The sequence below is a fragment of the Jannaschia halovivens genome (assembly GCF_046452375.1).
Lineage (GTDB): Bacteria > Pseudomonadota > Alphaproteobacteria > Rhodobacterales > Rhodobacteraceae > Jannaschia > Jannaschia halovivens.
Genome location: NZ_JBKFDJ010000001.1, coordinates 1667215 through 1720749 on the forward strand (window position 1 = coordinate 1667215; position 53535 = coordinate 1720749).

Genomic DNA, 53535 nt, shown 5'->3' on the forward strand with positions numbered 1-53535 from the left:
CCCGAGCGCCGTCAACGCGATCCTCGCCATCGGCATCTTCAACATCCCCGTCTTCGCCCGTGTGGCCCGCGGCGGGGCGCTGCCGCTCTGGACGCTGGACTACGTCATGGCGGCGCGGGTGGCGGGCAAGGGCCGGACGCTGATCTCGGTCCAGCATATCCTGCCCAATATCGCGAACCTCCTGATCGTGCAGGCGACGATCCAGTTCTCGCTGGGCATTCTCGCAGAGGCCGCGCTCGCCTATGTCGGCCTCGGCGCGCAGCCCCCGGTGGCCAGCTGGGGCCGGATGCTCGCCGATGCGCAGACCATGATCTATACCGAGCCGCAGCTCGCGCTGATCCCCGGCCTCGCCATCGTCGCAATCGTGCTGGGGCTGAACCTCCTCGGCGACGGGCTGCGCGACCTGCTCGACCCCCGGCTGCGGCGGGCGCGGGCATGACGGGCGCCGCGATCCGGCCCGACGCCGGGGGTCCGGGGGGCGTCCCCCGGCCCGCGCCGCCGGACGCGTCCGCCCCGCTTCTGCGCATCGACGGCCTGTCGCTCGCGATCCACGGCACGCCGATCCTCGACGATATCTCCCTCGGCATCGCACCCGGCACCGTCACCGGCCTCGTGGGCGAGAGCGGGTCGGGCAAGTCGCTGACCGCGCTGGCGCTCATGGGCCTCGCACCCGGCGGCACCACGACGCGCGGCCGGATCGAGATGGGCGGCCGCGACCTCCTGACCTTGCCCGAGCGCGACTGGCTCGACATCCGCGGCGACGAGATCGGCATGATCTTCCAGGAGCCGATGACCGCGCTGAACCCGGTCCACACCATCGGCGCCCAGGTCGCCGAGACACTGCGCCTGCGCGGCACGCCCCGCGCCGAGGCCGCCGCCATCGCCCGCGAGCGGCTGGACCGCGTCGGCCTCGCCGGGATCGCGCTCGACCGCTACCCGCACGAGCTCTCGGGCGGGCAGCGCCAGCGGGTCTGCATCGCCATGGCCATCGCGCGGCACCCCCGCCTCCTGATCGCGGACGAGCCGACCACCGCGCTCGACGTCACCACGCAGGCGCAGATCCTCGACCTCTTGCGCGATCTCGTGGCTGACGAGGACATGGCACTCCTCCTCATCACCCACGATCTGGGCGTCGTGGCCGAAGTGGCCGATCACGTCGCGGTCATGAAGGACGGCGCCATCGTCGAGCGGGGCGCGACCGAAACCCTGTTCCGCACCCATGCCCATCCCTACACGCGTGACCTGCTCGCGGCGTCCCGGCCCGCGCCCCGCCCGCCGCGCGACATCGACGCAGCGCCCGTCCTCGAGATCCGCGACGTGACCCGCCGCTACGGCGCGTTCACCGCGGTCGACGGCGTCTCGCTGGTCCTCAACCGGGGCGAGAGCCTCGGTCTCGTCGGCGAGAGCGGCTGCGGCAAGTCCACACTGACCCGCGCGCTTCTGGGGCTGGAGCCGGTACAGGCGGGGACGATCACGCTGCACGACCGGCCCGGCGGCGCGGCCATGACCCGCGCCGACCGCGCGCGCATCAGCGTCGTCTTCCAGGACCCCTATGGCAGCTTCGACCCCCGCTGGACCGTCGCCCGCCTCGTGACCGAACCGTTCCACCTGACGGGCCGTCCGCCCGATGCCCGCGCCCGCGCCACTGCCGCGCTGGAACGGGTAAGCCTCGATGCCGACGCGCTCGACCGCTATCCGCACGAATTCTCGGGCGGCCAGCGCCAGCGCATCGCCATCGCTCGCGCGCTCATCACCGAGCCCGATGTGCTGGTTCTGGACGAGGCCGTGAGCGCGCTCGACGTCCGTGTCCGCGCTCAGGTGCTGGACCTCCTGGCCGATCTGCAGGCGCGGCTCGGCCTCGCCTATCTCTTCATCTCCCACGATTTGACCGTGGTGCGCGCCATCTGCGACAGGGTCCTCGTGATGCGCGAGGGCCGGATCGAGGAGCGGGGCGACATCGACCGCGTCTTCGCCGCCCCCGCCTCGGATTACACGCGGTCCCTGATCGCGGCGGCACCGACGATTCCCGACGGCTGGCTCGCGGCGTGAGCCTCCTGCATGCCTCTATCGCCGCCCGCGCGCCCGAGGCGATGGCCCGTGCACTCGCCCGGCTGTTGGCCGGGACCGCCCTGCCGTTCCCGCCCTGCCCCGGCGCGTGGATCGCCTTCGCGGCCGCCGATGACGGCACCGCGGTCGAGGTCTATCCGTCCGGCACGCGGCTGGACCACGGCCCCTCCGCCGTCGCCTTCTCGGCCGGCCCGCCCCGGCGAGACGCCGGGGCCACGCATCTGGCGCTGGCCTCGCCCCTCGCGGTGCCGGAGATCGAGGCGCTCGCCGCCGGGTTCGGCTGGACCGCGCGGACCTGCGACCGCGGCCCGTTCGACTGCGTCGAGATCTGGACCGGCGAGGGCCTTCTGATCGAGGTGCTGGACGCGGATATGCTGGCCGATTACCGCAGGGGCATGACGGCCGCGAACTGGCGCGGGATGTTCGGGATGGAGGACTGACATGACCGATCCGGCGAAGGGCCTGTGGTTCGATCCATCCGAGATGCTGATCGGCGGGCGCTGGCTCTCCGCGCCCGACACGCTCGCGCTCGAAAACCCGTCGACCGGCGCGCCGCTTGCCCGGATCGCGCGCGGCCAATCGCGCGAGATCGATGCCGCCGTTGCCGCCGCCCATGCGGCGATGGACGGCGAATGGGGCCGGATGCCCGCCGTCGAGCGGGGCCGCATCCTGACCCGGTTGGGGCGGCTCGTGACCGAGCGGCTGGACGACCTCGCGGTGCTCGAGGCCCAGGATGTCGGCAAGCCCCTGACCCAGGCGCGGGCCGACGCCGTGGCGCTGGCCCGCTACTGCGAATTCTACGGCGGGGCCGCCGACAAGGTGCACGGCCAGACGATCCCCTATCTCGACGGCTACACCGTCTACACTCTGCGCCAACCGCACGGCGTCACGGGCCATATCGTGCCGTGGAACTACCCGATGCAGATCATCGGGCGATCGGTCGGCGCGGCACTGGCCATGGGCAATGCCTGCGTGTTGAAGCCCGCCGAGGAGGCATGCCTCACCGCGCTTGCCTTCGCGCGGCTGGCCGAGGAAGCGGGTCTCCCGCCCGGTGCGCTGAACGTCGTTCCGGGCCTCGGGGCCGAGGCGGGCGCGGCCCTCGCATCCCATCCCGGCATCCACCACATCAGCTTCACGGGCTCGGTCGCCACCGGCGCCAAGGTGCAGATGGCGGCGGCGGCCAATGTCATCCCCGTCACGCTGGAACTCGGGGGCAAGTCACCGCAACTCGTGTTCGACGACGCCGATCTCGACGCGGCGCTGCCCTTCCTCGTGAATGCTGGCATCCAGAACGCGGGCCAGACCTGCTCGGCGGCCTCGCGCATCCTCGTCCACGAGGGCATCCACGACGCCGTGATCGAGCGCATGGCCGAGCGCTACGCGGCGCTGCGCGTCGGCGCGGCGATGGACGATCTCGACCTCGGGCCCCTGATCTCGGGCCGCCAGAAGGAGATCGTGGACGGCTTCCTGGGGCGCGCGGACGGGCTGACAGTGGCGGCCGAGGGGTCGATCCAGGCGGAGGGCGGCCATTACGTCGCGCCGACCCTTCTGACCGGCGCGACCCCGGACCACCCGCTGGCACAGGCCGAGATCTTCGGACCCGTGCAGGTCGTCATTCCCTTCACCGACGAGGCCGAGGGCCTCCGTATCGCCAACGGCACCGATTACGGGCTGGTCGCAGGCGTCTGGACCCGCGACGGCGGCCGCCAGATGCGACTGGCCCGCGACCTGCGCGCAGGGCAGGTCTTTCTCAACAACTACGGCGCGGGCGGCGGGGTCGAGCTGCCCTTCGGCGGCATCGGAAAGTCGGGCCACGGCCGCGAGAAGGGATTCGAGGCGCTCTACGGGTTCAGCCAGCTCAAGACCGTGGCAGCCCGGCACGGCTAGGTCGGCCCGCTCGACGTCCGGCCGTCGAGCCTTCGGGCGGCGCATCGTCGACGCGCACCTCTCCGGTCGACGCCAACAAGACCCGTCCGAGGCGTCGCTCAGCCCGTCGGGTAGTAGAACTCCTCTCGCACGATCTTGCCGTCGGCGACGGTATAGACGCCGATATCCTTCATCTCCTCGATCTCGCCCGTCTCGCGCTTCTTCATCTTCATGTCGAAGATCACCGCGAACCGGTCGTCGCCATGGGGCATCGGGTCCGACACCTGCGTTCCGACCTGTTCATACATGCCCGAGAACCACTCGTGCTTGGCCCGGATCGCGTCGCGCCCCTTCGCCTCGCGGCCCTGCCCCATATCCACGGCTTCGACGCTGACGGCGTCCTCGGCATAGAGCCGGTCGAGGTTCTCGGTGTCGCGCCCCTCCCGGCAGCCTGCGACCAGTTCCTTCGCGACGTCCTGCATCTCCATCGTTCCATCCTCCGAATTGCTGGACCCGCATCATAGCACAGATCGCACGGGTCCGCCGGGGCTGGTCTTGACCGTGCGCACCCGGCATCCTGTGCGGCAAGGGAGGACCGGGCATGAGATTGCAGGACAAGACGGCCATCGTCACGGGCGGGGCGTCGGGCTTCGGGGCGGGCATCGTCGCGGCCTTCGCGCGCGAGGGGGCGAAGGTGATCGTGGCCGACCGGAACGGCGACGGCGCCGCCGACGTGGCCGCGGCGCATGGCGGGATCGCGGCCACGATGGACGTCGCGCGCGACGCCGACTGGGCGGCAGTGACGGCGCAGGCGATGGACGCCTGGGGGCGGATCGACATCCTCGTGAACAACGCGGGCATCACCCACCTGCCGACCCCGATGGAGGACGTCTCGGAGGAGGAGTTCGACCGCGTCCTCTCGGTCAACGCCAAGTCCGTCTATCTCAGCGCGCGTCACGTCGTGCCCGCGATGAAGGCGGCGCGGCGCGGCGCGATCCTGAACGTGGCCTCCACGGCGGGCGTCTCGCCGCGACCGCGCCTCAACTGGTACAACGCCTCGAAGGGCTGGATGATCACCGCGACGAAGGCGATGGCGGTCGAGCTGGCGCCTGCGGGCGTGCGCGTGAACGCGATCAACCCCGTTGCCGGCGACACGCCGCTCCTAGCGAGCTTCCTGGGTGAGGACACGCCCAAGATGCGGGCCAAGTTCCTTTCCACGATCCCGCTCGGCCGGTTCTCGACGCCCGAGGACATGGGCCACGCGGCGCTCTACCTCTGCTCGGACGAGGCCAGCATGGTGACCGGCGTAGCGATGGAGGTGGATGGTGGGCGCTGCATCTGACGGCGGTCGCGGAACGACTCCGCCCGGCGCGCGCGCATTGTCGGATCCCGCCCGCACCGGGGCCGCTGGGGCAGAGATTATTCGTACGAATAATCTCTGCCGGCGCGAGGATGCGATCAACGCGCGAGACGTCCAAGTCAGCGCACTGTCGATCCGCGCCGGGCGCGCCGCATGAGGCTCGCGGCGACGATCCGGGTGCTGGCGGGCGCCTTCGCCTCGCAGCAGTTGGCCTTCGCGCATCTTCTGGATGCCGCCGAACGCGATGGGCTCTCGCCCGATCTCGACCATGTCGAGGTGCTCATGCCCGGTGAGGGCACGCGCCTGCGCCATATCTTCGAGCCCGCGCTGGCCCGTGACCTGGCCGAAGGCGCCGCAGGGGAGGCTCTGATCCTGATCCTGCCCGGCGCGCTCGTGACCGGGCGCTTTCGCGAGGATGCGCGGCTGCGCGACCTCGGCGCCCATCCGGGCCATATCACGCGGGTGATGCAATGAGGCCGGGGCCTCGCAACGCCATCACCGATATCGACGGCCTGCGCGTCGGGTCAGCCCATGACGCGGACCTCCGCTCCGGCGCGACCGTCCTCTTCGCCGACGCGCCCTTCACCGCCGCCGTGCATGTCATGGGCGGCGCGCCCGGCACGCGCGAGACCGACCTTCTGGCCCCCGACAAGACCGTGCAGGAGGTGGACGCGCTGGTCCTCTCGGGTGGCTCGGCCTTCGGGCTCGAAGCCGCCTCGGGCGTGGCGGACGGGCTGCGCGCGATGGGGCGGGGCTTCGCCGTGGGCGAGGTTCGGGTCCCCATCGTGCCGGGCGCGATCCTCTTCGACCTGCTCAATGGCGGAAACAAGGATTGGGATGCGAACCCCTATGGCGCGCTCGGCCGCGCGGCGCTGGACGCCGCCGGTCCGGACATTGCCTGCGGCAGCCACGGGGCGGGCTTCGGCGCGACGGTGATGGACCTGCGCGGCGGGCTCGGGACGGCATCCGCCGTTCTGGCCTCGGGCGTCACGGTGGGCGCTTTGGTCGCGGTGAACGCGCTGGGCCGGGTCTGCGACGACCTGGGCCGGTTCCACGCCGCGGGCCACGAGATGGATGCGGAGTTCGGCGGCCTCGGGCCGGCGGCGACCGACCCCGAATGGGAGCCGTTCTCGGACCGCGCGCCCGGCCAGTCGACCACCATCGCCGTCGTCGCCACCGATGCCGCGCTGACCCAGGCGCAGGCGACGCGCATGGCGGTCGCGGCCCACGACGGCATGGCACGCGCGATCTGGCCGTCGCACACCCCGATGGATGGCGACCTCGTCTTCGCCGCCGCCACCAGCGCGCGCCCGCTGGCCGATCCGGTGTGGGAGCCGTTGCAGCTTGGGCACGCGGCGGCGGGCTGTCTGGCACGTGCCATCGCGCGGGGCGTGCACGCGGCCGATCCCGGCGGCGACCTGCCCGCGTGGCGCACCCGCTTCGGGGGCTGAACGGGCCGGATATCGCTCACGCCCCGGTGAGCGCGTGTCATCAGGAGGCGAGAACGCGGTGAGCGGCGGCCCCGAACCGGGCGGTTTCCGGAGATCACCGAGCCACGAACGGCCATCGTTGCGGCGATCAGGGGCCGTGGGGAACCGGCGGCGCGCGGAGGGTCTCAGGAGCCAAGTCTTTACCGACATTATGGATTTTCGATCCAGGCGACGCGCAATTGCGTGACCGTGCATACCGGCTAGCGATAACGTGCGTATGCGCACCATGATATCGTAATACTCACGCGCCTGTGCATTGCGGGTGATCGACGTGATCGCCAGATTGAACCCATCGAAGGGGCGGCCAGCAACCGGGCGCCTCGGACACCACACATCGCATCTCTGGAGAGACACCATGAAAACCATCATCCTCACCGCCGCCCTGACCGCCTTCGCCGCCCCCGCCTTCGCCACGGACGCGATCAGCCACTTCAACCAGTCGAAGGAACGCGGCGACGTCATCGTCGTGCAGAACGGCGGCGCCTTCGTCGCATCGAGCCGGGGCCAGCACTCGGCCCGCGCCCAAGCCATCTTCGACCGGATCGCCGCCGAAAGCGCCGAGAACGAATGACCCGGACGATGCGGGGCTCCCTCCCGGCCCCGCATCCCCACCCTCTCTTCGAAAGGCCCATGATATGCGCCGCTTCCTTCCCCTCCTGATCGCCGCCGCCCTCGTGGCCCCCCTTGCCGCGACGGCGACCCCGCGCGGCGATGCGCCGACACTCATCACCGTGAAGTCCGACCGGGCGACCCTGCCCGACCGCGCGTCGACGATCCTCGCCGGCATCCTCGCCGAAGGCGACTGACCTCCCCTCCTGCCGGTATCCGTCCCCCCCGGATACCTCCTGGCGCGATCGCTCTCCCCGGCGGTCGCGCCTTTTTCATGCAACCTTTTCCAACCCCTGAGGCGTTGTCCCGGCGAACCCGACCAGACCCGGAGACCTGCCATGGCCCTGCGCCCCGTCCATATCCTCGCCGCGATCCTGACCCTGACCGCCCATGCCGCGCTGTCGCAGGAATCCCCGACCACCGAAGCGCTGCAGCAGTTCAACGAGAGCGCCGATTCGGTGAACGACGGCACCGTCATTGCCCCCGAGATCGACAGCGACGGCACCGGGCCGGGTGCCGCCTGCGTCGACGATGACGACGCGGCGAACTGCGTCCCCGTGACGGGCGCGGCCGACTGATCCGGCGCGCGCGTCAGCGCCGCGCGGCGAAGAAGTCGCGCAGAAGGGCGGCGCAGGCCTCGACGTTGATCCCGTCATGAAGGTCGGGAACGTGATGCGTCTGGGGATGGGTGAAGACCTTCGCGCCATGCAGGACTCCGCCGGATTTCGGATCAGCCGCCCCGAAATGGAGCCGGTCGAACCGCGCGTGGGCGATGGCCTGGGCGCACATCGCGCAGGGCTCGAGCGTCACCCAGAGCGCGCAACCCGACAGCCGTTCCACACCCAGCGCCGCGCAGGCCGCGCGGATCGCCAGCATCTCGGCATGGGCGGTGGGATCGTTGAGTTCACGCGTCCGGTTGCCCGCCGCCGCGATCACCGCGTCGCCGCGCGTGACGACGGCACCCACGGGCACCTCGCCGCGCGTCCCGGCGGCGCGCGCCTCGATCAGGGCCTCGGGCATGAACGAACGGAACATCGGCAACCGGCTTGCACGGCGGAGCGCCCGTCCGCAAGGCGCTTCCCTCGGGCGCGTGGGGGGCGTAAGCCGCGCGCATGAGCCAGGACAGCACACGGGACGGCGACCGGATCGCCAAGGTGATCGCACGCGCGGGGCTGGCCTCGCGCCGGGACGCGGAGGTGATGGTCACCGACCTTCGGGTCAAGGTGAATGGCAAGACCATCTCGAACGTGGCGATGAACGTGGGGCCGGGCGACAAGGTGTCGGTCGACGGAAAGCCCCTGCCACGCGCCGAGGGGGCGCGGTTGTGGCTCTATCACAAGCCCGAGGGTCTGGTGACGACCGCCCGCGACGAGAAGGGCCGCGAGACGGTATTCGACACGCTGCCGCCCGAGATGGGGCGCGTGCTGTCGGTGGGTCGGCTGGACCTCAATTCCGAGGGCCTGCTCCTGCTGACGAACGATGGCGAGCTGAAGCGCCAGCTGGAGCTGCCCTCGACCGGCTGGCTGCGACGCTATCGCGTCCGGGTGAACGGCCGCGCCGCCGAGGCCGCGCTGGACCGGCTTCGTGCCGGGATGGAGGTCGAGGGCGAGCATTTCGCGTCGATGCAGGTCACGCTCGACCGTCAACAGGGTGCGAACGCGTGGCTGACCGTGGGCCTGCGCGAGGGCCGCAACCGCGAAATCCGGCGTGCGATGGCGGCGGTGGAGCTTTACGTCAATCGCTTGATCCGCATCAGCTACGGCCCGTTCCAGCTGGGCAACCTCGCGCCCGGCGGCATCGAGGAGGTGCGGCCCAAGGTGCTGCGCGACCAGCTGGGCGACACGTTCGACGGGGATCTGGCCGAAGGCCGCAAGGAGATCGGCATGACCGAGGATGACACGACGCCCCCGCGCGGGGCGAAGACCGATCGCGGCGCGGGCCGGGATGGCGACGGCGCGCCGCGGGGCCGCAAGCCGCGCCCCTCGGGCGACCGGCTGGTCGAGGGCGGACGCGGGCGGCCCGACGGCGGCAAGCCCCGCGGCGCCGGCGGGCCGAAGGGCGGCAAGGGGCGGCCCGGTGGCAAGCCCGGTGCCCCCGGTGCGGGCCGCGCGGATCGGGCGGCGCGACCCGACCGGCCCCGGACGGGCAAACCGCCGGTGACGCGGAACGACGGCGACGAGGCGCGGGGCGGCGCCCGGCCCCGGCGCGACGGCGACAAGCGGTTTGGCCCCAAGGGCGACGGGCCGCGCGGCAAGGGCCCCGGCGGCGACGGCAAGCGGCCGCCGCGCGGCGGCGACGGACCGAAGCGCGACCGGCGGCCCGGCGCGAGCGATGCCCCGAAGGAAACCAAGTCCGAGCGGACCGCGCGTCTGCGGCAGGACAGCTCGATCAGCCTCAGGAAGGGCGGGCAGCGCGGGCGCGGCATCACCAAGCCGAAGAAGGCGCCCAGCACCAAGCGGATGCGCAAGCCCGGCGAGGGCGACGCGGACTAGGCGTCCTCGCCCTCCTCCGGCTCGGACAGGCTGGAGATCTGCCAGAAGATGAAGACGGCCAGCGCGATCGGCAGCACGAAGGTCTCGAACGTGACCCAGAACGCGGTGGTCTGGGTGCGCCAGACCAGTTCGTTCGCGCCCGCCATCGCCATGAGGAACAGCGCCATGCGCCGCGTCAGCACGCGCCACGCGTCATCCGTCAGCGGCAGCGCGTCCGACAGGACCAGCGCCAGAAGACTGCGCCCGCGCCAGAGGCCCAAGAGCAGGATCGTCGCCATCGTGCCGTAGACCAGCGTCGGGCGGATCTTCACGAAGCGCTCGTCGTTGAACCAGATCGTCAGCCCGCCGAAGATCACGACCATGCCCGCCGTCACCAACTGCATCGGACTGATCCGGCCCGTCAGCGCCCAGAGCGTCGCGATGGCGGCGAGGAAGATCGGGATGAAGGCGGCCGTGACCACGACGAGGCCGCCATATTCAGTGCCGCCGATCGTGAAGGCGTCATCCTTCACCCACATGTAGCAAAGAAAGAACGCCAGCGCGGGACCGATCTCGAGCGCGGAATTAAGCCATTTCGGGGTGTCGCGGGGCTCAGGCATCGTCGGGCGTCTCCGGGGTGTGGGCCTTGATGAACTTGGCCTGTGCGATGAAGAAGCCGAACATCACGATGGGCAGGCCGAAGGTCTTGAAGTTGACCCAGGCGTCGGTCGACATCGCGCGCCAGATGACCTCGTTGGCCACCGCGAGCCCGAGAAAGAGCCACGCCATCCGGCGGGTCAGGATCATCCAGCCGGCCTCGTCCAATGGCATCGCCTCCGAGAGGACCATCGATAGCAGGCTGCGTCCCCGCCAGAGCCCCGCGAACAGGATCGCCGCGAAGAGGAGGTAGATCAGCGTCGGCTTCATCTTGAAGAAGCGCTCGTCGTTGAGCCAGACCGACAGCCCGCCGAACACCGTCACCAGCACCGCCGTCACCACCTGCATCGCCGAGAGCTTGCCCGTCAGCGCCCAGAGCAGCGCCGTCGAGGCGAGGATAACCGGGATGAACAGCGCCGTGACCACGATGAACCCGCCATACTCGGTGCCGCCGATGGTGAAGACGTCGTCCTTCAGCCAGATATAGGCGCCGAAGAAGAGCGCGATCGGCCCCATCTCGATCAGGCTCTTCAGCCCCGGTGATATGCTGCGATCTGCCATGCGGTCCCCTTCGGTCCCGGAGATAGGGATTGGCGACCGGTTGGGCCAGCCCCGGCGCGCGCAGGCGCGGCGATCAGCCGCCGAATTCGACCACCACGGCGCCCAGCGCGATCAGCGACATGAGGGCCAGGCGGCGGGGGCCGACCGGCTCCTTCAGCCAGACCCAGCCAATCAGCGCGGCGAACACGGTCGAGGTCTCGCGCAGGACCGCCGCCTCGCCCACGCTGTCGAGCCGGGTGGCGAGCATGACGCAGCCGAAGCTGCCGAAGGCGATCACCGCGCCGGTCAATGCCAGCCGGACCAGCGCCGGGTCCGGGCGGCGCCACCTGCCCCGGACGGCCGCGATGACGGGGAAGTCGAAGGCCGTCAGGAAGAAGAACCACGCCAGGAACGTGAACGGATCGGGCATCGCGCGGATGCCCCAGGCGTCCCAGGTCGTGTAGACCGCCACCATCAGACCCGTGGCCACGGCAAGGCCCAGCGCGGGCACCAGCGTCGCGCGGTCCACGGTGACCTTGGCCATATTGTAGGCCGAGAGCCCGAAGAGCCCCGCCAGCAGAAGGCCCACACCCGCCCATTGGGCCGCGGTGAAGTGCTCACCGAAGATCAGCCCCGCGCCCAACACGGTGAACAGGGGACCCGTGCCGCGCACGACCGGGTAGACGACGGTGTAGGCACCCCGGTCATAGGTCATCGCCATCAGCACCTTGTAGACGAAATGGATCACGACCATCCCGGCAAGGACCCACCAGAGTTCCAGCGGCGGCCACGGCACGAGGAGCAGCGCGATGGGGGCCGACAGCACCAGCAACGCGGCGTCGATCGCCGTGCGCGAGGTCCAGGGGTCGTATTGCCCCTTCTGGAGCGCCCCGAAGAGCGCGTGCAGCAGAGCCGCCGTCAGCGCGAGGATCATCGCGGCGGTGTGCCCGGCCTCCGTGCCCTCGATGGCGAGGACCCAGTCGGTCAGCACGGCATGCGACCGGGCGCGCTCACCCGAGCACCTCGGCCACGGGCGCCGTCGCCGTCCAGGTCGAGGCCCAGGTCGGCGCGCGCGAGGCACCGACATAGACGAGCGCCTCTTCGCTGCCCCAGACGTCTCGGATCAAGTGGCGGACCATCCGCTCTTCGAGGCCGGTCTCGCGATACTCGGCCCGGACGGCCAGCGCGTCGATCATCGCCACGGGCAGGTCGGGCGCGGCGCCCCGTGGGATCAGCCGAGGCCGCATCAGGTCGTCGGTCAGCACCACCAGCGCCGCCTGGCCCACCAGCAGGTCGCGGTCCCGCGCCCAGATGGCGGAATGACCGACGAAGCCCTCGGGGCAGGTCTCGCGCGGCAGGTGGCCCGAAGCGGTCAGGAAGGCGTCGCGCTCGGCCGCATTTCGAGGAAAGAGGTCGTCGCCGAGACGCAGGCTGGCGGCGGTCATCGGTCCGACATCCACCGGGTGGGTCTGGACGCGCCTTGGCCCGCGCGCCGCACGCGACGGCTCACCCCTGCATCCCCGACGCGCGGTCCGGGTCGGCATAGCGGTCCATGCCCCGACAGGCGGCGAAACCCTCGGTGGCGTGAAGCGGCACGGCGCGCGTCGAGGAGACGAGCGCGATATGGCAGGTCGGGTCGAGCCGGGCCTCGCACCACGCGACGAGCCGACGCGTGATCGCCCGCCCGAGGCCCCGCCCCTGCGCGTCGGGATGAACGGCGATGTCGACGAGCTGCACGAAGCACCCGCCGTCCCCCACGACGCGCCCCATCCCCAGAAGGCGCTCCTCCTCCCGACATGTCACGGCATGAAGGCTGGCCGGGAGGGCCGTGCGGGCGGCCGCGAGGCTCCGCGCGCCCAGCCCGCAGGCCGCGCGCAACACGACATAGTCCTCGGCGTCGGGCAGGATCTCGGACCAGTCAGGCATCCGTCCCCACGAGTGCGGCGGCGAATTCCTCGGGATCGAACGCGTCGAGATCGTCGATCTGTTCGCCCACGCCGATCGCGTGGATCGGCAGGCCGAAGCGGTCGGCCAGCGCCACCAGCACGCCGCCCCGCGCCGTCCCGTCGAGCTTGGTCATCACGAGGCCGGAGACGTCGGCGAGCTTCCGGAAGGTCTCGACCTGGCTCAGCGCGTTCTGCCCCGTGGTCGCGTCCAGCACGAGGAGGGTATTATGCGGCGCGGACGGATCCTTCTTGCGGATGACGCGAACGATCTTAGACAGTTCCTCCATCAGATCCGCGCGGTTTTGCAGGCGCCCCGCCGTGTCGATCATCAGGAGGTCCGCACCCTCGGCCTCGGCGCGCACCATGGCGTCGAAGGCGAGGCTGGCGGGGTCCGATCCCTCGGGCGCGGTCATCACCGGCACGCCCGCGCGGTCGCCCCAGACCTGAAGCTGCTCGACCGCCGCCGCGCGGAACGTGTCGCCCGCGGCGATGACCACGGATTTGCCCGCGGCGCGGAACTGCGAGGCGAGCTTGCCGATGGTCGTGGTCTTGCCCGAGCCATTCACGCCCACCACCAGCACGACCTGCGGGCGCTGGCGCATCAGCGGCATCGGCCGGGCGACCGGTTCCATGATGCGCGCGATCTCGGCGGCCAGAAGCATCTTGATTTCGGGTGTCGAGAGCCGCTTGCCCATCCGCCCCTCGGCGAGGTTGGCGGTCACCCTGAGCGCCGTGTCGACGCCCATATCCGAGGCGATCAGCAGTTCTTCGAGCTGTTCCAGCATCTCGTCGTCGAGCGCGCGGCGCGGCGCTTCGGGCGCGCGTCCCATGATGCGGTCCAGAAGGCTCGGCTTGGCGGGTTCCGCGACCGGCGGGGCGGCGGGCGGCGGCGTTGGCGTTGGCGTTGGCGTTGGCGTTGGCGTTGGCGTTGGCGTGGGGGGCACCGGTGCGGGTGTCTCGTCGAGCGGCGGCACGACGGGCGTCGGACGGGGCGGCGCGGCCGCAGGCGCGGGTTCTGGGGCGGGCTCGGGCGGCAACGGCGCGGCTTCGACCGTGGTTTCGCCCTCGGACACGATCGCATCCAGCCCGTCCTCCAGCTTCGAGGACGAGCGGGTCAGACGATCCTTGAGTTTCTTGAAGAACGACATGCCACCTCCGGTCCCTCCCACCTATTGCGAAGCCTCGCCCGGTTAAAGCCCGGTTGACGCGCACCGGCCTGCGGGCTCCCCTGAGGAACGATGCTGCGCCTTCTGACGATCCTTTTGCTGCTGGCCACGCCGCTTCGGGCCGATCCGCCCGCGCCCATCGCCTGTTCCGAGGGTCGGGACGGGCCGCGCCACTGCATCCGGGCGGACCGCTTCGCCGCCGACCTCTGCGCCCAGATCGAGGCCGAGGCGCGGCTCCAGGGCCTGCCGCCCGCCTATCTCGCGCGGCTCCTCTGGCAGGAAAGCCGGTTCGACCCGAACGCGCTCAGTCCCGCGCGCGCCATGGGCATCGCGCAGTTCATCGCGTCGACCGCCCGCCTGCGCGGCCTGCGCGACGTCTGGAACCCCGCCGAGGCGGTCGAGAAATCGGCCGACTACCTGGGCGAGATGACGCGGCGCTACGGCAATGTGGGCCTCGCGGCGATCGGCTATAACGGCGGCGAACGGCGGGTCGAGGGGTTTATGGCCGGGACCGGCGGCCTCGCCCGCGAGACGGTCGACTACGTGCGCATCATCACCGGGCACTCCGCGGAAGACTGGCGCGACGCCCCGCCCGAGGGGCTGGATTTCGCGCTGGACGGTCCCACGGCCTTCGCGCCCGCCTGCGAGGCGATGGCCGCCGCGCGCCGCGTCACGCCGCTGACCCCCGTTCCGCCGCGGGTCGCGCCTTGGGGCGTGCAGGTCGCCTATGGCCAGACGACGGCGCGGGCCGAAGCGGCGTTCGGACGGCTGTCGCGCGCCTGCCGCGCGGCGGGGGACGAGGTGCAATATGTTCGGGTGCCGGGGCGGGGGCCGGGTCGGAAGGCGATCATCGCAGCCCGGCTCGCCGCCGAGGACCGGCCCTCGGCGATCCGCACCTGCCGTGCCGTCAGCCGCGCGGGCTGCCCCTGCCGCGTGTTCCGGAACTGATCCGCGAGCGGCACCGCCGCACCCTGCATATTTCCAGAGCAAAGAGGGGCCGTTCACCGCGGATTAACCACGATCTGCGTCTTTGCTCGTCAAATATGCAGATCCGACGCCCGACGCGCCGCCTCGGCTGGTCCGTGATCCTTGCGGCCCGGTGTGCCCCGCCGGGGCGTTGCCTGGATCCCGTCCCTCAGCCGATCTCGTCGGGAAAGTGCTTCATCGTCAGGCGGATCGGGTTCGGCGCGGCCTGCCCCAACCCGCAGATCGAGGCATCGACCATAGCCTGGCTCACCTCTTCCAGAAGCCCCGTGTCCCAGTGCTCCGCCTGCATCAGCTTGACCGCTTTCTCACATCCGACGCGACAGGGCGTACACTGCCCGCAGCTTTCCGCCTCGAAGAAGCGCAGCATGTTGAGCGCCGCGTCGCGCGCGCTGTCGCGATCCGACAGGACGACGACCGCCGCAGATCCGATGAAGGAGCCGTGGGGCTGGAGCGTGTCGAAGTCGAGCGGCACGTCCGACAGGGATGCAGGCAAAAGCCCCGAGGACGGCCCGCCCGGCTGATAGGCCTTGAGTTCATGCCCGTCGCGCATGCCGCCGGCCGCCGCGATGATGTCGGTGATGGTTGAGCCCGCGGGCAGCAGATGGACGCCCGGCTGCTTGACCCGCCCCGACACCGAATAGGAGCGCAGGCCGGTCCGGCCGTTCCTTTCGACGCTCGACAGGATTTCGGGGCCTTCGCGGCAGATGCGCGCGATCCAGTGGCAAGTCTCAATGTTGTGGACCAGAGTGGGTCGTCCGAACAGGCCGACTTGGGCCACGTAGGGCGGGCGGTGGCGCGGCAGGCCGCGCTTGCCCTCGATGCTCTCGATCATCGCGCTTTCTTCGCCGCAGATGTATGCGCCCGCGCCGCGGCGGAGGTCGATATATCCGGGCGCGGCAAGGCCCGCTGCCTCCAACGCGGCAATCTCGCGGCGAAGGATTTCCAGCACCGCCGGGTATTCGTCGCGCATGTAGAGATAGACGCGCTCGGCCTCGACAGCCCAGGCGGCGATCAGCATGCCCTCGAGGAACAGATGCGGCACCCGCTCGAGGTAGTAGCGGTCCTTGAAGGTTCCCGGCTCGCCCTCGTCGCCGTTGACGGCCATCAGCCGGGGGCCGGGATTGCCGCGCACGAAGCCCCATTTCTTGCCCGACGGGAAGCCCGCGCCGCCCAAACCCCGCAGGCCCGAGGCCGCGACCGTGGCCTGCACCGCCTCCCAATCGCCGCCCTGCCGCAGATCGGCGAGGACCGCGTAGCCGCCGCCCGCGCGGTAAGCGTCGAGCGTCTCGTAATCGGGGATCGTCGGATGGATGTGGCCCGCCGCGAGGGCGGCCTCGACCTTCGCGGGTGTCGCGTGGTCGATATGGGCGTGTCCCAGCTCGAGCACGGGCGCCGTGTCGCAGCGGCCCATGCAGGGCGCGCGCAGCACGCGGACCCGGGCCGGGTCCATACCGTCCTCCAGCGCCGCGATCAGCGCCTCTGACCCGGCGAGTTCGCATGAAAGCGAATCGCAGACTCGGATCGTCAGGTCGGGTGGCACGGGGTCGTCTTCGCGCATCGGGTCGAAATGGGCATAGAACGTCGCGACCTCCCAGACCTCCGCCATCGACAGGCGCATCTCCTCGGCCAGCGCGCGCAGATGGGCTGCGCTCTGGTGGCCGTATTCGTCCTGGATCAGGTGCAGGAACTCGATCAGCAGGTCCCGGCGGCGGGGCCGGTCGCCCAGCAGGGCAAGGATCTCGGCCAGCGCGGCCTCGTCGTATTGCCGCCCCTTGGGCGTCGCGCGCCCGCGGCCGCGTCCCGACTTCCAGACACCCTTGGTCTTTTCGTCGTCCAGCATGTCCGCCCTCCGCCCGTCCGCCTGGCCGCTTCTAGCGCGCACCCCCGCCCCCCCGTGGCCCTGTTACGACATCGCGGGGCCGGTTCGCGGACAGAAGGCGGCACGCGCGGCATGATTGTCGCGCTCGGGGCCGCGCGACAAGCCACCGCCTTAATGTCGCGCGGAAACGTCGCTAGGCTGGTCCCCGACGATCCACTCCGGACGAGACGCCCATGTTCGCCCTCCTGCCCTATCTCGCCGCCCTCGGCCTGTCGGTCGCCCTCCTCGTGGCGGGGGCGGTCTGGAACGGCGCGTGGGATTTCGCATCGCTGGTCTGGATGGCGCTGGTGGTGGCGGGGCTGGACCATGTCCTGCCCGAGCACGGACCCGCGCCCGACGGCCGCGCGGCCAAGGCGCTGACGATCGGGTTGGCAGCGGTGCACGTGCCGCTGCTGGCGCTGTCGGTCTGGACGCTGGCGGGCAGCGGGCCCTGGCCGAACTGGCTGGCATATTTCGCGGCGTCTGGGCTCTTCTTCGGCCAGATCATGAACTCCAACGCGCACGAGCTGATTCATGCGGGCGGGCGCATCCGGCGCGCGATGGGGCGCTGGATCTACGTCACGCTGCTCTTCGGGCACCAGACGACGGCGCATCCCGGCGTGCACCACGTCCATGTCGCCACGCCCGAGGATCCGAACACAGCGCGCTACGGCGAAAGCTGGTGGCGGTTCTGTTTTCGCGCATGGCACGGGTCGTTCTGGAAGGGCCTCGCGGTCGAGAAGGCGCGCCAGCGGCGACGGGGTCGGGCGGGCTGGCACTGGCGGAACCCCTACTGGATCTATGTCGGCGGCGGCGGGCTTTGCCTCGGGGCGGCCGGTCTCTGGCTCGGCTGGGCCGGTGTCGCAGCCTACGTCGCGCTGTGCCTCCTGGCGCAGAGCCAGCTTCTGATCACCGATTACGTCCTGCATTACGGCATGCGCCGCGCGTGGCTTGGCGAGCGCTACGAGCCGGTGGGCGCGCGGCATTCGTGGAACGCGCCCCACCTGGTGACGAACCTCCTGACGCTGCACGCGCCGCGCCATTCCGACCATCACGCCCACCCGAGCCGAGGCTTCGAGGCGCTGGAGATCGGCGCGGACGCGCCGCAGCTACCCTATTCGCTGCCGGTGATGGTCAGCTTCGCGCTCTGGCCGTGGTGGTGGCGGCGGGTCATGCATCCCAGGGTGGACGCCCTCGCGGCGCGGCCCATGTCAACGCCTGCCGCCGACCCGGAGCCGCTATGCGCCTGATCCTCGCCCTATTCCTCGCCGCCGGACCCGCCTGGGCCGAGCGCGTCGTCACCCCCGACGAGTTCCACCAGATGGTGACCGGACGGACGCTGCATTTCGACCGCTTCGGCGAGGCCTTCGGGGCCGAGCAGTATTTCGAGGACAGCCGCGTGATCTGGGCCTTCGAGGGCGGCCAGTGCCAGCGCGGCATCTGGTTCGCGAACCCCGAGGGGCAGATCTGCTTCGTCTACGACAGCGATCCGGCGCCGCAATGCTGGGACTTCATCGAGATGGAGGACGGCGCGTTCCATGCCCGTCTGGACGGCGACGCGCCGTCCGAAGACCTCGTGACGCGCGATGTCAGCCGCGAATCGCTGGATTGCCCGCTGCCCGATCTGGGCGTCTGACGGCGCGTCTGGGGGAAGCCCCCGGACGAAGCGCGAGGCCGGGGGGCCAGCCCCCCGGACCCCCCGGCATATTTCTGGAACATCGAGCGCGGGAACTCAGAGCAGCGTGCCCTGATCGGGGGGCGGCGGCTTGGCCTTCCGGCGGGCGGGCGCGCCGAGCGCCACGCGACCATCCTTGAATTCGATCTTGAGGCGGGCGGAAGCGCGGGCCTCGCCCGCGGTCGTGAGCACCGTGTCGTCGCCGTCGCGGACGATGGCGAAGCCCCGCGCGAGGGTCGCGTTGTGGCTGAGCGTCTCGTTGAGGCGACCGAGGGCAGCGAGGTGCTGCGCACGCGCGCGCTGGCCTCCGCCCGCCACGTCCGAGAGGCGTCGGAGACGGGCGTCGAGCCGCTCGCGGGCGCGGGCAGTGGCGCGGGTCAGCGCATCGGTCCGCAGTCGCAGCGCGGCGAGCCGGGCGGCTGGTCGTTCGCCCAGCCGATCGCCCGCGCGCAGCAGGCTCGACGCGACGCGATCAAGACGGGCCTGCGCCTCGGTCCTGCGGCGCGGCAGCCCCGCATCGAGCCGCGCGGCCAGTGCCGCGAGCGTCCGGCGGCGCTCGGCGACGCGCGCGACGAGGGCACGGGGCGTGCTGCGCCCTTCCAGCCGCGAGAAGGCGACGCGTGCGCGCGCGGTGCGGGCGCGCAGGGCCACCGGCAAACGTTCGGACAGGGTATCGAGCCGCTGCGCCGGGCCCGCCAGCACCGCGTCGGGGCGCGGCAGCCCGCGCGCGAGGTCGGTCAGGCGCTGCCGTCGGGCGGTGACGTGACCCCGCGCGGCGCGCGCCTGCCGCGTGGCGAGGTCGCGGATCGTCGCCGCAAGGTCGAGACGCACAGGCACCGCCATCTCGGCGGCAGCGGTCGGCGTCGGCGCCCGGCGGTCGGCGGCGTGGTCGATCAGCATGGTGTCCGTCTCGTGACCCACCGCCGAGATCAGCGGGATGGTGCAGTCGGCCACGGCGCGCACGACCACCTCCTCGTTGAAGCCCCAGAGGTCCTCGATCGAGCCGCCGCCGCGCGCGACGATCAGCAGGTCCGGCCGGGGGATCGCCCCGCCGGGGGCCAGCGCGTCGAAACCCCGGATCGCGCGCGCCACCTCGCCCGCGGAAGCCTTGCCCTGCACGGCCACGGGCCAGATCAGGACATGGCGCGGAAAGCGGTCGGCGAGCCGGTGCAGGATGTCGCGGATCACCGCCCCCTGCGGCGAGGTCACGACGCCGATCACGTCGGGCAGATAGGGGATCGGGCGCTTGGACGAGGGCTCGAACAATCCCTCGGCGGCAAGCTGGGCGCGGCGCTTCTCCAGCATCGCCAGAAGCGCGCCCTGCCCCGCAACCTGCACTTCGTCGACATTGAGCTGGTACTTCGACATCGAGGCCGCGAAGGACGTCATCTTGCCTGTCGCGACGATCTCCATCCCCTCCTCGGGGATCACCGACAGCCCCGCCACCTGCCCCTTCCATGATGTGCAGGAGAGGACTGACCGGTCGTCCTTGATGTCGAAATAGAGGTGCCCCGACCGCGCCCGCATCACCTTCGACACCTCGCCCCGCACACGCACGCGGCCGAAGGTGCCCTCGAGCGTCTTCTTCACCGCGCCGGATATCTCCGAGACGGTGAACTCGGCCTCGTTGCGTCCGGGGCGGGAGTCGTCGATCAGGTCGTCCATGGCCTCCGGTCTAGCGCGGCGTCGGCCGGGCCACCAGCGGCGCGCGCCCGCGCGGCTTGCCCCCTCGCGGCGGGCTGCCTACACCCACCCCCGGATCACAGGGGCGCGCGACCATGAACATCCTTATCCTCGGCGGCGGCGGGCGCGAGCACAGCATCGCCTGGGCCGTCCTTCAAAACCCCAAATGCGACCGTCTGATCGTGGCGCCGGGCAATGCGGGCATCGCCGAGATCGCGGAATGCGCCGCGCTCGACATCCTTGACGGCGCCGCGGTTGCGGCCTTCGCCGACGAGGAGAGCGTAGACCTTGTGATCGTCGGCCCCGAGGCACCGCTGGCCGCGGGCGTGGCCGACGCGCTGACCCGTGCGGGCGTCGCGGTGTTCGGGCCGTCGGCGGCGGCCGCGCGGCTCGAGGCGTCGAAGGCGTTCACCAAGGAGATTTGCGCCGCCGTCAACGCACCGACGGCGGACTATGCGCGGTTCGACGCGCTGGAGCCCGCGCTGGCCCATGTCCGCGCAGTGGGCGCGCCGATCGTGGTCAAGGCCGACGGGCTTGCGGCTGGCAAGGGCGTCACCGTCGCCACGACCGTGACCGAGGCCGAGGCCGCGCTGCGGCACATTTTCGACGGCGACGACGGCACGGTGGTCGTCGAGGCGCTCCTGACCGGTGAGGAGGCGTCGTTCTTCTGCCTCGTGGACGGCGAGGACGTGCTGCCGATCGGCTCGGCGCAGGATCACAAGCGGATCGGCGAAGGCGACACGGGGCCGAATACCGGCGGCATGGGGGCCTATTCCCCCGCGCCCGTGATGACGCCCGAGGTCGAGGCGCGTGCCCTGGCCGAAATCGTGCGGCCCACCATGGCCGAGATGGCGCGGCGGGGCACGCCGATGCGCGGCGTGCTGTTCGTCGGGCTGATGATCGAGGGCGGCGCACCGAGCCTCGTGGAATACAACGTCCGCTTCGGCGATCCCGAATGCCAATGCCTGATGATGCGGCTGGGCGGGCAGGCGCTGGATCTCATGATGGCCTGCGCCGAGGGGCGGCTGGACGCGGCGCGCGTCAACTGGGCCGACGATCATGCGATGTGCGTCGTGATGGCCGCGCGGGGCTATCCGGGCGCGGCCGCCACGGGCGGGATAATCGCCGGGCTGGACGCCCTGCCGCGCACGTCGGGCGCGATGATGTTCCACGCGGGCACCGCCGAACGGGACGGTGCCGTGGTCGCCGCTGGGGGCCGTGTGCTGGGGGCCACGGCACGGGCCGGAACGCTGGCCGAGGCGCGGGACGCGGCCTACGCGATGGTCGACGCGGTGGATTGGCCGGATGGGGTCTGGCGGCGCGATATCGGGTGGCGCGCGCTGTGACCTGGGCCGGGCCCGCGCTGGTCGCCGCGCGCTGGCTGATCGCGGGGCTCTTCGCGGCGGGGACGGTGCAGAAGGCGATCGATCCCGGCGCGGCGGGCGCGCTCCTGGTCGGGCGCGGCCTGCCGGAGGTGCTGGTCTGGCCCGCGCTGGTCTACAACGCAGGCGCCGCGCTGGCGCTCGTCGCGGGTTGGCGGGTGGTGCCGGTGGCGCTGTCACTCGCGGCGTATTGCGCGGCGACCAGTCTCTTCCATCTAATCCCCGAAGACCCGTGGCAGATGTCGATCTTCGTCAAGAACTGGGCCATCGCAGGCGGCTGTCTGGCGCTGGCCGTGGAGGCGGCGCGCCCGGCCTCATGACATCGGTTCGCCGTCGCATCCCAGAAGGCTGTCGCGCATGTCGGTGACCCGCTGGACCTCGCCCGTATCCGTCGCGCGGTAGTGGAGCGCGCCCTCCGCCTCGAACGGCACCCAGCACCAGTCGACGTTCGGCCGGTCCTCGTAGCGGCAGCAGATCTCGTCGCCGACCGCGCGGACCTCGCCATGGGCGCAATCTCCATTGGCGCGGGTCCAGACGGTGCGGCGGCGGTCGATGAAACGCTCGGCCCCGACGATCTGTCCGGTCTCTGGGATCACGAAGGTCACCGTGCGGCCCGCGACGGCATCGAGAAACGCCTCGGGCGTCACCGGCGTCTCGGCCAGCGCGGGCGCGGCCACGATGAGAGCGGCGATCAGGGCGCGCATGTCATCGGCGCGCCGTCGCGCCACGGGCCGAGGTCGCGGGTCTCGAAGCTGCCGCCTTGGAAGGCCACGGCCAGCCGCCGCGACCAGTCGGCGGAGGCGAGGATCAGGATCGGGTCTTCGCCGCAGCGGATCAGACCGCCCTCGATGGTCTCTCCGCCGATCCGGTGGTTCGTCACGCCGTCGAGGGCCGCCACCTCGCGCAACGCGCCGTCGGCGTAGCGCCAGATCCGCAGGCGCTTGGCCAGATGCGGACGGTCGACATAGGCCAGCTCGACCGCGCCGTCGCCGTCCAGATCGCCGATTCCCGCCGGAGCCAGCCAGCGGTTGCGGCGTCCGATGAAGGGCGTCGCCGCGAGCAGCTCCAGCCCGTCGCCCCGCGCGGCATAGATGACGAGCTGCGCGCCATCGGTCAGCGACGACCGGACGGCAATCACCTCCGGGCGGCCGTCGCCATCGACGTCGTGCAGGCGGGGGGAGACATCCTCGAAGACGTGGCCCTCGCCCGCCGCGACGCGCCGCACGTGGCAGGTCGCGGTGTCGGGCTGGATCACGGCGGCGAGGGTCGACGCGTCCTCGACACCGCCCATGATGCCGTGGCCGTAGATGTCGGTCGGATCGGCATACCACGCAGCACTGGCGCCCGTGGGCGAGAGCGTCTGGCTGCCCGGCAACGCGTCCGCCATCGCGTCGGGCAGGCAAGCCCGGGCGGGCATCGCGGCAAGGGCGGCCATCAGGATCGCGGCAAGGGGCGGCGCGGCCCGCCGCGCGGCGCGGGCGCAGCGGACGGCCAGGCGGGACAGCGGACGCGCCGCCCCCGCCGCCATCAGATCTGCTTTTCGGGCATCTGCACCCGCAGGCCGTCCAGCTCGTCCGTGACCTTGAGCTGGCAGGTCAGGCGCGAGCGGGCGGGGTCGGGCTCGTAGGCGAAATCGAGCATGTCCTCCTCCATCGCGTCCTTGGCGGGCAGCTTGTCCGTCCAGGCCGGGTCCACGTAGACATGGCAGGTCGAGCAGGCGCAGGCGCCGCCGCAATCGGCCTCGATGCCGGGAATGCCGTTGTCGCGCGCGCCTTCCATGACCGTTAGGCCGGTGGGGACGTCGACGACGTGTTCTTTGCCGCCGTGCTCGACATAGGTGATTTTCGCCATGGGTGCCTCCGGGCGTGTGCGTGTCCCGACCGGGACTAGCCAAGCGGTGGCGTGGGCGCAACATTTCCGGGGCGGATCGCCACCAACGCACCGGCAGGGCGTCCTGCGCCATTGGGAGGCGCGCGCGGGCACGCTAGGGTCGGCCCGACAGGCGCGGCCCCTGCGTCCGCCTCCCCGAACCCGCAGGCCCATGATCCGAATCCTCCCCATCCTCGCCTGTCTCGCCGCCTGCGCGCCGCCGCCGCCCGTGTCGGTGACGCGCGGCGCGGGCCCGCCGGACGCGCGGCCGGGGGCCTGCTACGCGCGCGGCATCGTGCCGGCCGTGATCGAGACGGTGACCGAGCAGGTGCAGGAGGATGGCGCCGTGCGCGGCCCCGACGGCACGATCCTGTCGCCCGGCCGCTTCCGGACCGTGACCTCGACGCGCATCGTGCGCCCGCGCGGCGAGGACTGGTTCGAGACGCCCTGCGCGCTCCGGGCGGGCGAGCCGGGCTTCGTCGCGTCGGTCCAGCGGGCGCTGGCGGCGCGCGACCTCTATGCCGGCCCGATCACGGGGTTCTACGACGGCGACACGCGGCTGGCCGTCCGCGCCTTCCAGACAGAACGCGGGCTGGAAAGCGGGACGCTCTCGACCGAGAACGCGAAGGCGCTGGGCCTCGTCGAGCTGGGGCGCGACGGCGCGTGACGGCCGCCACGGGCGACCGCCTGATCGCGGTGGACTGGCTCCGGACGCTGGCGCTGGTCCACATGGTGGCGTTTCATTTCCTCTTCGACCTGCGGCTCTACGGCCTTCTCGCCCCCGACACCCTCGGGCCATGGTTCGCGCTTTGGGCCAAGGGCATCGCGGGCAGCTTCCTGTTCCTCGCCGGGCTGTCGCTCTGGCTGGCCCATGGCACGGTGTTCCGGGTGCGCGGCTTCCTGACACGTCTGGCAGTGCTTGTGGCGGCGGCGGCGGCGGTGTCGCTGGCGACCTACGTGGCGGTGCCGGGGGCCTGGGTCCGGTTCGGCATCCTGCATTCGATCGCACTCGCCTCGGTGCTCGCGCTGCCCATCCTGCGGGCGCCGTGGTGGCTCACGGCGGTCGGGGCGGTCGTCGTCCTTGCGGTGCTGCCGATGCTGCGGAGCGAGGCGCTGGGCGGTGTCTGGTGGCTCTGGTCCGGCCTCGGCGCCGGGCCGACCCCGCCGATGATCGACTACGAGCCGATGGTGCCGTGGCTGGCCCCGCTGCTGGCCGGGTTGGCCTTCGGACAGGCCGGCGGCGCACGGCTCCTGCGCTGGCGCATCCCGCGGGTGCGGTGGGCCGAACGGCTGGCTTGGCCAGGGCGGCATACGCTGGCGATCTACCTGATCCATCAACCGGTGCTGATCGGCCTGATCCTCGGTTCGGTCTGGCTCACCGGCTGAGTGGTGATCGGGGCGGGCGTCCCCTCGCGGACGGCCCAAACGCGAAACGGGCGCCCCAAGGCGCCCGTTTGCCGCTATTTCGTGAGCGTCACTCGTCGTCGAGCGAAAGTGCCACGAAGCGGGCGTCGCCGGAGCGGCGCGTCAGAAGGAGGAAGGACGTCTGGCCCGCCTCCCGTGCCTCGTCGAGGCGCGCTTCGAGTTCGGCCACCGTCTCGACGCGGACCTGGCCCGCTTCCTCGATCAGGTCGCCCGCGCGCAGGCCCTTGCCGTAGGCCGAGCTGTCGGGGTCGATATCCGAGACCACGAGACCCGAGGCATCGCCGTCCAGCCCGAGCTGCTGGCGCAGCTCTTCGGTCAGGGTCGAGACGGTCATGCCCAGCAATTCCGCCTCCCCGACCTCCTCTGGATCGGCTTCGGCCGAGGCGGGGACAGCGCGTTCGGCCTCCTCGCGGCGACCCAGCGTCACCAAGAGCGTCTCGGTCTGACCGTCGCGGAAGACCGTGACGCGCACGGCCTCGCCCACGGGCGCGTTGCCGACGGTGCGCACGAGTTCGCGGGTGTCCGCGATCTCGCGACCGTCGAAGGTCAGGATCACGTCGCGCACCTCGATCCCGGCCTCGCGGGCAGGGCCTTCGGGCACGTCGGTGATCAGCGCGCCCGAGGCGGCTTCCAGCCCGAGGCTCTCGGCCAGTTCCTCGTCGACATCCTGGATGCGCACGCCGAGCCAGCCGCGCCGGGTCTCGCCGAACTCCTGAAGCTGGTCGACCACGCGGGTGACGACGTTGGACGACATCGCGAACCCGATCCCGATCGAGCCGCCATTGGGCGACAGGATCGCGGTGTTCACGCCGATGACCTCGCCGTCCATGTTGAAGAGCGGGCCGCCCGAATTGCCGCGATTGATGGCAGCGTCGGTCTGGATGTAGTCGTCATAGGCCCCCTGAAGCTCGCGCCCGACCGACGACACGATGCCTGCCGAAACCGAAAAGCCCTGACCCAGCGGGTTGCCCATGGCCATGACCCAGTCGCCCGTGCGCATGGCGGTGGAATCGCCGAAGGGCACGAAGGCGAGCGGAGTGCCGAACTCGACCTTGAGGACGGCGATGTCGGTGTTGGGATCGGTGCCCACGACCTCGGCCGGAAGCTCCTTGCCATCGTAGAACTCGATCAGGATCTCGTCGGCATTCTCGATGACGTGGTTGTTGGTGACGACATAGCCGTCCTCGGAGATGACGAAGCCCGAACCCAGCGCGCTGCCGCGGCGGCGGGGGCGTTCCTCGGGGGCGCCGTCGGGCGCGTTGCGACGACGGAACTCCTCGAAGAAGTCCTCGAGCGGGTTGCCTTCGTTCGGCCCCCCCGAGACGGATGCGACGGATGTGTTGGTCGTGATGTTGACGACCGAATTCGCGACCTGGTCGACGAGGTCGGCGAAGGTGTCCGGGCGGCTCTGGGCCGCGGCGGAGAGCGTCGAGACGAGCAGCATCGCAAGTCCCAGCACGGCGACCGCGAGCGCGTGGAACGCGGTGCGGGGTCGCTGCAGATTCGTGTCTGTGAACAAGGTGTTCCCTCCTGGTGTACCTGTCCGCGCCCGGTTCGGCCGGGCGGCGATGCGTGGCATATCCGCACCAATCGCGGGACATTCAACGCACGGGCGGTCACATGGCCGTGACGCGCCCGGTCCCGCCCAAGGTAGGCCCGCGTACCGCCCCTGCCAAGGGAGGCGCGACATGCAAAGGGCCGCCCCGAAGGACGGCCCTTGCGATCCGGCGGCCCGGTCGGCCCGATCAGTTGCCCGTGGCGGGCACGATCTCGACCTCGGTGGTCGCGGGGGCGTCGTCGTCGGTGACGGCCTCGGCGGTCGTGTCGACCGCGTCGCCTTCGGCCACGTTCCCGAGAGGGGCCGCGGCCGATGCGGCGGCCGGGGCCGGCATGCCACTGTCACCCGGCAGCCGGTCGGTCTTGAGGTAGTCGAAGAACTCGCTGTCGGGCGACAGGACCAGCGTCGAGTTCGAGCCCTGAAGCGCCCGCGTATAGGCCGTCAGCGACCGGTAGAATTCGAAGAATTCAGGGTCGGCGCTGAAGGCTTCGGCGAAGATGCCGTTGCGGCGGGCATCGGCCTCGCCGCGGGCGATCTCGCTTTCGCGGGTGGCCTCGGAGGTCAGCTCGACCACGGTCCGGTCGGCCTGGGCGCGGATCCGCTGGGCGGCTTCCTCGCCGCGCGCGATCTCGTCGGCGGCTTCGCGTTCGCGCTCGGCCCGCATCCGGGCGAAGGTCGCGTCGAGGTTCTGCGGCGGCAGATCGGTGCGCTTGAGGCGCACGTCGATGATCTGGAGCCCCAGATTGGCCGCGCGCGACCGCGAGCCCGATGCGATCCGCGTCATCAGCGCCGCGCGATCCTCGGAAAGGATCTCGTTGGAGGAGACCGAACCCAGCACTTCGCGCATCTGCGAGCGGACGATATCGTCGAGGCGCTGCTCGGCCTGTTCGACGCCACCGGTCGGGTTGGCCTCGCGGAACTGGCGCAGGTTGGCGATCCGGTAGCGCGCGAAGGCGTCGACCACGAGGCGGCGATCATCCGAGGGCGTGACCTCGATCGGGTCGATGTCGCGCGACAGGATGCGGTCGTCGTAATACGCGACGTCCTGGATCAGGGGCAGCTTGAAGGCGAGACCCGGATCCTCCTTGACGTCGACGACGCGGCCGAACTGCAGCACGAGGGCCTTCTGGCGTTCGTCCACCACGTAGACGGACGAGAAGATACCCACGAGCACGACGGCCACGATGGGCAGAAGGAATGCGGAGCGCTTCATCAGTTGGTCCCCCCTTGGGTGGTGCGCCCGCCGCGCAGCTCGTTGAGCGGCAGGTACGGCACGATGCCCTGCCCGCCATTGCCGCCGACATTGCCGTCGATGATGATCTTGTCGACGTCGCCGAAGACCTGCTCCATCGTCTCCAGATAGAGGCGCTTGCGGGTGACGTCGGGCGCCAGTGCGTATTCGCTGAGAACGGCGGAGAAGCGCGATGCCTCGCCTTCGGCCTCGTTGACGACGCGGGCGCGGTACCCCTCGGCCTGCTCGAGAAGCTGCGCCGCCTCGCCGCGCGCGCCGGCGAGGACGCGGTTGGCATAGGCATCGGCCTCGGATTGCAGACGATCGCGCTGCTGTTCGGCGGCCTGCACCTCGCGGAAAGCGTCGATGACCTGCTCGGGCGGGTCGGCGCGGTCGAAGTTCACGCGCAGGACCTGCATGCCCGAATCGTAGCTGTCGAGCGTCGCCTGGATCAGCAGGCGCAGCTCCTCGGCGATGATACCCCGGTCGCGGTTGAGGATAGGCGCCAGCTGCGAACGGGCGACGATCTCGCGCATAGCCGATTCGGCCACGGCGCGGATCGTCTGCTCGGGATCGCGCAGGTTGAAGAGGAACATGGCCGGGTCGTTGATGTTCCAGACGACCTGGAAGTCGATATCGACCACGTTCTCGTCGCCGGTCAGCATCAGGCCCTGTTCGGCGCGGCTCCCGCGGTTGACGCCGATGGCGACCGTCCGCTCCGAGGTGACCGAGAGAACCTCCTTGGTGACGACGGGCCAAGGCGCGAAGTTGAGGCCCGGCTCACCGATATCGGAGAAGTCCCCGAAGAACAGCTCGACCGAGCGCTGGTCGGCCTGCACGCGGTAGAAGGACATGAAGAGCCACGCGACAACGAGGATCAGGAGGCCGATGCCGATGGTCGTGCGGTTGATCTCGAAGCCGCCACCCCCGCCGGAGCCGTTGGGACGACGGGGCCCGCCGCCGCGCCCGCCCATCAGGACGCGGAGCTGGTCTTGGCCCTTCTTCATCAGCTCGTCGATCTCGGGGATGTTGGGGCCGCCCTGGCCACCACGGTTCGGGGGCCTGCGCCCGCCGGTCGGTCGGGAGCCGCGATCGTCGTCGCCGCCGCCGCCAGAATTTCCACCGCCCCCCCAGGGGCCGCCAGGTCCTGCCATCAGGATCGTTCCTCTTCGTATTTTTGCGTCGTGCTGTCCGTATCCGAGATTGGCCCTCGGCGACCAGAGTTCAAGAAAGCGACCGCACCGGCTCCTTCAGGGTGACCATCTCCTCGGCCATCGAGGGATGAATCGCGCAGGTGCGGTCGAAATCCTCCTTCGTGGCACCCATCTTCATGGCCACCGCGACGAATTGCATCATCTCGGCAGCACCCGGACCGATGATCGTGGCCCCGGTGACCTTGCCGCTTTCCTTCGAGACCAGCATCTTGAAGAGCACCCGCTCTTCATCGCCCGCGAAGGCCTGGCGCATGGGCCGGAAGGCGGTCGCGTAGACATCCGTCGGCTCTTTCTCCTCGGCCTCTTCCTCGGTCATGCCGCAGGTCGCCATCTCGGGCTGGGTGAAGGTGGCCGACGGGATCAGGTCGTAGTCCATCGCCGTCTTCTCGCCCTTGAAGACGGTCTTGTGGAAGGCCACGGCCTCGCGGATCGCCACGGGGGTCAGTTCGACCTTCCCGATCACGTCGCCCAGCGCGAAGATCGAGGGCACCGCCGTCTGGCCATACTCGTCGACGCAGATCGCACCCTGCCGGTTCAGCTCGACGCCGATCTCCTCGAGACCGAGCCCCTTGGTGTTCGGCTTGCGTCCCGTCGCCCAGAGCAGCGCGTCGAACACCTCCTCGTGCCCGTTCGAGCCCTTGACCCAGATGCCGCCATCCCGCTCCTCGATGGCGGTCGGCGCGCAACCGGTGTGGATCGTGATCCCGCGCTGCTGCATGCAGTCTGCGACATGGCCCCGCGCTTCGTCGTCGAAGCCGCGCAGGATCTGCGCCTTGCGGATGAACATCGACGTCTCGACCCCCATCCCGTTGAACACGCCCGCGAACTCGCAGCCTATATATCCGCCGCCCACGATCAGGAGCTTCTTGGGCAACGTCTCAAGGTGGAATACGTCGTTCGACACGATGCCCAGGTCGGCATTCTCCATGTCGGGGCGCACCGGGTGGCCGCCGACGGCGATCAGGATGTGCTTGGCGGTCTTGGTGGTCCCATCGGCCAGCTCGACGGTATGCGCATCCGTGAGGCGGGCCCGCTGCTTGAAGATCTCGACGCCCGCCTTCTCGGCATTGGTCTCGTAGGCGTTCTCGAGCCGGTCCAGCTCGGAATGCATCCGGTCGCGGAAGGCGTCCCAGTCGAAGCGCCCAGGCTCGGCGTCCCAGCCGTAATTGCGCGCCAGATCGACGGTCCACGGCATCTCGGAGGCAAAGACCATCAGCTTCTTCGGGACGCAGCCGCGGATGACGCAGGTGCCGCCCATGCGGCTTTCCTCGGCCAGCGCGACCTTATGTCCGTCGAGCGCGGTCAGCCGTGCGGCGCGGACGCCCCCCGAACCACCGCCGAGGACGAAGAGGTCGTAGTCGAATTCCATGGGGCGGTCCTCTCTCCGGCTGGCACCGGCCTATCCCGCGGCCACCCGACCCTCAAGGCCCGGCAGGCGCGCGGGGCTCGCGGCTCCGGCGCGGGTGTCAGTCGGCGACGTCCACGAACAGGTTGTCATCGTCGCGAATGTCGATCTGCTCGTGCGTCAGCGTGCCGCGATTGATGTCACGCACCTCGACCGACCCGTCCGCCGACCCGACCACCACAACGTCGCACATGTCGAGGAAGAGGCCGTTCTCGACCACGCCGGGGATCTGGTTGAGCACCAGCGCCAGTTGCCGCGGATTGCCGATGCGCCTCAGATGCAGATCGAGGATCAGGTTGCCTTCGTCCGTCCGGTAGGGTGCGTCGCGGTTCAGCCGCAGCGTGACCGAGCGGCCGGCGACGTCCATCCCGATCAGGCTCTCCTCGATCAGGGCCTTCGTGGTCTGCCAACCGAAGGGGATGACCTCGACCGGCAGGGGGAAGGCGCCGAGGTGATCGACCAGCTTCGAGGCATCCGTGATGACGACCATCATGTCCGACGCGGTGGCCACGATCTTCTCCTGCAGGAGCGCGCCGCCACCGCCCTTGATGAGGCTGAGATCGGCATCGAACTCGTCCGCACCGTCGATCGTCAGGTCGAGCCACTTGACGTCCTCGAGGGTCGCCACCGGCACGCCGCACTGGCGCGCCAGCTCGGCCGTGCGGCTGGAGGTTGGCACGCCGGTGACGCGCAGGCCGTCCTGGCGCACCATCTCGCCCAGGCATCGGACCATCCACGCGGCGGTCGAGCCGGTGCCAAGACCGACGCGCATCCCGTCCTGCACGTAGTCCAGCGCCCGCTTCGCCGAGACGTATTTTGCCATGTCGATCGGATTGGGCTTGGCGGCCATCTGATGTCCCTTCCCCTGCGGTCCGCGGCGGTTATAGCGACCGGGCTTCCGCACGGACAGGCCCGAATTGGAGCCCCTCCATCAGCGCCCCGAGCGCCGTCGCGGGCAGGAGGACAAGACATGGCCCATCGAGATGCAGGCGCACCGGCCCGGTCGCGCGATTCGACGTCCCCACCCGGCCGTCGGGGGTCATGACCAGCCCGTCGATCGGCCACCGGAGGCCTTCGGACCGTCCCGTGACCCGCCCCATCGGCCAGAGCGAGACGCGCGTGCCCGGCGCGAGGTCCAGCGCCAGATCGGCCGGCGCGCAGGCGATGGCGTCGACATCATCCAGAAGGACGACCGGCGCGCCGCTTCGCGCCAGCTCGGTCAAGCAGGCGAGTGTGTGGTCCGTGCGCCCGCCCAGGAACCCAACGGCCAACGTGAAGGCCGCCGGTGCCGTGCGGAGCGCCTTGGCGAAATCCGTGCTATCCTGCTCGGCGATGGGGACGAGTCGGTCCGCGAAGGCCGCGCGCGCCGCCCCGGAGACCGAATCCATGTCGCCGATCACCGCGTCGGGGACATGTCCGGCTGCCAGAAGCGCGTCCGCGCCGCCATCGGCCGCGATCAGCCGGGGGGCGCGGCTTAAGGCTTCGTCAAGGACAGGCGTGCTAACCGGTCCCCCACCGACGAGCGTCTGGCCCCCGGGCGCGAAAGGGACGGATCGGTGGACGGTTGGTTTCGAATCTGGCAAAAATCCGCCCTCGAATTCGTCAAATTGTCCCGAAGCGGGCACGTTTTGAATGGAATCAGCCCGTTTAGTGCACGGTGAAGTGAAACAGGTTTCCCTCCGGGGATGCAAAGTGAGGGTGAAGACATGGTTCCCGCCAACAAGATACTCACAGTCGCCTACGGCACCTTCTCGTGCACGCTGGAAGGCTTCGACGATCCGTTCTCGACGATGACCGACATCGCGGAATATTTCCGCGATCTCGCCGAAGGCGACCGGTTCTTCGGGGCCGAACCCCCGACCCCCGACATGGCCACGCTGCGCCTGATCGCGGAGGCCCGCGCCAACCGCACGGTCGACGCCCAGCCCGAGGACGGCGGCATCGTGCTGCGCCCCGCCGCGCTGGCCGCCGATGCGCCCACCGAAGACGCCCCCGCGTCCGAAGAAACGATCGACGACACTCGCGATGATGTGGTGGCCGAGGCCCCGATCGCCGTCGTCGCGCCGGTCGCCGTGCCCGAGGTCGCCGAGACGCCCGAACCCGCACAAGGCGACAGCGCCGTGGCCGAGACGGTCGCCGAGGCCGACGAGCGGCCCGAGATCGCCGAGGTCGAAGCCGTCGCGACGGACGAAACCTCCGACGCCGCGCCTGAAGATGTCGCCGCCGCCGAAGACGAGGCAGCCGAAGACGAAGGTGCCGAGGACGGCGTCGCCGCCAAGCTGGCCCGCATCCGGGGCATGGTCGATGCCGACCGCGCCGCCGAGGATGGCTATACCGAGGACGAGCATGCCGAAGAGATTGGCGCGACGATCGTCTCGGACGACATCGCCGCCGCCTTCGCCGATACCGCGCCCGAGGATATCGTGCCCGATTCCCCCGCGGAGGAGACCGCCGAGGATGAGACGCGCGACGACGCGACCGCCGAAGACGAGAGCGGCATCGCCGCCGATGTCGAGGCGATGCTGAGCGATAGCGACGACACCGCCCCCGAGGAGGAGGCCGAAGCGGCGCCCGACGCCGACGCCGAGCCGCCCCGTGCCCGCCGGATCCGCGTCCGCCGTCTGCGTCGCGCCCAGGCCGCCGCCGAGGCTGCCGAAGCCAATGATGCAGCCGAGGCCGCCGCGCCGGAGCTTCCCGAGGCGGAAGAAGCCGACCTGATGTCCGAACTCGCCGCGATCGAGGCCGAGCTGACCCGCGACGCCACCGGCCCCGAAGTCGAGGCCGCGTCCGAAGACCGGGCCGAGACGCCCGAGGATGACGACAACCTGCCCTCGCTCGATGATCTCGACGACAGCGACCTTCTGGCCGAACTCGCCGCCATCCGCGCCGCGACCACGCCCGAAGACGCCAGTGCCGACGCCCCCGAGGCCGAGGATGCCGTCGCCGAAACCGACGCGACCGACGCGACCGACGGTGATGCGCCGATCGATGCCCCCGATGCCATCGCCGCCGCCGACGAGGCCCCCGAGGCCGAGGCGCCCGTCGCCGAGGACGAGGAGACCGAGAGCGACGTGGACGCCATCGCCGCCGAGGCGGACGTGGAGACCGCCGATGCGGAGGACACGGACGAGACCGACGTCGATCACCGCGAGGGCGATATCCGCGACGCCATCGACATCGAAGAGGTCGCGGTCGCCCCGTCGACGGGTTACGAGGCCGAGGCCGACGAGCCGGACGCCGAGCCTCAGGCCGCCGCGCCCGACGACCGCGACATGGAGCGTCTCTTCGCCGCGACCGACAGCCGCCTCTCGGGCGAGGACACCTCGCGCCGCCACGCCAACATCTCGCACCTGAAGGCCGCGGTCGCCGCCCGTCGCGCCGATGGACCGGTCGATGCGGCCAAGGCCGACGACACCGGCGCCTACCGAGAGGATCTGGCCAACACGGTCCGCCCGCGCCGCGCCGCCCGCCCGGCCGAGAGCCGGACGGACCGTCCCCAGCGCCCCGAGCGTCCGGGACCCCTCGTGCTCGTCTCCGAGCAGCGGGTCGAGGACGCGCCGGTCGCCGACGCGACGCCCGCCGCCCCCGTGCAGCCCCGCCGTGCCGCGCGCCAGACCGAGGCCGAAACCCGCGAGGCCGAGATGCTGCGCGACGCGGCCAAGGGCTCGACCGACGCCGCCGCCTCGGATGCGCAGGATTTCGAGGCCTTTGCCGCCGACCGCGGTGCGGTCGACCTGCCCGAGATCCTTCAGGCCGCGGCCGTCTACTCGACCAAGGTCATGGGCCACGAGAGCTTCTCGCGCCCCCGTCTCCTGCATCTTGCTGCCGAGGCGGTCGACGATCTGAGCCGCGAGGACGGTCTGCGCGGGTTCGGCCAGCTCCTGCGCGACGGCACCATCCGCAAGATCAGCCGCGGCGAATTCGCCCTGGGCGAAGATGGCCGCTTCGGCGAAAAGACGACCCGCCGCGCCGGCTGACCCCTAAACAACCGAGCAGTCGAACCGGCCCGCCATGGCAACATGGCGGGCCGGTTTTTGTCCGGGCGAGCGGGCTCGACGACAGCTGTCGAATCCATTGGCGACACTCGGCGCTATCAGAGGCCGCGATGAAGCGCTGATCCGCGCCCTGATCCACGGTACAGGCCCTGCGCCTCGACCGAGCGATGTCGGAGCGCTCTGCCCCTTCGCATCGGCCCCGAACGACGCGATGGGGCCGCGCGGGCGGCGCGCCGACTAGTCGTCGCGCGGCGGGGCGTCCGGGTCGGGCTGGCCGACGCCGCGGAAGATGCTCTTGAACGGAAGGACCCAGAGGATGCCAAGCGCGGCATAGATGACGAATTCGAGCCAGATCGGCGGGCGGTCGAACAGGTTCACCACCGAGACCGCGACCACGACGTAGAGCGGCAGCCCGACGATCAGGATCAAAAAGGCGAGGCGTTTTCGGGTCTTGTAGCGGAGCGCCATGTCAGTCCTCGAACGGGTCGGTGACGAGGATCGTGTCCTCGCGCTCGGGCGAGGTCGAGAGCAGCGCCACCGGGCAGGAAATCAGCTCCTCGACGCGGCGGACATACTTGATCGCGTTGGCCGGCAGGTCGGCCCAGCTCCGCGCGCCCTCGGTCGATTCCGACCAGCCCGGCATCTCCTCGTAAATCGGGGTGCAGCGGGCCTGCGCGTCGGCCGCGAAGGGCAGGTGATCGATCCGCGCGCCGTCGCGCTCGTAGCCGACGCAGATCTTCAGCGTCTCGAACCCGTCGAGCACGTCGAGCTTGGTCAACGCGATCCCGTTCACACCGCTCGTCGCGCAGGTCTGGCGGACCAGCACGGCGTCGAACCAGCCGCAGCGGCGCTTGCGCCCCGTCACCGTGCCGAACTCGTGCCCCCGCTCGCCCAGCCGCTGGCCGTCGGCATCGTCGAGCTCGGCGGGGAACGGGCCTTCGCCCACCCGCGTCGTGTAAGCCTTGACGATGCCGAGGACGAAATCGATGGCGCCCGGCCCGATCCCGGTGCCCGTCGCGGCCTGCCCGGCGATAACGTTGGACGAGGTCACGAAGGGATAGGTGCCGAAGTCGATATCCAGCAGCGCGCCTTGTGCCCCTTCGAAGAGGATGCGGCGCCCGCGACGGCGCTTTTCGTCCAGAACCTTCCAGACGGGGGCGGCGTATTCCAGCACCTCCTCCGCGATCTCGGAGAGCTGCGCGAGGAGCGCGTCGCGATCCACCGGTTCCATCCCGAGACCGCGGCGGAGCGCGTCGTGATGGGCGAGCGCGCGATCGACGCGGGCCTCGAGCGTCGCCGCATCGGCGAGGTCGGCGACCCGGATCGCGCGCCGCCCGACCTTGTCCTCGTAGGCCGGCCCGATGCCACGCCCGGTCGTGCCGATCTTCGTGCCCGCCGAGGACGCGGCCTCGCGGGCGCGGTCGAGCTCGCCGTGGATGGGCAGGATCAGCGGCGTGTTCTCGGCGATCATCAGGGTCTCGGGCGTGATCTCGACGCCCTGACCGCGCAGACCCTCGATCTCGGCCACGAGATGCCAGGGGTCGAGCACGACGCCGTTGCCGATCACCGAAAGCTTGCCGCCGCGGACGATCCCCGAGGGCAGGAGCGACAGCTTGAAGACCGTCCCGTCGATGACCAGCGTGTGACCCGCGTTGTGCCCGCCCTGGAAGCGCGCGATCACGTCTGCGCGTTCCGACAGCCAGTCGACGATCTTGCCCTTGCCCTCGTCGCCCCACTGGGCGCCGACCACCACCACGTTGGCCATGAGCCGTCTCCATCACCGCGATAAGGAATGTCGAAAATCCGGCCCCCCGATAGCGAATGCCGCGCCGGGGCGAAACCCGCCATTCGGGGGCGCCCCGCGCGCGCCGGGGTCTTGCGGGTCTCGGGGACCGTCTCTAGGTAGCGCGGATCGAAGCGAAGCGGGCCGTCCATGGAAAACGTCATCCTCGTCATCCACCTGATCCTGGCCCTCGGGCTGATCGGGATCGTGCTGCTCCAGCGCTCCGAGGGCGGTGGCCTTGGCATGGGTGGCGGCGGCGGTGGCGCCGTGACGGGCCGGCAGGCGGCGACCGCGATGACCAAGCTGACCTGGCTTCTGGCGGTCGCGTTCCTCGCGACGTCGATCACGCTGACGGTGCTGGCCGCGTCGGACAGCGCGGGTGGCTCGGTCGTCGACAGCGTGCCCGAGGGCGAGGCCGTGCTGCCGTCCGTGCCGTCGGGCGAGTCGCTGTTGCCGCCATCGACGGGCGATCAGCCGCTGACGCCGCCCCGGTCGGAATAGACCATATCTAGGACGAACGGGACGTCGGGTCTCAGGATATAGCGCGCGCGGTTGCGCGCCGCGCGAAATGCCTGTACCCGTCAAATCCCGTGATTGGTGATTCCGGCGCGACCGGAATCAGAGGGCTTCGCGGGGTAATTCGGACATGGCACGCTACATCTTCATCACCGGCGGGGTGGTGTCGTCGCTGGGCAAGGGTCTGGCTTCGGCCGCGCTCGGCGCGCTCCTGCAGGCGCGGGGCTACACGGTGCGGCTGCGCAAGCTCGACCCCTACCTGAACGTCGATCCCGGCACGATGAGCCCGTTCGAGCATGGCGAGGTCTTCGTCACCGATGACGGGGCGGAAACCGATCTCGACCTCGGGCATTACGAGCGCTTCACCGGCGTCGCGGCGCGCGGGACGGATTCGATCAGTTCCGGCCGGGTCTATTCTACCGTCCTCGAGAAAGAGCGGCGGGGCGACTATCTCGGCAAGACGATCCAGGTGATTCCGCACGTCACCAACGAGATCAAGGAGTTCCTGCATATCGGCGCCGACGAGGTCGATTTCATGCTCTGCGAAATCGGCGGAACGGTCGGCGATATCGAGGGCCTGCCCTTCTTCGAGGCGATCCGCCAATTCGGGCAGGAGCAGCCGCGCGGCCAATGCGTCCTGATGCACCTGACGCTGCTGCCCTACATCAAGGCCTCAGGCGAGCTAAAGACCAAGCCGACGCAGCACTCGGTCAAGGAGCTGCGCTCGATCGGTCTGGCGCCCGACATCCTCGTCTGCCGCTCCGAGGGGCCGATCCCCGTCAAGGAGCGCGAGAAGCTGGCGCTGTTCTGCAACGTGCGCCCCGATAGCGTCATCGCCGCGCAGGACCTCAAGTCGATCTACGAAGCACCACTCGCCTATCACGCCGAGGGGCTCGATCAGGCGGTGCTGGACGCGTTCGGCATCTCGCCGGCGCCGCGGCCCAATCTCGACCGCTGGGAAGATGTGGTCGACCGGATCCACAACACCGACGGCGAGGTGCGCGTGGCCATCGTCGGCAAGTACACGCAGCTCGAGGACGCGTATAAATCCATCGCCGAGGCGCTGACCCATGGCGGCATGGCGAACCGCGTGAAGGTGCGCGCCGAATGGATCGACAGCGCTCTCTTCGAGGAGGGCAACGTCGCCTCGCAGCTGGCGGGGTTCCACGCGATCCTCGTGCCCGGCGGCTTCGGCGAGCGAGGCACCGAAGGCAAGATCAAGGCCGCGCAATTCGCGCGCGAGCGGGGCGTGCCCTATCTGGGGATCTGCCTCGGCATGCAGATGGCCGTGATCGAGGCGGCGCGGAACCTGGCCGACATGGGCGACGCCATGTCCGAGGAGTTCAGCGAGGGCGTCGATCCGCGCAACTTCACGCCCGTCGTCTATCACCTGAAGGAATGGGTGCAGGGCAACGCCAAGGTCACGCGCAAGAAGGATGACGACAAGGGCGGCACGATGCGGCTGGGCGCCTATGACGCCGTGCTGGCCGAAGGATCGCGCGTGGCCGACGCCTATGGCGAGACCGCCATCGAGGAGCGTCACCGCCACCGCTACGAGGTCGATATCAAGTTCCGCAAGCAGCTGGAGGATCAGGGCTTAATCTTCTCGGGCCTGTCGCCGGACGGCCGCCTGCCCGAGATCGTCGAGGTCAAGGACCACCCCTGGTATATCGGCGTCCAGTTCCACCCCGAGCTGAAGTCGAAGCCCTTCGCGCCGCATCCGCTGTTCGCCGATTTCGTGCGCGCCGCAAAGGACCAGTCGCGGCTGGTGTGACGTGCGCCCCGCGGCGTCGGCGGGAACCCCCGCCGCCCGCCATCCGTTCTGCAAGTACCTGCAAACACCTGCAAACGGAGGATCATCCCATGGCGAACGAAGATCAGACCGAAGGCAAGACCAAGGACATCACCGGCAAGATCAAGGAAGAGGCCGGCGACCTGACGGGCAACGACGAGATGAAGCGCGAAGGCCAGGCCGATCAGGTCGAGGGCAAGGTGCAGAAGGGCGTCGGCGACCTGAAGGAAGATTTCAAGAAGATGTGACGACCGGCCGGGGGTGGACATGTGCCGTCCCCGGCTTTCTCCTCCTCGCACGACGAGGAGAAACCATGCCCGATACCCTGCCCTTCCAGATCTGGGACGTGTTCACCGACACGCCCTTTACAGGCAATCCACTGGCCATCGTCGAAAGCGACGGCAGCCTGAGCACGGCGCAGATGCAGACGCTCGCGCGTCAGTTCAATCTTTCCGAGACGATCGTCCTGATGCCGCCCCGCGACCCGGCGCATACGGCGCGGGCGCGCATCTTCTTTCCGACGGCCGAAATTCCCTTCGCGGGACATCCGACCATCGGCGCGGCGCTCTATCGTGCGGCGCGCGATGGGCTGGAGGCCGTTACACTGGAGGAGGAGGCGGGGCTCGTCCCGGTCACCATCACCGAAGGCACCGCACAATTCACCGCCCCCGTCCTGCCCGCGCCCCATGGCGGCCCGATCGATCCCGACCTCTGCGCGGCGGCGCTGGGCCTCGACCCCGACCGGATCGGCCCGCATGCGCCGGGCGTCTTCGCGGGCGGTCCGGCCTTTCTCTACGTACCCGTCCGCGACCGCACGGCGCTCGCCGCCGCCGGACCGCAGGAACCCGCTTGGTCGTCGCTGATGGAGGCTTGCGGGGTCGACAGCGCCTGGCTCTATGACCCGGACCTGAACGCGCGGATGTTCTCGCCCACCGCCGGCATCCCCGAAGACCCCGCGACCGGATCGGCCAGCGCGATCCTCGCAGCGCAGCTTCTCGCCAACGGCGCGCTGTCCGAAGGGACCACGCGCCACACGATCCGACAGGGCGCCGATATGGGGCGCCCGTCCGAGATCGGGTTCGAGGCGGATGTCGTGGAGGGCGCGATCACGGCGGTTCGGATCGCCGGACGCGCGGTGCCCGTGGCCGAAGGCAGGATCAGAATCCCAGCGTGAACCGCCGGGTCAGGCCGATCCGCGCCGAGACCTGGCTGTCGTCGAGCGAGATCGGGCTGTCGGCGGCATCGTTGCGCAACCGGTCGTAGGAGACGGCGGCGTCGACGCCCCAGCGGTCGTTGATGCGGTAGCCGGCGCCCAGCTCGACCCCGGTCGACATCAGGCCCCCGGACGCATTGAACTGCGTGTAGGCGGGAGCGGAGGCCGCGGCTTCCGCGGCGGTGACGCCGAAATAGGTCGACGCGTAGTCGCTGTCAGCGAAGAACGCCCGCGGCCCGGCCCGGAGCGTCAGGCGGTCGGTCGGGCGGACGAACACGTCGGCCCCCAACTCGCCCACCCAGGCCTCGTGCCCGATCACGCCGTAGCGCACCGCGCCGAACACCTGGTAGTCCGAGGTCGCGTAGCGCAGGCCGACGCCCAGCTCGAGCGCGGCATCGACATCGTTGAAGCCCGCCAGCTCGGGATTGTCGGCCACGTCGCGGTCGCCGATATAGCGGAACGACCCGGTCACGCCGAAGCCCTCGGGCTGGTAGAGCGGATCAGGATTGCCGAAGGTGAAGCCGCCGAGCCGCAGGTAGTTCAGCTCGAACCCGAGATCGGGGGCCGCTTCGGACCCGTCCGCGCCGAAGTAGTCGGGCGCGGTGGCCACCCCGGTGCGCAGCGTGAACCCGAGCGCCGGGCCGGTGCCTTGCGTCGAGAGCGTCACGGGACCGGTGCCCGCGACCTGCTCCTGCGCGACGGCGGGTGCGGCGAGGGCCAGAAGGGCGGCGAATGCGGTCAGGCGGAGCATCGGGGGATTCGTCCAAAGTGTTGGCGTTGACTTGCTATCTAGCACGTCCTTCGCCTTGGCCATGATGCATTTTTACACTTCACGTCACGAAATCGCGCGCGGCTTGTCCGCAAGGCCACAGGGCGCTAGCCGGAGGCCATGCTTTCCTACCAGCACGCCTACCACGCCGGGAACGCGGCCGACGTCCACAAGCATGCGCTGCTGTCGGTCGCGCTGGACTACATGGCCCGCAAGGACAAGGCGCTCAGCTATCTCGAGACCCATGCCGGGCGGGGTCTCTACGACCTGTCCGACGCGCAGGCGCGCCGCACCGGCGAGGCGGCGGCGGGGGTCGGGCGGTGGCTTGCGCGGATGCCCGCCGATCACCCCTGGCGGCGCATGGTCGAGGCGGTGCGCGCCGACCACGGACCCGATGCCTATTTGGGCTCGCCGCTTCTGGCCGCGCGGCTGACACGGCCCTTCGACCGGCTCGATCTGGCCGAATTGCACCCTGCCGAACATGCCGCGCTGCTGGCCGCGATGCCCGCGCATCCCAACATCCGCATCCACAAGCGCGACGGGGTTGAGATGGCCCGCGCGCTGACCCCGCCCGAACCGCGCCGCGGCCTGATGCTGATCGACCCGTCCTGGGAGGTGCGGAGCGATTACGAGCGGATGGCCAAGCTCCTGCCCGCGCTGCATCGCAAATGGGGCGTCGGGGTGCTGATGCTCTGGTACCCGATCCTGCGCGACCGCCGGCACGGCCCGATGCTCCGCGCCCTCCGCGAGACGCTGCCCGACGCGCTGGTCAGCGAGGTCCGCTTCACGCCCGCCCGCGATGGACACGGGATGGAGGGGTCGGGCATGGTCGTGGTCAATCCGCCCTGGGGCCTGCCCGAGGCGGCGATGGCCCTCGCGGCCCGCTTCGAGGAGGACTGAGATGCCGAAGGGCTACTGGATCGCGCATGGCCGGGTCGACGACCCCGACGCCTACGACCTCTACCGTGCGGCCAACGCGGCACCCTTGGCCGAGTATGGCGGCCGGTTCCTCGTGCGCGGCGGCCAGCGCAGCGTCGTCGAGGGCGACGCCAAGCCCCGGACCGTGGTGATCGAGTTCCCCGACTTCCAAGCCGCGATGGATTGCTACAACTCCGCCGGCTACCAGGCTGCGATGCGGCTTCGCGAGGGGATCAGCGAAAGCGACCTCGTGATCGCCGAGGGGTGGGAGGGCTGAGTTCGCACCCTATATCGGGCTCATGTTTGCAGACCTGATCCGCCGCCTGACGGCCCCCGAACCCGACCGCCTCCCCGAACCGGACGCCCGGCTGGCGCTGGCCGCCCTTCTCGTGCGCGTCGCGCGCAGCGACGGCCATTACGCCCCCGAGGAGATCGCGCGCATCGACCGCATCCTGATGCGGCGGCATACGCTCACCCCCGACGGCGCGGCCCAGCTCCGCCACAGCGCCGAGGCGCTCGAGGCCGAGGCCCCCGACACGGTCCGCTTTACCCGCGCCATCAAGGACAGCGTCGAACTGGAGGAGCGGATCTCGGTGATCGAGGCGCTCTGGTCGGTGGTGCTCGCCGATGGACACCGCGACGAGGACGAGGACGGGCTCCTGCGCCTTCTCGCCAATCTTCTGGGGGTCAACGACCGCGACTCCAACCTCGCCCGGCAGCGGGTCGAAGGCGCGGGCTGACCCTTGTCCGCCCCGCGTGGCAAGGCTACTGCGCGCTGACGCCACCCGGAGACCGCCCATGCGCCGCGCCTTCAAGAGATGGATCGCCCGCACCTTCAACACCTGGCGCGCGCCCGCGGCCAATGCCCTTCTGGACTGGTCCGAGGATGGCGGCGAGGCGCTGCGGATGCGCTTCGACGGGCTCGGGCCGACGGATACGGTGCTGGATTTCGGCGGGTTCGAGGGCGACTGGGCCGCCAAGCTGCACGACACCCATGGCTGCCGCGTCCACGTCTTCGAGCCCCATCCCGTCTTCGTCGACCGGCTCCGCGCGCGGTTCTCGGGCAACGATGCCATCGTCATCCACCCGTTCGCGGTGGGCAGCGCGGACGGCACGTTGCCGCTGTCGGATGACGGCGACGCTTCGTCGGCCCTTTCGGGGCGCGGTACGGTCGAGGGCATGGTGCGGGCCGCCGCCAAGGTGATGGCGGACCTGCCCGAGCCGCGCTTCGCGGTGGCCAAGATTAACATCGAGGGCGGCGAATACGACCTTCTCCCGGCGCTGATCAAGGCGGGTGCCCTGCCCCGGATCGACCGGCTCCAGGTGCAGTTCCACCTTTATGAACGAGACCATCTCGAGGCCCGCGCCGACCTCGTGCGCCGGATCGAGGCGACCCATGCACCCGACTGGTCCTATCCTTTCGTCTGGGAGCAATGGACCCGCCGTGATGCGTGAGGCCACGACGGCCAGCCTGTGCTGGTATCCCGCGACCCGCCCGGCCTGGGACCGGCTCTGGGCCGACATCCGCGCGCGGCTGGGTGCGGGGCCCACGCGTCTGACATGGCCCGATACGGCGGGGGCGCATTGGCGCGATCCGGGTCTCCTGCTGTCGATGACCTGCGCCCTGCCGATGCGGCGGGGCCTCGCGCGGTCGGTGACGCTGGTGGGCAGCCCCGTCTGGGACGTGCCGGGCCTGCCGCCGGGGCATTACGCATCGCATCTGGTGACGCGTGCGGGTGACGACCGGAGCGTGGCCGAGGCCGCGGCGGCGGGCATCGCCGCCAACGATGCCGACAGCCAGTCGGGCCGCGGCGTGCTGGACGACATGGGCGTCGCGGGGCCCGTGACTTATGTCGGCAGCCATGCCGCCGCGATGCGGGCCGTGGCCGAAGGGCGTGCCCATCTGGCAGCGATCGACATGGTGGCCTGGTCGATGGCGCCGCATGCCGACCTCGCGATCCGGGCGACCTCGCCCCCCTCGCCCTCGACCCCGTTCATTACCGCGCGCCCCGAATGGCGCGCCCCGGTCCGCGCTGCCCTCGACGCCGCGATCGCCGCGATGCCCGAGGCCGACCGCGCCGCCACGAGGCTGGTCGGAGTGACGGACCTGCCCGCCGCCGCCTACGCCCCGGACATGGCGTATCCGGACGCCTGACGCGGCATTCCCATTGCAATCGGCGTGTATTTGCGGCGTAAACGCCCGAAGTCGCCAGCAACGAGGCCGCGCGTGCCCCTCGACAGCCCCTCCGACGAGACACCGGTTCTTTCGATCCGGTCGCTCCACAAGGCCTATGGCCAGCTGGAGGTCCTTCGGGGCGTCGACGTGACCGCGCCGCGCGGACAGGTCATCTCGCTGATCGGGTCGTCGGGGTCGGGGAAATCGACGCTCCTGCGTTGCGCGAACCTTCTCGAGGACAGCCAGCAGGGCGAGATCCTGTTCGAGGGCGAGGCGGTCACCTGGCGCGGCACGGGTCACGGACGGCATCCCGCCAACGCGGCACAGGTCACGCGCATCCGCACGAACCTGTCGATGGTGTTCCAGTCCTTCAACCTCTGGTCCCACCTGACCGTCCTTCAGAACGTCATGGAGGCCCCGGTCCAGGTCCTCAAGCGCGACCCGGCCGAGGTCGAGACGGCGGCGCGGGACTACCTCGCGAAGGTCGGCATCGGCGACAAGTGCGACGCATGGCCCGCGCAGCTGTCCGGCGGCCAGCAGCAGCGCGCCGCCATCGCCCGCGCACTCTGCATGGAGCCGAAGGCGCTGCTCTTCGACGAGCCCACCAGCGCGCTCGACCCCGAGCTCGAGCAGGAGGTGATCCGGGTCATCAAGTCGCTGGCCGCCGAAGGGCGCACGATGATGATCGTGACCCACGACATGGCGCTGGCCCGCGACGTGAGCGATCACGTGATCTTCCTGCACCAGGGCCTGATCGAGGAGGAGGGTCCGCCCGCCGCCCTCTTCGACACCCCCAAATCCGAACGACTGCAACAGTTCCTCGGTACGATTTTCTAGACCCGTCAGCCCCGCAAACAGGGGCGGCGACAACATGGAGAGACCAAGAATGAAACTGATCCTGACGACGGCGCTTGCCGCCCTCACCGCGACCGCGGCCCTGGCCGACGGCCACGCGACGACGATCCGCATGGGCACCGAGGGCGCCTATGCCCCCTACAACTTCCTCAACGACGCGGGCGAGGTCGACGGCTTCGAGATCGAGCTGGGCAACATGCTCTGCGAGAAGGCCGAGCTGACCTGCGAGTGGGTGACGAACGAGTGGGATTCGATCATCCCGAACCTCACCTCGGGCAACTACGACACGATCATGGCCGGCATGTCGATCACCGACGAGCGCGACGAGGTCATCGACTTCACCCAGAACTACTTCCCGCCGACCGAGTCGAACTACGTCGCCCTGTCGGACGATGCCGATCTCGAAGGCGGCGTGATCGCGGCGCAGACCAACACGATCCAGGCCGGCTACATCGCGGAATCGGGCGCCACGCTCCTGGAATTCGCCACCTATGACGAGACCGTCGCCGCCGTCCGCAACGGCGAGGCGGACGCCGTCTTCGCCGACCGCGACGCGCTTCTGCCGACGGTCGAGGAATCGGGCGGCGAGCTGGTCATCACCGGCGAGGGCGTGCCGCTGGGCGGTGGCGTCGGCATGGGCCTGCGCGAGAGCGACGGCGAGCTGCGCGACACCTTCGACGCGATCATCACCGACATGAAGGCCGATGGTTCGCTCAACGAACTGATCACCAAGTGGTTCGGCGAGGACGCGCCGCAGTACTGACCCACCCACCGGAGCGGCCCTAGCGGGCCGCTCCACCCCGCCCGACCGTCCGAGGTTTCCGGCCATCTTCTCCTTTTGCACCGATCCCGCCACGCTCGACGGCCTCGCCTGGCTGGGCTGCTACCTGACGACGGGCAAGCATTTCGCGTTCTACGGCGCGTTCGGCACGGTGCTGATCCTGCTGGCGGTGACGGCGCCCTCGGCGCTGGCCTTCGGCCTCGGGGGGGCGATGGCGGCCCGGTCGCGGATCGCGCCGCTGCGCTGGTTGGGCAAGGGCTATATCGCGGTCGTGCGCGGCGTGCCCGACATCGCGTTCTTTCTGTTCTTCGTGATCGCGCTGGACCAGGCGTTCGAGTGGATCCGGCACCAGGTCAAATGCCCCGAATGGGACGAGCCGATCCGCCAGGGCACCGACTTTATCGTTTGCCAATCCGCCAAGCTGCCGCTCGGCAACGCGCCGCAATGGGTACACGAAGGCTACGGCTTCGCGCTCGCGGTGCTGACCTTCGCCATCGTCTTCGGCGCCTTCGCCGCCAACGTCCTCTACGGCGCGATGCGGGCCGTCCCCCGCGCGCAGGTCGAGACCGCCGAGGCCTACGGCATGTCGCGGTCGCAGGCGTTTCGCCGGGTGATCCTGCCGCAGATGTGGGTCTACGCGCTGCCGGGGCTGGGCAATCTCTGGATGGTGCTGATCAAGGCGACGCCGCTTCTGTTCCTGCTGGGCGTCGAGGACATCGTCTATTGGGCGCGCGAACTGGGCGCGGCCAAGACGCCGCGCTTTTCCGACTATCCCCATGGCGACTGGCGCATCTGGTATTTCTCGGCGCTGCTGGTCTTCTACCTCGCCTTCACCCGCGTCTCCGAGATCATGATCACACGGCTGACGCGGCGCCTGTCCCGTGGTCAGGCGACGGCGGCCGGCGAAGCGATGCGGAAGGCGGGCGCATGACCGACCCTGCCGCCACCGGGCGCGTCTGATGGAAGAGTGTCTCCAGACCATCGCCGACTATGGCCTCCGCTCGCTCGGGATCGGTGAGCGGCTGTTGCCGCGCTCGGAGTTCACGCTCTGCCAGCAGATCGTGCTGATCGGCTCGGGCCTGATCTGGAACGTCTATTTCGGGCTGATCGCGCTTCTGTCGGGCTTCGCGCTGGCGACGGTGCTGGCGGTCGGCAAGGCCTCGCCCAAGCTCTGGGCGCGCAAGCCGTCGGAGTGGTTCATCTTCCTCTTCCGAGGCTCGCCGCTCTTCATCCAGTTCTTCTTCGCCTATTTCGCCTTCCTCGCCCTCAAGCAGGTCGCCCCCTGGGCCGAACCGCTCTCCTCGGCCTGGGCCGGCGCGGTCGTCGTGCTCTTCCTCAACACCGCCGCCTATTCGGCCGAGATTTTCTACGGCGCGCTGGGCTCGGTCCCGAAGGGCGACCAGGAGGCGGCCGAGGCCTACGGGATCACCGGCTGGCGCAAGTTCAAGCGGATCACCTGGCCCACAACGCTGCGCCTTGCATGGCCCGCCTACACGAACGAGGCGATCTTCCTCTTCCACGCGACGACGCTGGTGTTCTTCACCGGCTTCCCGGCGCGCCAGCAGAAGGGCGACGCGCTCTATTACGCCAATTACTTCGCCGACAAGACGTTCAACCCCTTCGTGCCCTACCCGATCCTCGCGGGGTATTTCATCCTCCTGACTCTCGTCATCATCGGCATCATGGGCGCCATCAACCGTCGCCTGAACCGCCACCTGCCCGAAGCGCCGGGACGGCCGAGCCTTCTGGGACAGGTGATGCGATGAGCGATGAGGCACCCGCAGGCTGGCTCCACGACCATCCCGAGATCCACTCGGTCCGCGCCGCGGCCTGCGACCTCAACGGGCAGGCGCGCGGCAAGCGCATTCCGCGCCGCTTCGCCCACAAGCTCGAGACGGACGGCACGCGGTTCCCGTTCTCGATCCTCAACCTCGACATCTGGGGCGAGGATATCGAGGACAGCCCGCTGGTCTTCGACACCGGCGACGCGGACGGCATCCTGAAGCCGACCGAGCGGGGCTTCGTGCCGATGCCGTGGCTGGCCACGCCGACCGCGCTCCTGCCGGTCTGGATGTACCACGAGGACGGGCGGCCCTTCGCGGGCGATCCGCGTCACGCGCTGGCCGCCGTGCTGGCGCGCTATGCCAAGCACGGGCTGACGCCGGTGGTCGCGACCGAGATGGAGTTCTACCTGATCGACGACAGCACGCGGCAACTCCGCGCGCCGATCTCGCCCGTCTCGGGCAAGCGGCGGCCGGGGGCAGAAACGCTCTCGATGCGGCAGCTCGACGCCTTCGACATGTTCTTCACCCAGCTCTACGACGCCTGCGAGGCGATGGATATTCCCGCAAACACCGCCATTTCCGAGGCCGGGATCGGCCAGTTCGAGATCGACCTCAGCCACCAGCCCGACGCGCTGAAGGCCGCCGACGACGCGTGGCTCTTCAAGCTCGCCCTGCGCGGGCTGGCGCGGCAGCACGGCTTCGCGGCCAGCTTTATGGCCAAGCCCTATCCGGATTACGCGGGCAACGGGATGCATGTGCATTTCTCGGTGCTGGACGCGGACGGCGCGAACGTGTTCGACGATGGCGGGTCCGAAGGCTCGGACATGCTGCGCCATGCGGTCGCGGGCCTCCTGGCGGCGGCCCCGGCCTCGACCCTCGTCTTCGCGCCGCATCTCAACAGCTATGACCGGCTCGTGCCGGGCGCGCACGCGCCCACCGGCCTCGCCTGGGCCTACGAGAACCGCACCAGCGCCATCCGCATTCCCTCCGGCCCCACGGCCGCGCGCCGGATCGAGCATCGCATCTCGGGCGGGGACGCGAACCCCTACCTGCTGCTGGCCAGCATCCTCGCCGCCGCATTGCAGGGGATCGAGGACGCGCAGGACCCGCCGCCGCCGATCACCGGAAACGCCTACGCGATGAACCTGCCGCAGATCCCGTCGCGCTGGGCCGAGGCGATCGACCGCTTCGAGAGCGATCCGTGGTCCGCCCGCCTGTTGCCCAGCGCGCTCATACGGAACCTCGTCCTGACCAAGCGGCAGGAATTACGCGATATCGACGCACTGACCGAGGACGAGCGGATGGACCTCTACCTGGACACCGTGTGACCGCGGGCGTCTTCGCCGCAGTCCTCGGCGCGGCGCTCCTCCATGCCGGGTGGAACGCGCTGGTGAAGTCGGGCGCCTCGAAGGTCGGCGGGATCACGATCATGACCCTCGTGCAGGGGGGTGCGGGCGGTCTGATCGCGCTGAGCCTGCCGCTGCCCACGGGGCCGGTCTGGGGCTGGCTGGCGCTGTCCGGGGCTTTCCACGCAGGCTATAAGCTCTTCCTCGCCTTCGCCTACGAGCAGGGTGACCTCAGCCGCGTCTATCCCATCGCGCGCGGGGCGGCGCCGATGATCGTCCTCCTCGTCTCGCCGCTGCTTCTGACCGATATCCTGACCCCGACCGAGATCGTCGGCATCGCGATCCTCGGGGCGGGGATCGCGACCATGGCCGCCGGCAGCCTGCGCGCCCGCGAGGCACGGCGCCTGATCCCCTACGCCCTCGGCTCGGCCCTGATGACGGCGGGCTATACGATCGTCGACGGCTCAGGCGCTCGGGTCGCGGCCTCGGCCACGCAATACGTCGCGTGGCTCTTCCTCCTCGACGTCCTGATCTTCACGCCGATCATCCTGGCGCTGCGCGGGCGCGAGGTGCTGCGCGCGGATGCGCGGGCCTGGGGCCTCGGCGCGCTGGCCGCACTCCTGTCCTACGCCGCCTATGCGGTCGCCGTCTGGGCCATGACCGTGGCCCCCATCGCGCTGGTCGGCGCATTGCGCGAGACGTCGATCCTCTTCGCGGTCCTGATCGGCTGGCTGATCCTCGGCGAACGGATCGACCGCTGGAAGGCCGTCGCCGCGATCCTGATCGTCGGCGGCGTCGCCCTCACTCGGCTCTAGCGCCCGCACGCACTAGCACCGCCCGGCCAGCACCATCGCCCAATAGACCGTGCCTCCGCCCCGCGCGGCGGCCACCGCGCCATGGGTCGCCCGCCGGTCGAGGATGTTGCGGCGATGCCCCGACGAGCCGAGCCAGTCCCGCATCACCGCGCCCAGATCGCCCTGCCCCGTCGCCACGTTCTCTGCCGCGAAGCAGCCGCGGAACCCCGTGGCGCGAACCCGGTCGAACACCGACGAGCCGCCCGGTCCGTCATGCCCGATCCGCCCCCGTCGTGCCATGTGATCCGCCTGCGCCTGCGCGGCGCGCATCAACTGCGCATCGTCGGCGATCGGAGCCAGGCCCGCCGCCGCGCGCGCCGGCGTCGCCGCATCCATCGGCCCGGCCTGCACGCCAAGCGCCAGACACAGGCCCACCACAACCGCCATCAAGAACCGCATCGTCATCGCCCCGCATCCTGCCCGCCGGATCTTAACAACCCGTGACCGCCGCGACGACGCTTGCCGCCATCCCGCCCCCGGCATAGCGTCGATCCGCGCAGCAACCTCCAAGGCATCCCATGAAAATCGGCATCCTGCAGGCCGGACACACGACCGAGGACATCCGCACCGTCCACGGCGATTTCGACGCCATGTTCAAACGGCTTCTGGACGGGCACGGCTTCACCTTTCGCGCCTACGATGTCGAGCACATGGTGTTTCCCGACGCCGTCACCGACTGCGACGGCTGGCTCGTGACCGGCTCGCGGCACGGCGCCTACGAAGACCATGCCTTCATCCCGCCGCTCGAAGCCTTCATCCGGGAGGCGCATGACGCGAACGTCCCCCTCGTCGGCATCTGCTTCGGACACCAGATCGTGGCGACTGCGCTCGGCGGCGAGGTGGTGAAATTCGATGGGGGCTGGGCGCTGGGCCGCCACCCCTACCGCCTGTCCGACGGATCCGAGATCACGCTCAACGCCTGGCATCAGGACCAGGTCGTGACCCTCCCGCCCGGAGCCGAGGTGCTGGCCTCGAGCGATTTCTGCGCCAACGCGATCCTCTCCTATGGCGACCGCGCCTTCACCGTGCAGGCCCATCCCGAATTCTCGAACGCCGTCCTGACCGATTACGTCCGCGTCCGGCGCGGCACGGGCACCTATCCCGACGACCGGATGGACGAGGCCGAGGCGACGCTGGCCAAGCCCGTCGACGACGCCCGCCTCGCCCGTGCCATCGCGCGCTTCTTCACCGACCGGGTGGCCCATGTCTGACTGGCTCGGCCGCATCCCCGATCACGCGCGCGCCTATCTCGACGGGCGCCGTCTCGACGAGGTCGAGTGCATCGTCGCCGACCTGTCGGGGATCGCGCGCGGCAAGGCGATGCCCGCCGCCAAGTTCGCCAAGCAGACGAAATTCTACCTTCCGAACTCCATCTTCCAGCAGACCATCACCGGCGACTGGGCCGAGGACGGCGACGCCGCCTTTCTCGAGCCGGACATGATCCTGACGCCCGATTTCGACACCGCCTGCGCCGCGCCCTGGACCGCGGACTGGACGCTGCAGGTCATCCACGACATGTCCGACCAGGCGGGCGAGCCCGTGCCGATGGCGCCGCGCAACGTCCTCAAGCGGGTGGTCTCGCTCTACGAAGCGCGGGGCTGGACCCCGGTCGTGGCGCCTGAGATGGAGTTCTATCTCGTCGCGCGCAACACCGACCCGTCCCAGCCGGTCCTGCCCCCCATGGGACGCTCGGGGCGCCGGGCCGCCGCGCGGCAGGCATACTCGATGTCTGCCGTTGACGAATACGGCCCCGTCATCGACGACATCTACGACTTCGCCGAGGCCATGGGCCTCGAGATCGACGGCATCCTGCAGGAGGGCGGCTCGGGCCAGGTCGAGATGAACCTCGCCCATGGCGACCCCGTCCGGCTGGCCGACGAGATCTTCTATTTCAAGCGCCTCATCCGCGAGGCCGCGCTCCGGCACGACTGCTACGCGACCTTCATGGCCAAGCCGATCCAGGACGAACCCGGCAGCGCCATGCATCTGCACCATTCCGTCGTGGACCGGGCCACGGGGCGCAACCTCTTCGACGGCGGCGACGGGACCGAGACCGAGGCCTTCATGCACTTCATCGGCGGCATGCAGCGGCACCTGCCCTCGGTCATCGCGCTGCTGGCGCCCTACGTGAACTCCTACCGGCGCTTCGTGCGCGACTTCGCGGCGCCCGTGAACCTCGAATGGGGGCGCGACAACCGCACGACCGGGCTGCGCGTCCCCGTCTCGGAGCCGGACGCCAAGCGCATCGAGAACCGCATCGCGGGGATGGACTGCAACCCGTATCTCGCCCTCGCCGCGTCGCTGGCCTGCGGCTATCTCGGGCTGGTCAACGAGATCGAGCCCGCGCCGCAATTCACCGGCGACGCCTATGACAGCGCCGACGGCATCCCGCGCGACCTTTCCACCGCGCTCGATCTCTTCGAGGCGGCGACCGAGATCCACGACGTGCTGCACCCGCGCTTCGCGTCGATCTACAGCGCGGTCAAACGGTTGGAGAACGGCGCCTTCCTGCAGGTCATCTCGCCCTGGGAGCGGGAGCATCTGCTCCTGAACGTGTGACGCGGGGGCCGCGCGGCTCGGGCGCGTCGTGGCTTCACGCCAATGGCGACCGGGGCGTCTGGCCGGACACGTGGTATGGGCGCGGGCTCGACCTGCCCGACCCGCACCCGCCGCTCAGGGGCCGCGTCACCGCCGATCTCTGTGTCGTCGGCGGCGGGATCACCGGGCTCTCGGCGGCGCTGCATGGCGCGCGGGCGGGGATGTCGGTCGTCCTGCTCGAGGCGCAGCGGGTCGGCTGGGGCGCGTCGGGGCGCAACGGGGGTCAGGTCGGCTCGGGGCTGAACTGGGGGCAGGAAAAGCTGGAGGCGAAGCTCGGCCCCACCCGCGCCCGCGCCGTCTGGGACCTCTGCGAGGACGCCAAGGCGCTGACCCGCCGCCTGATCGCGAGCCACGCGCCCGAGGCCGACTGGCGACCCGGCATCCTCTCGGTCGCGCGGGGGGAGACATCGCTCGGGCCGATGGCCGAGGCCGCCGCGCGGATGGACCGGAGCTACGGCACGGCGCTGGAGGTGCTGGACCGCGACGCGCTGGCCGCGCGGATCGGGACGCGCGCCTATGCGGGCGGCGTGCTGGATGCGTCGGCGGGGGTCGTGAACCCGCTGGCCTATGCGCTCGGCCTCGCACGGGCCTGCGTGGCGGCAGGCGTGACGATCCACGAAGGGTCCGAGGTTCACCGCATCGGCGACAGCGTGGCCGCGGCGCAGGGGGCGGTCACGGCGCGCTTCGTCCTGCACGCGACCAACGGCTACGGCGCGCACCTGACCGGAGCGTCGGCGGCGCGCGTCCTGCCGATCAACAACTTCATCGCCGTGACCGAGCCCCTCGCCGCACCCCCCATGGCCGCGCCGCTGGGCGTGGCCGACGACCGCTTCGTGGTGAACTACTTCCACCAGACCCGGGACGGGCGGCTCGTCTATGGCGGGGGCGAGAGCTACGGCCGCCGCTTCCCCACGGACATCGAAGCCCGCGTCCGCGCCAACCTCGCCCGCGTCTATCCGGCGCTCTCGGAGGTCCGGTTCGAGCATGCCTGGGGCGGCACGCTGGCGGTCACGGCGACGCGCCTGCCCTATCTCGACGAGGTGGCGCCAGGCGTCTTCTCCGCAGGGGGATATTCGGGCCACGGGCTGGCGCTCGCGGGGCTGATGGGCAAGCTCTGCGTCGAGGCGATGGGCGGCGCGCGCGACCGGTTCGACCTCCTCCGCGACCTGCCCGCGCCGGCTCTGCCGGGGGGGCGGATGATCGGTCCGTGGATGGCTCAGGCCGGATTGGTGGCCGGCGCCCTGCGGGACCGGATTCTGCCCTGACATCAGCGGGATAGCCGGTGCACCCCGCGTACACCCCGCGTACACCCCCCGTACACCCCCTGTCGTGACAGATGGGCATACGGGAGCGGGGGATGGCTTGCGGGGTGAGGGTGGGGATTGGGTTGGAGGAGGGGGCGGGGGCGGGGGCGGTTTGAGACGCTGGCCGCGCTCCCGGTGCCCCGCGCTGCCAGGTGGGCTGTGGCTCTGGGGGGCTGATGGCGCAGGCGGGGATGGAACGGAAGAAGGATTAGACGTAGGGTGCGTGCGCCGCCCAAACTAAGCGTGCCAAGACAGAGATTTCAGCGCAGAACAGCGTACAAGCCATCTAAGACTTAATGATCTTTTCTATCGTCATACCTCGCAAGGTTTTCAAGGTTCTTCCTAAATTTGCTCACTTCCTCCGGCAGGACAATAACAAAATCAAGAAGTCG

Annotated in this window: 61 protein-coding genes (2 of these 61 cut by a window edge); 37 read left to right on the plus strand and 24 right to left on the minus strand. The window is 70.2% G+C overall.

The features are described 5' to 3' along the window. The 4 genes in view from ACK8OR_RS08370 to ACK8OR_RS08385 are tightly spaced (at most 1 nt apart) and all read left to right on the plus strand, a layout consistent with a single transcriptional unit that may run on beyond the window. Positions 1–439, plus strand: the 3' portion of a protein-coding gene (locus tag ACK8OR_RS08370; RefSeq protein WP_410188954.1) for an ABC transporter permease. The gene continues 377 nt to the left of window position 1, outside the view; 439 of the gene's 816 nt are visible here — the last part of the coding sequence; the start codon falls outside the window, past its left edge; the stop codon is at positions 437–439. Continuing rightward, positions 436–2049, plus strand: a complete 1614-nt coding sequence (locus tag ACK8OR_RS08375) for an ABC transporter ATP-binding protein (RefSeq protein WP_410188955.1) — start codon at positions 436–438, stop codon at positions 2047–2049. The genes ACK8OR_RS08370 and ACK8OR_RS08375 overlap by 4 nt, the downstream gene beginning before the upstream one ends. After that, entirely contained in the window at positions 2046–2507 is a 462-nt protein-coding gene (locus ACK8OR_RS08380) for a hypothetical protein (RefSeq protein WP_410188956.1), read from the plus strand. The genes ACK8OR_RS08375 and ACK8OR_RS08380 overlap by 4 nt, the downstream gene beginning before the upstream one ends. Before the next feature lies 1 nt (position 2508). Further along, the gene (locus ACK8OR_RS08385; RefSeq protein ID WP_410188957.1) at positions 2509–3954 is read left to right on the plus strand and encodes an aldehyde dehydrogenase family protein; all 1446 of its coding nucleotides are present in this window, start codon (positions 2509–2511) and stop codon (positions 3952–3954) included. Positions 3955–4052: 98 nt separating this feature from the next. On the opposite strand, the gene ACK8OR_RS08390 is transcribed toward ACK8OR_RS08385, so the two are convergent. Further along, entirely contained in the window at positions 4053–4421 is a 369-nt protein-coding gene (locus ACK8OR_RS08390) for a SnoaL-like domain-containing protein (RefSeq protein WP_410188958.1), read from the minus strand. Positions 4422–4534: 113 nt separating this feature from the next. Between ACK8OR_RS08390 and ACK8OR_RS08395 the strand changes: the two genes are divergently transcribed. The 6 genes from ACK8OR_RS08395 to ACK8OR_RS08420 all read left to right on the plus strand — a co-directional run bounded on the left by ACK8OR_RS08395 (position 4535) and on the right by ACK8OR_RS08420 (position 7970). Beyond that, on the plus strand, positions 4535–5275 hold the full coding sequence (locus ACK8OR_RS08395; protein WP_410188959.1) for a glucose 1-dehydrogenase: 741 nt from the start codon (positions 4535–4537) through the stop codon (positions 5273–5275). 171 nt (positions 5276–5446) lie between these two features. Then, positions 5447–5767: a hypothetical protein gene (locus ACK8OR_RS08400; protein WP_410188960.1), complete on the plus strand. Its 321-nt coding sequence runs from the start codon at positions 5447–5449 to the stop codon at positions 5765–5767. Next, entirely contained in the window at positions 5764–6744 is a 981-nt protein-coding gene (locus ACK8OR_RS08405; RefSeq protein ID WP_410188961.1) for a P1 family peptidase, read from the plus strand. Before ACK8OR_RS08400 ends, ACK8OR_RS08405 begins: the two co-directional genes overlap by 4 nt. A gap of 394 nt (positions 6745–7138) precedes the next feature. Then, positions 7139–7354 carry a hypothetical protein gene (locus ACK8OR_RS08410; protein WP_298435510.1) on the plus strand — a complete coding sequence of 72 codons (216 nt, stop codon included), beginning with the start codon at positions 7139–7141 and terminating at the stop codon, positions 7352–7354. A 64-nt stretch (positions 7355–7418) separates the two neighbouring features. Continuing rightward, complete coding sequence (locus ACK8OR_RS08415) at positions 7419–7589, plus strand: hypothetical protein (RefSeq protein WP_298435513.1); 171 nt, start codon at positions 7419–7421, stop codon at positions 7587–7589. Positions 7590–7730: 141 nt separating this feature from the next. Next, positions 7731–7970 carry a hypothetical protein gene (locus tag ACK8OR_RS08420; protein WP_298435516.1) on the plus strand — a complete coding sequence of 80 codons (240 nt, stop codon included), beginning with the start codon at positions 7731–7733 and terminating at the stop codon, positions 7968–7970. A gap of 13 nt (positions 7971–7983) precedes the next feature. Here ACK8OR_RS08420 and ACK8OR_RS08425 read toward each other — a convergent pair whose 3' ends face one another. After that, on the minus strand, positions 7984–8427 hold the full coding sequence (locus ACK8OR_RS08425; RefSeq protein WP_410188962.1) for a nucleoside deaminase: 444 nt from the start codon (positions 8425–8427) through the stop codon (positions 7984–7986). Between the two features lie 77 nt (positions 8428–8504). On the opposite strand from ACK8OR_RS08425, the gene ACK8OR_RS08430 reads away from it, so the two are divergent. Further along, complete coding sequence (locus tag ACK8OR_RS08430; RefSeq protein WP_410188963.1) at positions 8505–9884, plus strand: pseudouridine synthase; 1380 nt, start codon at positions 8505–8507, stop codon at positions 9882–9884. Here the strand turns inward: ACK8OR_RS08430 and ACK8OR_RS08435 are convergent. The 6 genes from ACK8OR_RS08435 to ftsY form a co-directional block, all read right to left on the minus strand. Then, positions 9881–10483, minus strand: coding sequence for an inner membrane-spanning protein YciB (locus ACK8OR_RS08435; protein ID WP_410188964.1), 603 nt, complete (start codon positions 10481–10483; stop codon positions 9881–9883). The genes ACK8OR_RS08430 and ACK8OR_RS08435 overlap by 4 nt on opposite strands. Then, on the minus strand, positions 10476–11081 hold the full coding sequence (locus ACK8OR_RS08440) for an inner membrane-spanning protein YciB (RefSeq protein WP_410188965.1): 606 nt from the start codon (positions 11079–11081) through the stop codon (positions 10476–10478). The genes ACK8OR_RS08435 and ACK8OR_RS08440 overlap by 8 nt, the downstream gene beginning before the upstream one ends. A 73-nt stretch (positions 11082–11154) precedes the next feature. Further along, a complete protein-coding gene (locus ACK8OR_RS08445; protein WP_410189882.1) occupies positions 11155–12048 on the minus strand; it encodes an EamA family transporter in 894 nt (297 codons plus the stop codon). Between the two features lie 22 nt (positions 12049–12070). Further along, a complete protein-coding gene (locus ACK8OR_RS08450) occupies positions 12071–12505 on the minus strand; it encodes a hypothetical protein (RefSeq protein ID WP_410188966.1) in 435 nt (144 codons plus the stop codon). 61 nt (positions 12506–12566) lie between these two features. After that, positions 12567–12986 carry a GNAT family N-acetyltransferase gene (locus ACK8OR_RS08455; RefSeq protein WP_410188967.1) on the minus strand — a complete coding sequence of 140 codons (420 nt, stop codon included), beginning with the start codon at positions 12984–12986 and terminating at the stop codon, positions 12567–12569. Continuing rightward, positions 12979–14154, minus strand: coding sequence for a signal recognition particle-docking protein FtsY (gene ftsY, locus ACK8OR_RS08460; RefSeq protein WP_410188968.1), 1176 nt, complete (start codon positions 14152–14154; stop codon positions 12979–12981). Before ftsY ends, ACK8OR_RS08455 begins: the two co-directional genes overlap by 8 nt. Before the next feature lie 90 nt (positions 14155–14244). Here ftsY and ACK8OR_RS08465 point away from each other — a divergent pair, with 90 nt between their 5' ends. Continuing rightward, a complete protein-coding gene (locus tag ACK8OR_RS08465) occupies positions 14245–15120 on the plus strand; it encodes a lytic transglycosylase domain-containing protein (RefSeq protein ID WP_410188969.1) in 876 nt (291 codons plus the stop codon). Between the two features lie 187 nt (positions 15121–15307). On the opposite strand, the gene ACK8OR_RS08470 is transcribed toward ACK8OR_RS08465, so the two are convergent. After that, positions 15308–16999, minus strand: coding sequence for an NAD(P)H-dependent oxidoreductase subunit E (locus ACK8OR_RS08470; protein WP_410188970.1), 1692 nt, complete (start codon positions 16997–16999; stop codon positions 15308–15310). A gap of 212 nt (positions 17000–17211) precedes the next feature. On the opposite strand from ACK8OR_RS08470, the gene ACK8OR_RS08475 reads away from it, so the two are divergent. Next, positions 17212–18267 carry an alkane 1-monooxygenase gene (locus ACK8OR_RS08475; RefSeq protein WP_410188971.1) on the plus strand — a complete coding sequence of 352 codons (1056 nt, stop codon included), beginning with the start codon at positions 17212–17214 and terminating at the stop codon, positions 18265–18267. Further along, entirely contained in the window at positions 18258–18653 is a 396-nt protein-coding gene (locus ACK8OR_RS08480; protein WP_410188972.1) for a hypothetical protein, read from the plus strand. Before ACK8OR_RS08475 ends, ACK8OR_RS08480 begins: the two co-directional genes overlap by 10 nt. A gap of 96 nt (positions 18654–18749) precedes the next feature. Here the strand turns inward: ACK8OR_RS08480 and xseA are convergent, their stop codons facing one another. Then, the gene (gene xseA / locus ACK8OR_RS08485; RefSeq protein ID WP_410188973.1) at positions 18750–20357 is read right to left on the minus strand and encodes an exodeoxyribonuclease VII large subunit; all 1608 of its coding nucleotides are present in this window, start codon (positions 20355–20357) and stop codon (positions 18750–18752) included. A 113-nt stretch (positions 20358–20470) separates the two neighbouring features. On the opposite strand from xseA, the gene purD reads away from it, so the two are divergent. After that, positions 20471–21721, plus strand: a complete 1251-nt coding sequence (gene purD / locus ACK8OR_RS08490) for a phosphoribosylamine--glycine ligase (protein WP_410188974.1) — start codon at positions 20471–20473, stop codon at positions 21719–21721. Further along, complete coding sequence (locus ACK8OR_RS08495) at positions 21706–22077, plus strand: DoxX protein (RefSeq protein ID WP_410188975.1); 372 nt, start codon at positions 21706–21708, stop codon at positions 22075–22077. The genes purD and ACK8OR_RS08495 overlap by 16 nt, the downstream gene beginning before the upstream one ends. Here the strand turns inward: ACK8OR_RS08495 and ACK8OR_RS08500 are convergent. The 3 genes from ACK8OR_RS08500 to ACK8OR_RS08510 are packed head-to-tail and all read right to left on the minus strand — an operon-like array spanning position 22072 to position 23608. Continuing rightward, the gene (locus ACK8OR_RS08500; protein WP_410188976.1) at positions 22072–22461 is read right to left on the minus strand and encodes a hypothetical protein; all 390 of its coding nucleotides are present in this window, start codon (positions 22459–22461) and stop codon (positions 22072–22074) included. The genes ACK8OR_RS08495 and ACK8OR_RS08500 overlap by 6 nt on opposite strands. Further along, on the minus strand, positions 22449–23285 hold the full coding sequence (locus ACK8OR_RS08505) for an FG-GAP repeat domain-containing protein (protein WP_410188977.1): 837 nt from the start codon (positions 23283–23285) through the stop codon (positions 22449–22451). Before ACK8OR_RS08505 ends, ACK8OR_RS08500 begins: the two co-directional genes overlap by 13 nt. Further along, entirely contained in the window at positions 23285–23608 is a 324-nt protein-coding gene (locus ACK8OR_RS08510; RefSeq protein WP_298435567.1) for a 2Fe-2S iron-sulfur cluster-binding protein, read from the minus strand. Before ACK8OR_RS08510 ends, ACK8OR_RS08505 begins: the two co-directional genes overlap by 1 nt. Before the next feature lie 190 nt (positions 23609–23798). Here ACK8OR_RS08510 and ACK8OR_RS08515 point away from each other — a divergent pair, with 190 nt between their 5' ends. Both ACK8OR_RS08515 and ACK8OR_RS08520 read left to right on the plus strand, forming a co-directional pair. Beyond that, on the plus strand, positions 23799–24293 hold the full coding sequence (locus tag ACK8OR_RS08515; RefSeq protein WP_410188978.1) for a peptidoglycan-binding domain-containing protein: 495 nt from the start codon (positions 23799–23801) through the stop codon (positions 24291–24293). Further along, positions 24290–25012 (plus strand): heparan-alpha-glucosaminide N-acetyltransferase, encoded by a 723-nt coding sequence (locus ACK8OR_RS08520; protein ID WP_410188979.1) that lies wholly within the window; start codon positions 24290–24292, stop codon positions 25010–25012. The genes ACK8OR_RS08515 and ACK8OR_RS08520 overlap by 4 nt, the downstream gene beginning before the upstream one ends. A gap of 88 nt (positions 25013–25100) precedes the next feature. Here the strand turns inward: ACK8OR_RS08520 and ACK8OR_RS08525 are convergent, their stop codons facing one another. The 6 genes from ACK8OR_RS08525 to ACK8OR_RS08550 all read right to left on the minus strand — a co-directional run bounded on the left by ACK8OR_RS08525 (position 25101) and on the right by ACK8OR_RS08550 (position 32084). Then, a complete protein-coding gene (locus ACK8OR_RS08525) occupies positions 25101–26570 on the minus strand; it encodes a Do family serine endopeptidase (protein ID WP_410188980.1) in 1470 nt (489 codons plus the stop codon). A 226-nt stretch (positions 26571–26796) separates the two neighbouring features. Next, the gene (gene hflC, locus ACK8OR_RS08530) at positions 26797–27822 is read right to left on the minus strand and encodes a protease modulator HflC (protein WP_410188981.1); all 1026 of its coding nucleotides are present in this window, start codon (positions 27820–27822) and stop codon (positions 26797–26799) included. Then, a complete protein-coding gene (gene hflK / locus ACK8OR_RS08535; protein ID WP_410188982.1) occupies positions 27822–28994 on the minus strand; it encodes an FtsH protease activity modulator HflK in 1173 nt (390 codons plus the stop codon). Before hflK ends, hflC begins: the two co-directional genes overlap by 1 nt. Positions 28995–29064: 70 nt before the next feature. Then, positions 29065–30423: a glutathione-disulfide reductase gene (gorA, locus tag ACK8OR_RS08540; RefSeq protein WP_410188983.1), complete on the minus strand. Its 1359-nt coding sequence runs from the start codon at positions 30421–30423 to the stop codon at positions 29065–29067. Positions 30424–30520: 97 nt separating this feature from the next. Further along, positions 30521–31309, minus strand: a complete 789-nt coding sequence (rpiA, locus tag ACK8OR_RS08545; RefSeq protein ID WP_410188984.1) for a ribose-5-phosphate isomerase RpiA — start codon at positions 31307–31309, stop codon at positions 30521–30523. 31 nt (positions 31310–31340) lie between these two features. Then, on the minus strand, positions 31341–32084 hold the full coding sequence (locus ACK8OR_RS08550; protein WP_410188985.1) for a thiamine diphosphokinase: 744 nt from the start codon (positions 32082–32084) through the stop codon (positions 31341–31343). Positions 32085–32165: 81 nt separating this feature from the next. On the opposite strand from ACK8OR_RS08550, the gene ACK8OR_RS08555 reads away from it, so the two are divergent. Further along, positions 32166–34436 (plus strand): hypothetical protein, encoded by a 2271-nt coding sequence (locus ACK8OR_RS08555; protein ID WP_410188986.1) that lies wholly within the window; start codon positions 32166–32168, stop codon positions 34434–34436. Positions 34437–34691: 255 nt separating this feature from the next. On the opposite strand, the gene ACK8OR_RS08560 is transcribed toward ACK8OR_RS08555, so the two are convergent. Together ACK8OR_RS08560 and ACK8OR_RS08565 are read right to left on the minus strand one after the other, a co-directional pair. After that, the gene (locus ACK8OR_RS08560) at positions 34692–34922 is read right to left on the minus strand and encodes a DUF2842 domain-containing protein (protein WP_298435594.1); all 231 of its coding nucleotides are present in this window, start codon (positions 34920–34922) and stop codon (positions 34692–34694) included. Position 34923: 1 nt separating this feature from the next. After that, entirely contained in the window at positions 34924–36219 is a 1296-nt protein-coding gene (locus tag ACK8OR_RS08565; protein ID WP_410188987.1) for an adenylosuccinate synthase, read from the minus strand. 168 nt (positions 36220–36387) lie between these two features. Here ACK8OR_RS08565 and secG point away from each other — a divergent pair, with 168 nt between their 5' ends. The 4 genes from secG (at position 36388) to ACK8OR_RS08585 (ending at position 39719) form a co-directional block, all read left to right on the plus strand. Next, positions 36388–36738, plus strand: coding sequence for a preprotein translocase subunit SecG (gene secG / locus ACK8OR_RS08570; protein ID WP_410188988.1), 351 nt, complete (start codon positions 36388–36390; stop codon positions 36736–36738). Between the two features lie 145 nt (positions 36739–36883). After that, complete coding sequence (locus tag ACK8OR_RS08575) at positions 36884–38527, plus strand: CTP synthase (RefSeq protein ID WP_410188989.1); 1644 nt, start codon at positions 36884–36886, stop codon at positions 38525–38527. Between the two features lie 89 nt (positions 38528–38616). Next, entirely contained in the window at positions 38617–38793 is a 177-nt protein-coding gene (locus tag ACK8OR_RS08580; RefSeq protein ID WP_410188990.1) for a CsbD family protein, read from the plus strand. A 65-nt stretch (positions 38794–38858) separates the two neighbouring features. Continuing rightward, positions 38859–39719: a PhzF family phenazine biosynthesis protein gene (locus ACK8OR_RS08585; RefSeq protein ID WP_410188991.1), complete on the plus strand. Its 861-nt coding sequence runs from the start codon at positions 38859–38861 to the stop codon at positions 39717–39719. Here the strand turns inward: ACK8OR_RS08585 and ACK8OR_RS08590 are convergent. After that, a complete protein-coding gene (locus ACK8OR_RS08590; protein ID WP_410188992.1) occupies positions 39703–40509 on the minus strand; it encodes a MipA/OmpV family protein in 807 nt (268 codons plus the stop codon). The genes ACK8OR_RS08585 and ACK8OR_RS08590 overlap by 17 nt on opposite strands. Positions 40510–40647: 138 nt before the next feature. Here ACK8OR_RS08590 and ACK8OR_RS08595 point away from each other — a divergent pair, with 138 nt between their 5' ends. The 11 genes from ACK8OR_RS08595 to ACK8OR_RS08645 all read left to right on the plus strand — a co-directional run bounded on the left by ACK8OR_RS08595 (position 40648) and on the right by ACK8OR_RS08645 (position 49202). Further along, positions 40648–41427, plus strand: coding sequence for a 23S rRNA (adenine(2030)-N(6))-methyltransferase RlmJ (locus tag ACK8OR_RS08595; RefSeq protein ID WP_410188993.1), 780 nt, complete (start codon positions 40648–40650; stop codon positions 41425–41427). A gap of 1 nt (position 41428) precedes the next feature. After that, positions 41429–41722, plus strand: a complete 294-nt coding sequence (locus tag ACK8OR_RS08600; RefSeq protein WP_410188994.1) for a DUF1330 domain-containing protein — start codon at positions 41429–41431, stop codon at positions 41720–41722. A gap of 22 nt (positions 41723–41744) precedes the next feature. Beyond that, positions 41745–42185 carry a tellurite resistance TerB family protein gene (locus ACK8OR_RS08605; protein ID WP_410188995.1) on the plus strand — a complete coding sequence of 147 codons (441 nt, stop codon included), beginning with the start codon at positions 41745–41747 and terminating at the stop codon, positions 42183–42185. 58 nt (positions 42186–42243) lie between these two features. Continuing rightward, entirely contained in the window at positions 42244–42900 is a 657-nt protein-coding gene (locus ACK8OR_RS08610) for an FkbM family methyltransferase (protein ID WP_410188996.1), read from the plus strand. Further along, entirely contained in the window at positions 42893–43600 is a 708-nt protein-coding gene (locus ACK8OR_RS08615; RefSeq protein WP_410188997.1) for a PhnD/SsuA/transferrin family substrate-binding protein, read from the plus strand. Before ACK8OR_RS08610 ends, ACK8OR_RS08615 begins: the two co-directional genes overlap by 8 nt. A gap of 72 nt (positions 43601–43672) precedes the next feature. Continuing rightward, complete coding sequence (locus ACK8OR_RS08620) at positions 43673–44458, plus strand: ABC transporter ATP-binding protein (RefSeq protein ID WP_410188998.1); 786 nt, start codon at positions 43673–43675, stop codon at positions 44456–44458. A gap of 49 nt (positions 44459–44507) precedes the next feature. Further along, positions 44508–45239 (plus strand): transporter substrate-binding domain-containing protein, encoded by a 732-nt coding sequence (locus ACK8OR_RS08625; RefSeq protein WP_410188999.1) that lies wholly within the window; start codon positions 44508–44510, stop codon positions 45237–45239. A gap of 64 nt (positions 45240–45303) precedes the next feature. Continuing rightward, positions 45304–46188, plus strand: a complete 885-nt coding sequence (locus ACK8OR_RS08630; RefSeq protein WP_410189883.1) for an ABC transporter permease — start codon at positions 45304–45306, stop codon at positions 46186–46188. 28 nt (positions 46189–46216) lie between these two features. Next, positions 46217–47023, plus strand: a complete 807-nt coding sequence (locus ACK8OR_RS08635) for an ABC transporter permease (RefSeq protein WP_410189000.1) — start codon at positions 46217–46219, stop codon at positions 47021–47023. Next, on the plus strand, positions 47020–48369 hold the full coding sequence (locus tag ACK8OR_RS08640; protein ID WP_410189001.1) for a glutamine synthetase family protein: 1350 nt from the start codon (positions 47020–47022) through the stop codon (positions 48367–48369). The genes ACK8OR_RS08635 and ACK8OR_RS08640 overlap by 4 nt, the downstream gene beginning before the upstream one ends. Then, entirely contained in the window at positions 48366–49202 is an 837-nt protein-coding gene (locus tag ACK8OR_RS08645; protein ID WP_410189002.1) for an EamA family transporter, read from the plus strand. The genes ACK8OR_RS08640 and ACK8OR_RS08645 overlap by 4 nt, the downstream gene beginning before the upstream one ends. Positions 49203–49214: 12 nt before the next feature. Here the strand turns inward: ACK8OR_RS08645 and ACK8OR_RS08650 are convergent, their stop codons facing one another. After that, on the minus strand, positions 49215–49646 hold the full coding sequence (locus tag ACK8OR_RS08650) for a CAP domain-containing protein (protein WP_410189003.1): 432 nt from the start codon (positions 49644–49646) through the stop codon (positions 49215–49217). 113 nt (positions 49647–49759) lie between these two features. Here ACK8OR_RS08650 and ACK8OR_RS08655 point away from each other — a divergent pair, with 113 nt between their 5' ends. From ACK8OR_RS08655 to ACK8OR_RS08665, 3 genes are read left to right on the plus strand one after another with little or no spacing between them, the layout of a single operon-like run. Continuing rightward, a complete protein-coding gene (locus tag ACK8OR_RS08655; RefSeq protein WP_410189004.1) occupies positions 49760–50452 on the plus strand; it encodes a type 1 glutamine amidotransferase in 693 nt (230 codons plus the stop codon). Then, positions 50445–51800, plus strand: coding sequence for a glutamine synthetase family protein (locus ACK8OR_RS08660; protein ID WP_410189005.1), 1356 nt, complete (start codon positions 50445–50447; stop codon positions 51798–51800). The genes ACK8OR_RS08655 and ACK8OR_RS08660 overlap by 8 nt, the downstream gene beginning before the upstream one ends. Further along, on the plus strand, positions 51797–53104 hold the full coding sequence (locus tag ACK8OR_RS08665; RefSeq protein WP_410189006.1) for an NAD(P)/FAD-dependent oxidoreductase: 1308 nt from the start codon (positions 51797–51799) through the stop codon (positions 53102–53104). The genes ACK8OR_RS08660 and ACK8OR_RS08665 overlap by 4 nt, the downstream gene beginning before the upstream one ends. Before the next feature lie 332 nt (positions 53105–53436). On the opposite strand, the gene ACK8OR_RS08670 is transcribed toward ACK8OR_RS08665, so the two are convergent. Next, positions 53437–53535, minus strand: partial view of a DUF4145 domain-containing protein gene (locus ACK8OR_RS08670; RefSeq protein WP_410189007.1) — the 3' portion only. The gene runs 384 nt beyond the window's last position; the window shows 99 of its 483 coding nt (coding positions 385–483); its start codon lies beyond the right edge, outside the window — the gene reads right to left on this strand; its stop codon occupies positions 53437–53439.

Bases quoted from the DNA above. Each gene is read 5' to 3' on its own strand.
- ACK8OR_RS08585 (WP_410188991.1), top strand. From the start codon at position 38,859: ATGCCCGATACCCTGCCCTTCCAGATCTGGGACGTGTTCACCGACACG.
- ACK8OR_RS08435 (WP_410188964.1), bottom strand. From the start codon at position 10,483: ATGCCTGAGCCCCGCGACACCCCGAAATGGCTTAATTCCGCGCTCGAG.
- ACK8OR_RS08410 (WP_298435510.1), top strand. From the start codon at position 7,139: ATGAAAACCATCATCCTCACCGCCGCCCTGACCGCCTTCGCCGCCCCC.
- ACK8OR_RS08395 (WP_410188959.1), top strand. From the start codon at position 4,535: ATGAGATTGCAGGACAAGACGGCCATCGTCACGGGCGGGGCGTCGGGC.
- ACK8OR_RS08600 (WP_410188994.1), top strand. From the start codon at position 41,429: ATGCCGAAGGGCTACTGGATCGCGCATGGCCGGGTCGACGACCCCGAC.
- ACK8OR_RS08660 (WP_410189005.1), top strand. From the start codon at position 50,445: ATGTCTGACTGGCTCGGCCGCATCCCCGATCACGCGCGCGCCTATCTC.
- rpiA (WP_410188984.1), bottom strand. From the start codon at position 31,309: ATGGCCGCCAAGCCCAATCCGATCGACATGGCAAAATACGTCTCGGCG.
- ACK8OR_RS08400 (WP_410188960.1), top strand. From the start codon at position 5,447: ATGAGGCTCGCGGCGACGATCCGGGTGCTGGCGGGCGCCTTCGCCTCG.
- ACK8OR_RS08405 (WP_410188961.1), top strand. From the start codon at position 5,764: ATGAGGCCGGGGCCTCGCAACGCCATCACCGATATCGACGGCCTGCGC.
- ACK8OR_RS08650 (WP_410189003.1), bottom strand. From the start codon at position 49,646: ATGACGATGCGGTTCTTGATGGCGGTTGTGGTGGGCCTGTGTCTGGCG.
- ftsY (WP_410188968.1), bottom strand. From the start codon at position 14,154: ATGTCGTTCTTCAAGAAACTCAAGGATCGTCTGACCCGCTCGTCCTCG.
- ACK8OR_RS08515 (WP_410188978.1), top strand. From the start codon at position 23,799: ATGATCCGAATCCTCCCCATCCTCGCCTGTCTCGCCGCCTGCGCGCCG.
- ACK8OR_RS08510 (WP_298435567.1), bottom strand. From the start codon at position 23,608: ATGGCGAAAATCACCTATGTCGAGCACGGCGGCAAAGAACACGTCGTC.
- gorA (WP_410188983.1), bottom strand. From the start codon at position 30,423: ATGGAATTCGACTACGACCTCTTCGTCCTCGGCGGTGGTTCGGGGGGC.
- hflK (WP_410188982.1), bottom strand. From the start codon at position 28,994: ATGGCAGGACCTGGCGGCCCCTGGGGGGGCGGTGGAAATTCTGGCGGC.
- ACK8OR_RS08555 (WP_410188986.1), top strand. From the start codon at position 32,166: ATGGTTCCCGCCAACAAGATACTCACAGTCGCCTACGGCACCTTCTCG.
- ACK8OR_RS08615 (WP_410188997.1), top strand. From the start codon at position 42,893: ATGCGTGAGGCCACGACGGCCAGCCTGTGCTGGTATCCCGCGACCCGC.
- ACK8OR_RS08575 (WP_410188989.1), top strand. From the start codon at position 36,884: ATGGCACGCTACATCTTCATCACCGGCGGGGTGGTGTCGTCGCTGGGC.
- ACK8OR_RS08625 (WP_410188999.1), top strand. From the start codon at position 44,508: ATGAAACTGATCCTGACGACGGCGCTTGCCGCCCTCACCGCGACCGCG.
- ACK8OR_RS08430 (WP_410188963.1), top strand. From the start codon at position 8,505: ATGAGCCAGGACAGCACACGGGACGGCGACCGGATCGCCAAGGTGATC.
- ACK8OR_RS08655 (WP_410189004.1), top strand. From the start codon at position 49,760: ATGAAAATCGGCATCCTGCAGGCCGGACACACGACCGAGGACATCCGC.
- ACK8OR_RS08475 (WP_410188971.1), top strand. From the start codon at position 17,212: ATGTTCGCCCTCCTGCCCTATCTCGCCGCCCTCGGCCTGTCGGTCGCC.
- ACK8OR_RS08420 (WP_298435516.1), top strand. From the start codon at position 7,731: ATGGCCCTGCGCCCCGTCCATATCCTCGCCGCGATCCTGACCCTGACC.
- ACK8OR_RS08480 (WP_410188972.1), top strand. From the start codon at position 18,258: ATGCGCCTGATCCTCGCCCTATTCCTCGCCGCCGGACCCGCCTGGGCC.
- ACK8OR_RS08610 (WP_410188996.1), top strand. From the start codon at position 42,244: ATGCGCCGCGCCTTCAAGAGATGGATCGCCCGCACCTTCAACACCTGG.
- secG (WP_410188988.1), top strand. From the start codon at position 36,388: ATGGAAAACGTCATCCTCGTCATCCACCTGATCCTGGCCCTCGGGCTG.
- ACK8OR_RS08450 (WP_410188966.1), bottom strand. From the start codon at position 12,505: ATGACCGCCGCCAGCCTGCGTCTCGGCGACGACCTCTTTCCTCGAAAT.
- ACK8OR_RS08375 (WP_410188955.1), top strand. From the start codon at position 436: ATGACGGGCGCCGCGATCCGGCCCGACGCCGGGGGTCCGGGGGGCGTC.
- purD (WP_410188974.1), top strand. From the start codon at position 20,471: ATGAACATCCTTATCCTCGGCGGCGGCGGGCGCGAGCACAGCATCGCC.
- ACK8OR_RS08455 (WP_410188967.1), bottom strand. From the start codon at position 12,986: ATGCCTGACTGGTCCGAGATCCTGCCCGACGCCGAGGACTATGTCGTG.
- ACK8OR_RS08505 (WP_410188977.1), bottom strand. From the start codon at position 23,285: ATGGCGGCGGGGGCGGCGCGTCCGCTGTCCCGCCTGGCCGTCCGCTGC.
- ACK8OR_RS08580 (WP_410188990.1), top strand. From the start codon at position 38,617: ATGGCGAACGAAGATCAGACCGAAGGCAAGACCAAGGACATCACCGGC.
- ACK8OR_RS08470 (WP_410188970.1), bottom strand. From the start codon at position 16,999: ATGCTGGACGACGAAAAGACCAAGGGTGTCTGGAAGTCGGGACGCGGC.
- ACK8OR_RS08640 (WP_410189001.1), top strand. From the start codon at position 47,020: ATGAGCGATGAGGCACCCGCAGGCTGGCTCCACGACCATCCCGAGATC.
- ACK8OR_RS08605 (WP_410188995.1), top strand. From the start codon at position 41,745: ATGTTTGCAGACCTGATCCGCCGCCTGACGGCCCCCGAACCCGACCGC.
- ACK8OR_RS08635 (WP_410189000.1), top strand. From the start codon at position 46,217: ATGGAAGAGTGTCTCCAGACCATCGCCGACTATGGCCTCCGCTCGCTC.
- ACK8OR_RS08415 (WP_298435513.1), top strand. From the start codon at position 7,419: ATGCGCCGCTTCCTTCCCCTCCTGATCGCCGCCGCCCTCGTGGCCCCC.
- ACK8OR_RS08590 (WP_410188992.1), bottom strand. From the start codon at position 40,509: ATGCTCCGCCTGACCGCATTCGCCGCCCTTCTGGCCCTCGCCGCACCC.
- ACK8OR_RS08425 (WP_410188962.1), bottom strand. From the start codon at position 8,427: ATGTTCCGTTCGTTCATGCCCGAGGCCCTGATCGAGGCGCGCGCCGCC.
- ACK8OR_RS08560 (WP_298435594.1), bottom strand. From the start codon at position 34,922: ATGGCGCTCCGCTACAAGACCCGAAAACGCCTCGCCTTTTTGATCCTG.
- ACK8OR_RS08390 (WP_410188958.1), bottom strand. From the start codon at position 4,421: ATGGAGATGCAGGACGTCGCGAAGGAACTGGTCGCAGGCTGCCGGGAG.
- ACK8OR_RS08465 (WP_410188969.1), top strand. From the start codon at position 14,245: ATGCTGCGCCTTCTGACGATCCTTTTGCTGCTGGCCACGCCGCTTCGG.
- xseA (WP_410188973.1), bottom strand. From the start codon at position 20,357: ATGGACGACCTGATCGACGACTCCCGCCCCGGACGCAACGAGGCCGAG.
- hflC (WP_410188981.1), bottom strand. From the start codon at position 27,822: ATGAAGCGCTCCGCATTCCTTCTGCCCATCGTGGCCGTCGTGCTCGTG.
- ACK8OR_RS08565 (WP_410188987.1), bottom strand. From the start codon at position 36,219: ATGGCCAACGTGGTGGTGGTCGGCGCCCAGTGGGGCGACGAGGGCAAG.
- ACK8OR_RS08440 (WP_410188965.1), bottom strand. From the start codon at position 11,081: ATGGCAGATCGCAGCATATCACCGGGGCTGAAGAGCCTGATCGAGATG.
- ACK8OR_RS08385 (WP_410188957.1), top strand. From the start codon at position 2,509: ATGACCGATCCGGCGAAGGGCCTGTGGTTCGATCCATCCGAGATGCTG.
- ACK8OR_RS08595 (WP_410188993.1), top strand. From the start codon at position 40,648: ATGCTTTCCTACCAGCACGCCTACCACGCCGGGAACGCGGCCGACGTC.
- ACK8OR_RS08500 (WP_410188976.1), bottom strand. From the start codon at position 22,461: ATGCGCGCCCTGATCGCCGCTCTCATCGTGGCCGCGCCCGCGCTGGCC.